At 70.7% G+C, this 56,152-nt stretch carries 53 protein-coding genes and 5 tRNA genes; 22 read left to right on the top strand and 36 right to left on the bottom strand.

Annotated features, from left to right (window positions below; genetic code table 11):
- Positions 1-223 precede the first annotated feature (223 nt).
- On the top strand, positions 224-880 hold the full coding sequence (locus ACFWBB_RS29590) for a bifunctional DNA primase/polymerase (protein ID WP_385278399.1): 657 nt from the start codon (positions 224-226) through the stop codon (positions 878-880).
- Positions 881-1,040: 160 nt separating this feature from the next.
- On the opposite strand, the gene ftsY is transcribed toward ACFWBB_RS29590, so the two are convergent.
- Complete coding sequence (ftsY, locus tag ACFWBB_RS29585) at positions 1,041-2,246, bottom strand: signal recognition particle-docking protein FtsY (protein WP_385278397.1); 1,206 nt, start codon at positions 2,244-2,246, stop codon at positions 1,041-1,043.
- Between the two features lie 57 nt (positions 2,247-2,303).
- Positions 2,304-2,507, bottom strand: a complete 204-nt coding sequence (locus ACFWBB_RS29580) for a hypothetical protein (protein WP_385278395.1) — start codon at positions 2,505-2,507, stop codon at positions 2,304-2,306.
- A gap of 91 nt (positions 2,508-2,598) precedes the next feature.
- On the opposite strand from ACFWBB_RS29580, the gene ACFWBB_RS29575 reads away from it, so the two are divergent.
- Positions 2,599-3,570, top strand: a complete 972-nt coding sequence (locus ACFWBB_RS29575; protein WP_385278393.1) for an LLM class flavin-dependent oxidoreductase — start codon at positions 2,599-2,601, stop codon at positions 3,568-3,570.
- 87 nt (positions 3,571-3,657) lie between these two features.
- On the opposite strand, the gene ACFWBB_RS29570 is transcribed toward ACFWBB_RS29575, so the two are convergent.
- From ACFWBB_RS29570 to ACFWBB_RS29555, 4 genes are all read right to left on the bottom strand, one after another.
- Positions 3,658-5,076, bottom strand: a complete 1,419-nt coding sequence (locus ACFWBB_RS29570; protein WP_385278391.1) for a sugar porter family MFS transporter — start codon at positions 5,074-5,076, stop codon at positions 3,658-3,660.
- A 218-nt stretch (positions 5,077-5,294) separates the two neighbouring features.
- Positions 5,295-8,852 carry a chromosome segregation protein SMC gene (gene smc / locus ACFWBB_RS29565; protein ID WP_385278389.1) on the bottom strand — a complete coding sequence of 1,186 codons (3,558 nt, stop codon included), beginning with the start codon at positions 8,850-8,852 and terminating at the stop codon, positions 5,295-5,297.
- A gap of 263 nt (positions 8,853-9,115) precedes the next feature.
- Positions 9,116-9,319, bottom strand: coding sequence for a hypothetical protein (locus ACFWBB_RS29560; protein WP_020128723.1), 204 nt, complete (start codon positions 9,317-9,319; stop codon positions 9,116-9,118).
- Positions 9,320-9,698: 379 nt separating this feature from the next.
- Positions 9,699-9,980 (bottom strand): acylphosphatase, encoded by a 282-nt coding sequence (locus ACFWBB_RS29555; RefSeq protein WP_385278386.1) that lies wholly within the window; start codon positions 9,978-9,980, stop codon positions 9,699-9,701.
- A gap of 197 nt (positions 9,981-10,177) precedes the next feature.
- Between ACFWBB_RS29555 and ACFWBB_RS29550 the strand changes: the two genes are divergently transcribed.
- The gene (locus ACFWBB_RS29550; RefSeq protein WP_385278384.1) at positions 10,178-11,326 is read left to right on the top strand and encodes a CAP domain-containing protein; all 1,149 of its coding nucleotides are present in this window, start codon (positions 10,178-10,180) and stop codon (positions 11,324-11,326) included.
- 46 nt (positions 11,327-11,372) lie between these two features.
- On the opposite strand, the gene ACFWBB_RS29545 is transcribed toward ACFWBB_RS29550, so the two are convergent.
- On the bottom strand, positions 11,373-12,005 hold the full coding sequence (locus ACFWBB_RS29545) for a flavodoxin family protein (RefSeq protein WP_385278382.1): 633 nt from the start codon (positions 12,003-12,005) through the stop codon (positions 11,373-11,375).
- Positions 12,006-12,110: 105 nt separating this feature from the next.
- Between ACFWBB_RS29545 and ACFWBB_RS29540 the strand changes: the two genes are divergently transcribed.
- A complete protein-coding gene (locus tag ACFWBB_RS29540; protein ID WP_385278380.1) occupies positions 12,111-12,512 on the top strand; it encodes a winged helix-turn-helix transcriptional regulator in 402 nt (133 codons plus the stop codon).
- Here ACFWBB_RS29540 and mutM read toward each other — a convergent pair.
- The 8 genes from mutM to recG all read right to left on the bottom strand — a co-directional run bounded on the left by mutM (position 12,485) and on the right by recG (position 20,271).
- Positions 12,485-13,345 carry a bifunctional DNA-formamidopyrimidine glycosylase/DNA-(apurinic or apyrimidinic site) lyase gene (mutM, locus tag ACFWBB_RS29535; RefSeq protein WP_385278378.1) on the bottom strand — a complete coding sequence of 287 codons (861 nt, stop codon included), beginning with the start codon at positions 13,343-13,345 and terminating at the stop codon, positions 12,485-12,487. The two genes, ACFWBB_RS29540 and mutM, sit on opposite strands and share 28 nt — an antisense overlap.
- A gap of 81 nt (positions 13,346-13,426) precedes the next feature.
- Positions 13,427-14,230, bottom strand: a complete 804-nt coding sequence (gene rnc / locus ACFWBB_RS29530) for a ribonuclease III (protein ID WP_385278376.1) — start codon at positions 14,228-14,230, stop codon at positions 13,427-13,429.
- A 19-nt stretch (positions 14,231-14,249) separates the two neighbouring features.
- Positions 14,250-14,423 carry a 50S ribosomal protein L32 gene (gene rpmF, locus ACFWBB_RS29525; protein ID WP_385278374.1) on the bottom strand — a complete coding sequence of 58 codons (174 nt, stop codon included), beginning with the start codon at positions 14,421-14,423 and terminating at the stop codon, positions 14,250-14,252.
- Between the two features lie 2 nt (positions 14,424-14,425).
- Positions 14,426-15,079, bottom strand: a complete 654-nt coding sequence (locus ACFWBB_RS29520) for a YceD family protein (protein ID WP_385278372.1) — start codon at positions 15,077-15,079, stop codon at positions 14,426-14,428.
- Positions 15,080-15,274: 195 nt separating this feature from the next.
- Complete coding sequence (locus tag ACFWBB_RS29515; protein ID WP_385278370.1) at positions 15,275-16,348, bottom strand: ATP synthase F0 subunit B; 1,074 nt, start codon at positions 16,346-16,348, stop codon at positions 15,275-15,277.
- A gap of 111 nt (positions 16,349-16,459) precedes the next feature.
- Positions 16,460-16,939 carry a pantetheine-phosphate adenylyltransferase gene (gene coaD, locus ACFWBB_RS29510; protein ID WP_385278406.1) on the bottom strand — a complete coding sequence of 160 codons (480 nt, stop codon included), beginning with the start codon at positions 16,937-16,939 and terminating at the stop codon, positions 16,460-16,462.
- Between the two features lie 26 nt (positions 16,940-16,965).
- Positions 16,966-17,550, bottom strand: a complete 585-nt coding sequence (gene rsmD / locus ACFWBB_RS29505) for a 16S rRNA (guanine(966)-N(2))-methyltransferase RsmD (RefSeq protein ID WP_385278368.1) — start codon at positions 17,548-17,550, stop codon at positions 16,966-16,968.
- 501 nt (positions 17,551-18,051) lie between these two features.
- Positions 18,052-20,271: an ATP-dependent DNA helicase RecG gene (recG, locus tag ACFWBB_RS29500; protein WP_385278366.1), complete on the bottom strand. Its 2,220-nt coding sequence runs from the start codon at positions 20,269-20,271 to the stop codon at positions 18,052-18,054.
- Positions 20,272-20,437: 166 nt separating this feature from the next.
- On the opposite strand from recG, the gene ACFWBB_RS29495 reads away from it, so the two are divergent.
- Entirely contained in the window at positions 20,438-22,294 is a 1,857-nt protein-coding gene (locus ACFWBB_RS29495) for an HSP90 family protein (protein WP_385278364.1), read from the top strand.
- A complete protein-coding gene (locus ACFWBB_RS29490) occupies positions 22,294-25,269 on the top strand; it encodes a tetratricopeptide repeat protein (RefSeq protein WP_385278362.1) in 2,976 nt (991 codons plus the stop codon). The genes ACFWBB_RS29495 and ACFWBB_RS29490 overlap by 1 nt, the downstream gene beginning before the upstream one ends.
- Positions 25,270-25,470: 201 nt before the next feature.
- Here ACFWBB_RS29490 and ACFWBB_RS29485 read toward each other — a convergent pair whose 3' ends face one another.
- Entirely contained in the window at positions 25,471-27,225 is a 1,755-nt protein-coding gene (locus ACFWBB_RS29485) for a DAK2 domain-containing protein (protein ID WP_385278360.1), read from the bottom strand.
- A gap of 279 nt (positions 27,226-27,504) precedes the next feature.
- Between ACFWBB_RS29485 and rpmB the strand changes: the two genes are divergently transcribed.
- Complete coding sequence (rpmB, locus tag ACFWBB_RS29480; RefSeq protein WP_107021922.1) at positions 27,505-27,690, top strand: 50S ribosomal protein L28; 186 nt, start codon at positions 27,505-27,507, stop codon at positions 27,688-27,690.
- A 172-nt stretch (positions 27,691-27,862) separates the two neighbouring features.
- On the opposite strand, the gene ACFWBB_RS29475 is transcribed toward rpmB, so the two are convergent.
- Genes ACFWBB_RS29475 through ACFWBB_RS29465 form a run of 3 tightly spaced genes read right to left on the bottom strand, consistent with a single transcriptional unit; the run spans position 27,863 to position 29,786 of the window.
- The gene (locus ACFWBB_RS29475) at positions 27,863-28,009 is read right to left on the bottom strand and encodes a hypothetical protein (RefSeq protein ID WP_385278358.1); all 147 of its coding nucleotides are present in this window, start codon (positions 28,007-28,009) and stop codon (positions 27,863-27,865) included.
- Complete coding sequence (gene thiD / locus ACFWBB_RS29470; protein WP_385278356.1) at positions 28,009-28,824, bottom strand: bifunctional hydroxymethylpyrimidine kinase/phosphomethylpyrimidine kinase; 816 nt, start codon at positions 28,822-28,824, stop codon at positions 28,009-28,011. The genes ACFWBB_RS29475 and thiD overlap by 1 nt, the downstream gene beginning before the upstream one ends.
- Positions 28,821-29,786, bottom strand: coding sequence for a thiamine-phosphate kinase (locus ACFWBB_RS29465; protein WP_385278354.1), 966 nt, complete (start codon positions 29,784-29,786; stop codon positions 28,821-28,823). The genes thiD and ACFWBB_RS29465 overlap by 4 nt, the downstream gene beginning before the upstream one ends.
- A gap of 206 nt (positions 29,787-29,992) precedes the next feature.
- Between ACFWBB_RS29465 and ACFWBB_RS29460 the strand changes: the two genes are divergently transcribed.
- Together ACFWBB_RS29460 and ACFWBB_RS29455 are read left to right on the top strand one after the other, a co-directional pair.
- On the top strand, positions 29,993-30,226 hold the full coding sequence (locus ACFWBB_RS29460) for an Lrp/AsnC family transcriptional regulator (RefSeq protein ID WP_020128743.1): 234 nt from the start codon (positions 29,993-29,995) through the stop codon (positions 30,224-30,226).
- A 20-nt stretch (positions 30,227-30,246) separates the two neighbouring features.
- Positions 30,247-30,747 (top strand): DUF3515 domain-containing protein, encoded by a 501-nt coding sequence (locus ACFWBB_RS29455; RefSeq protein WP_385278352.1) that lies wholly within the window; start codon positions 30,247-30,249, stop codon positions 30,745-30,747.
- A gap of 40 nt (positions 30,748-30,787) precedes the next feature.
- Here the strand turns inward: ACFWBB_RS29455 and ACFWBB_RS29450 are convergent, their stop codons facing one another.
- From ACFWBB_RS29450 to ACFWBB_RS29440, 3 genes are read right to left on the bottom strand one after another with little or no spacing between them, the layout of a single operon-like run.
- The gene (locus tag ACFWBB_RS29450; protein ID WP_385278350.1) at positions 30,788-31,945 is read right to left on the bottom strand and encodes a D-alanine--D-alanine ligase family protein; all 1,158 of its coding nucleotides are present in this window, start codon (positions 31,943-31,945) and stop codon (positions 30,788-30,790) included.
- A gap of 59 nt (positions 31,946-32,004) precedes the next feature.
- Positions 32,005-33,015 carry an NAD(P)H-dependent glycerol-3-phosphate dehydrogenase gene (locus ACFWBB_RS29445; protein ID WP_385278348.1) on the bottom strand — a complete coding sequence of 337 codons (1,011 nt, stop codon included), beginning with the start codon at positions 33,013-33,015 and terminating at the stop codon, positions 32,005-32,007.
- On the bottom strand, positions 33,012-33,953 hold the full coding sequence (locus tag ACFWBB_RS29440; protein ID WP_385278346.1) for a lysophospholipid acyltransferase family protein: 942 nt from the start codon (positions 33,951-33,953) through the stop codon (positions 33,012-33,014). The genes ACFWBB_RS29445 and ACFWBB_RS29440 overlap by 4 nt, the downstream gene beginning before the upstream one ends.
- Positions 33,954-34,116: 163 nt before the next feature.
- Here ACFWBB_RS29440 and cofC point away from each other — a divergent pair, with 163 nt between their 5' ends.
- Together cofC and ACFWBB_RS29430 are read left to right on the top strand one after the other, a co-directional pair.
- Entirely contained in the window at positions 34,117-34,755 is a 639-nt protein-coding gene (gene cofC, locus ACFWBB_RS29435) for a 2-phospho-L-lactate guanylyltransferase (RefSeq protein WP_385278344.1), read from the top strand.
- Between the two features lie 9 nt (positions 34,756-34,764).
- Positions 34,765-34,968 carry a hypothetical protein gene (locus ACFWBB_RS29430; protein ID WP_385278342.1) on the top strand — a complete coding sequence of 68 codons (204 nt, stop codon included), beginning with the start codon at positions 34,765-34,767 and terminating at the stop codon, positions 34,966-34,968.
- 71 nt (positions 34,969-35,039) lie between these two features.
- On the opposite strand, the gene ACFWBB_RS29425 is transcribed toward ACFWBB_RS29430, so the two are convergent.
- The 4 genes from ACFWBB_RS29425 to leuC form a co-directional block, all read right to left on the bottom strand.
- Positions 35,040-35,705, bottom strand: a complete 666-nt coding sequence (locus ACFWBB_RS29425; RefSeq protein ID WP_385278340.1) for an HU family DNA-binding protein — start codon at positions 35,703-35,705, stop codon at positions 35,040-35,042.
- A gap of 138 nt (positions 35,706-35,843) precedes the next feature.
- On the bottom strand, positions 35,844-36,074 hold the full coding sequence (locus ACFWBB_RS29420) for a hypothetical protein (RefSeq protein WP_385278338.1): 231 nt from the start codon (positions 36,072-36,074) through the stop codon (positions 35,844-35,846).
- Between the two features lie 276 nt (positions 36,075-36,350).
- Positions 36,351-36,944: a 3-isopropylmalate dehydratase small subunit gene (leuD, locus tag ACFWBB_RS29415; RefSeq protein WP_385278336.1), complete on the bottom strand. Its 594-nt coding sequence runs from the start codon at positions 36,942-36,944 to the stop codon at positions 36,351-36,353.
- Between the two features lie 6 nt (positions 36,945-36,950).
- Positions 36,951-38,381, bottom strand: coding sequence for a 3-isopropylmalate dehydratase large subunit (gene leuC, locus ACFWBB_RS29410; protein WP_385278334.1), 1,431 nt, complete (start codon positions 38,379-38,381; stop codon positions 36,951-36,953).
- 189 nt (positions 38,382-38,570) lie between these two features.
- On the opposite strand from leuC, the gene ndgR reads away from it, so the two are divergent.
- Complete coding sequence (gene ndgR, locus ACFWBB_RS29405; protein ID WP_362448197.1) at positions 38,571-39,287, top strand: IclR family transcriptional regulator NdgR; 717 nt, start codon at positions 38,571-38,573, stop codon at positions 39,285-39,287.
- A 163-nt stretch (positions 39,288-39,450) separates the two neighbouring features.
- Here the strand turns inward: ndgR and ACFWBB_RS29400 are convergent, their stop codons facing one another.
- Positions 39,451-39,945 carry a DUF4188 domain-containing protein gene (locus ACFWBB_RS29400; RefSeq protein WP_385278332.1) on the bottom strand — a complete coding sequence of 165 codons (495 nt, stop codon included), beginning with the start codon at positions 39,943-39,945 and terminating at the stop codon, positions 39,451-39,453.
- A gap of 38 nt (positions 39,946-39,983) precedes the next feature.
- On the opposite strand from ACFWBB_RS29400, the gene ACFWBB_RS29395 reads away from it, so the two are divergent.
- On the top strand, positions 39,984-40,628 hold the full coding sequence (locus ACFWBB_RS29395; RefSeq protein WP_385278330.1) for a MerR family transcriptional regulator: 645 nt from the start codon (positions 39,984-39,986) through the stop codon (positions 40,626-40,628).
- A gap of 135 nt (positions 40,629-40,763) precedes the next feature.
- Here ACFWBB_RS29395 and ACFWBB_RS29390 read toward each other — a convergent pair.
- The 6 genes from ACFWBB_RS29390 to ACFWBB_RS29365 form a co-directional block, all read right to left on the bottom strand.
- Positions 40,764-40,836 (bottom strand) — tRNA-Glu (locus ACFWBB_RS29390).
- Between the two features lie 28 nt (positions 40,837-40,864).
- A tRNA-Gln gene (locus tag ACFWBB_RS29385) sits at positions 40,865-40,936 on the bottom strand.
- Positions 40,937-40,956: 20 nt separating this feature from the next.
- Positions 40,957-41,029 (bottom strand) — tRNA-Glu (locus ACFWBB_RS29380).
- A gap of 62 nt (positions 41,030-41,091) precedes the next feature.
- Positions 41,092-41,164, bottom strand: a tRNA-Glu gene (locus ACFWBB_RS29375).
- Between the two features lie 42 nt (positions 41,165-41,206).
- Positions 41,207-41,278 (bottom strand) — tRNA-Gln (locus ACFWBB_RS29370).
- A gap of 92 nt (positions 41,279-41,370) precedes the next feature.
- A complete protein-coding gene (locus ACFWBB_RS29365) occupies positions 41,371-42,099 on the bottom strand; it encodes an HAD family hydrolase (RefSeq protein WP_385278328.1) in 729 nt (242 codons plus the stop codon).
- 37 nt (positions 42,100-42,136) lie between these two features.
- On the opposite strand from ACFWBB_RS29365, the gene ACFWBB_RS29360 reads away from it, so the two are divergent.
- Positions 42,137-42,421, top strand: coding sequence for a hypothetical protein (locus tag ACFWBB_RS29360; protein ID WP_385278326.1), 285 nt, complete (start codon positions 42,137-42,139; stop codon positions 42,419-42,421).
- Between the two features lie 63 nt (positions 42,422-42,484).
- Here the strand turns inward: ACFWBB_RS29360 and gltX are convergent, their stop codons facing one another.
- From gltX to ACFWBB_RS29345, 3 genes are all read right to left on the bottom strand, one after another.
- Positions 42,485-43,969: a glutamate--tRNA ligase gene (gene gltX, locus ACFWBB_RS29355; protein ID WP_385278324.1), complete on the bottom strand. Its 1,485-nt coding sequence runs from the start codon at positions 43,967-43,969 to the stop codon at positions 42,485-42,487.
- Entirely contained in the window at positions 43,962-44,747 is a 786-nt protein-coding gene (locus ACFWBB_RS29350) for a fumarylacetoacetate hydrolase family protein (RefSeq protein ID WP_385278322.1), read from the bottom strand. The genes gltX and ACFWBB_RS29350 overlap by 8 nt, the downstream gene beginning before the upstream one ends.
- A 146-nt stretch (positions 44,748-44,893) precedes the next feature.
- Positions 44,894-45,082, bottom strand: a complete 189-nt coding sequence (locus ACFWBB_RS29345; RefSeq protein ID WP_351763568.1) for a hypothetical protein — start codon at positions 45,080-45,082, stop codon at positions 44,894-44,896.
- Positions 45,083-45,684: 602 nt separating this feature from the next.
- On the opposite strand from ACFWBB_RS29345, the gene ACFWBB_RS29340 reads away from it, so the two are divergent.
- From ACFWBB_RS29340 to ACFWBB_RS29305, 8 genes are all read left to right on the top strand, one after another.
- On the top strand, positions 45,685-49,506 hold the full coding sequence (locus ACFWBB_RS29340; RefSeq protein ID WP_385278319.1) for a nitrate- and nitrite sensing domain-containing protein: 3,822 nt from the start codon (positions 45,685-45,687) through the stop codon (positions 49,504-49,506).
- Positions 49,507-49,515: 9 nt separating this feature from the next.
- Positions 49,516-49,929 carry a roadblock/LC7 domain-containing protein gene (locus ACFWBB_RS29335; RefSeq protein WP_020128762.1) on the top strand — a complete coding sequence of 138 codons (414 nt, stop codon included), beginning with the start codon at positions 49,516-49,518 and terminating at the stop codon, positions 49,927-49,929.
- A 112-nt stretch (positions 49,930-50,041) separates the two neighbouring features.
- Positions 50,042-50,440: a DUF742 domain-containing protein gene (locus ACFWBB_RS29330; RefSeq protein WP_385278317.1), complete on the top strand. Its 399-nt coding sequence runs from the start codon at positions 50,042-50,044 to the stop codon at positions 50,438-50,440.
- A complete protein-coding gene (locus ACFWBB_RS29325; RefSeq protein WP_385278315.1) occupies positions 50,421-50,996 on the top strand; it encodes an ATP/GTP-binding protein in 576 nt (191 codons plus the stop codon). Before ACFWBB_RS29330 ends, ACFWBB_RS29325 begins: the two co-directional genes overlap by 20 nt.
- A gap of 376 nt (positions 50,997-51,372) precedes the next feature.
- On the top strand, positions 51,373-54,696 hold the full coding sequence (locus tag ACFWBB_RS29320) for a nitrate- and nitrite sensing domain-containing protein (RefSeq protein WP_385278313.1): 3,324 nt from the start codon (positions 51,373-51,375) through the stop codon (positions 54,694-54,696).
- A gap of 10 nt (positions 54,697-54,706) precedes the next feature.
- On the top strand, positions 54,707-55,120 hold the full coding sequence (locus ACFWBB_RS29315) for a roadblock/LC7 domain-containing protein (protein ID WP_037737006.1): 414 nt from the start codon (positions 54,707-54,709) through the stop codon (positions 55,118-55,120).
- Between the two features lie 96 nt (positions 55,121-55,216).
- A complete protein-coding gene (locus tag ACFWBB_RS29310) occupies positions 55,217-55,804 on the top strand; it encodes a DUF742 domain-containing protein (protein ID WP_385278311.1) in 588 nt (195 codons plus the stop codon).
- Positions 55,785-56,152: ATP/GTP-binding protein (locus tag ACFWBB_RS29305; protein WP_046592961.1), on the top strand; the 368-nt coding region annotated here is incomplete at its 3' end. The genes ACFWBB_RS29310 and ACFWBB_RS29305, both read left to right, overlap by 20 nt.

Here is a 56,152-nt window from a genome sequence, read left to right as displayed (position 1 = left end):
CCCCTTCGAATGAACTCCCGGTGACCTGGGCGCGATTCACTTGACACAGGACGGCCGGGAATGAGCGGAGCGAAGCACTCAGGGGCGCACGCGGCCGAGCACACCACCCGAAGGGCTTCCAGGCGCCGACTGGATCGTGCGGCCGACGGGAAGTGAGAACACGCAGAGTCACAGCACAGGACCACTGCGTAACCATCGGCGCGTCGGACCCGTTGGAGGGGGCATGGGCTTCACGATCGGCGGCATTCGCGAGATCCGCTCCGGCACGCGCAGGCGCGGTCGCTCGTCCGAGTGCACCGCCGTCGCCGAGTTCACGGGACTGTGGGGCTGGGACGCGGTGCCCGGCGCGCGGGCCGCCTCGGGCCTCTGTTCGTGCGGGCACCCCGACTGCCGCGAACCCGGCGCGCACCCCCTGGAGTTCGCCCCCCGGGTCCCCGCCGGATCAACGCTCGACGACGTGAGCAGGACCTGGTCGGAGTTCCCGGGAGCCGCCGTCATGCTGCCCGTCGGGCGCGCGTTCGACGTGATCGACGTCGCCGAGCCGGCCGGCCGTCGCGCCCTGGTCCGGCTGGAGCGCATGGGTCTTCCGCTCGGCCCGGTCACCGCCGCCCCCGAGGGCCGCACCCAGTTCTTCGTCGCCCCCGGCGCCGCCGCCGAACTGACCGGCCTGCTCTACCGCATGGGCTGGGACGACCCGACCGCCCTGGACCTGCGTGGCCTCGGCCCCGGTTCGTACATCACGGCCCCGCCCTCCGACCGCGGCGGGCTCGGCCCGGTGCGCTGGCTGCGTCCGCCCGCCCTGGACTCGACGGCCCGGCCCCCGGAGGCCCGCCTGCTGCTGGGCACGCTGGCGTACCTGGCACACCGGTCGCGCGCCTGAGCCGTACGGCGCGCACACGGCGAAGCGCCCGTCCCACTGCACCTGGGACGGGCGCTTCGCGTTTTTGCGCCTAGACCGGCGCCGCTTCCGCGGACCTGACCGGTCGCCGTGGTGGTACCTCGATCGACGGCTGCGGCCTGCGGGCGGTATGCAATGGCCCTCAGTCGCCGATCAGGGCATCCACGAACGCCTCCGGCTCGAACGGCGCCAGGTCGTCCGCGCCCTCGCCGAGTCCGATCAGCTTGACCGGGACGCCCAGCTCGCGCTGGACCGCGATCACGATGCCGCCCTTCGCCGTACCGTCCAGCTTGGTCAGGACGATGCCGGTGATGTTCACGACCTCGGCGAAGACACGGGCCTGGACGAGTCCGTTCTGCCCGGTGGTGGCGTCGAGGACGAGCAGCACCTCGTCGAGCGGCGCGTGCTTCTCGACGACCCGCTTGACCTTGCCGAGCTCGTCCATGAGCCCGGTCTTGGTGTGCAGCCGCCCCGCGGTGTCGATGAGGACGACGTCCACCCCCATCTCCTTGCCCTCCTTCACCGCGTCGAACGCGACGGAAGCGGGGTCGCCCGCCTCGGGGCCGCGCACGGTGTGGGCGCCGACGCGCTCGCCCCAGGTCTGGAGCTGGTCGGCGGCGGCGGCCCGGAAGGTGTCCGCGGCACCCAGGACGACGGTCCGCCCGTCGGCCACCAGCACGCGCGCGAGCTTGCCGGTGGTGGTGGTCTTGCCGGTGCCGTTGACCCCGACGACCATCACGATGCCGGGCTTGCGCTCCGCGGGCTCGGTCTTCACGGTGCGGTCGACCTCGGTGCCGACCAGCTTGAGCAGCTCGTCGCGCAGGAGGGCGCGCAGTTCCTCGGGGGTGCGGGTGCCGAGCACCTTGACGCGCTCACGCAGCCGTTCGACCAGTTCCTGGGTGGGCTGCACACCGACATCGGCGGTGAGCAGGGTGTCCTCGATCTCCTCCCAGGTGTCCTCGTCGAGGTGCTCGCGCGAGAGCAGTGTGAGCAGGCCCTTGCCCAGGGCGTTCTGGGAGCGGGACAGACGGGCGCGGAGGCGGATCAGCCGCCCCTCGGTGGGTTCCGGGATCTCGATCCCCGGAGCCTCGACAACGGGCGGCTCCTCGACGGCGGTGCCGGCCGAGCCGCCGTCGGGTAGATCCACCTCCTGGATCGTGCGGCGCGGTTCGTCGCGCGGCGTCTCGGCCTCGTCGCCGACCTGCGGCTCGGCCGGAGGGGCGGTGATGTCGGGCGCGGTGGGGGGCGGCGGGGGCAGCGACTTCGTCCGTCGGCTGCCGACGACGAGCCCGCCCAGCACACCGAGCACGACCACGGCGATGACTACAGCAAGGATGACGGTTTCCATAACGCGTCCAGTATCCATCCCTCCCCGCCCGGGGGCCCTGTTCCCCGGTCCGTACGGCTAGTCGGACGCGCCGCTCCTGTGCAGCGCGGCCCGTGCCCGGAAGCGCAGGCGAAGGCAGCGGTCCTCCGCCTCCTCCGACGCGTCCTCGGGGCAGCAGCAGTGCTCGGCGAGCCACCGCAGGTCGTCGGGGTCGAGCCAGAGGGCGACGCGACCCCGGTCGGCCTCGTCCTGCGGGTCGGTCGGCACGACGGGTCGAGTCATGGCCCGAGCCTACGGTCGGCCGGGCCCGACCCATGGCTATCTGACACACCGTCAGCTACGGTCCCCCCACATCCGCCGAAGGGGGTCTCCCATGCCCGTCTCCGTCGTCCGTTTCAATCTCGTCGCTCCCGGCGCGACCCCGGCCGAGCTCGGTGTGCGGTATCGGGCCGCTCTGGAGATGGCCGCGTACGCCGACGAGTGCGGGGTCACGACCGTGCAGACCGAGGAGCACCACGGAGCCGGGAACAACTGGCTTCCGTCGCCGTTCGCCTTCGCGGGCGCGGTGCTCGGCGCGACCCGGCGGCTCGTGGTCACGGTCTCGGCGGTGATCGGCCCGCTGTACGACCCGCTGCGGCTGGCCGAGGACATCGCGGTGCTCGACCTGCTGAGCGGGGGCCGGCTGGTCACGGTCGCCGGGATCGGGTACCGGCCCGAGGAGTACGCCCGGGCGGGGGTGGACTGGAAGCGGCGCGGGCGGCTCCAGGACGAGCTTCTCGACACCCTGCTCAAGGCCTGGACCGGCGAGGAGTTCGAGTACCGGGGCCGTACCGTACGGGTCACCCCGCGTCCGTCCTCCGAGCCGCACCCCCTGCTGCTGGTCGGCGGCTCCTCGAAGGCCGCCGCCCGCCGGGCCGCCCGGCTCGGCCTGCCCTTCTTCCCCAGCGCGCACCTTCCGGAGCTGGAGGCCTACTACAAGGAGCGGCTCGTGGAGTACGGGACGGAGGGCTGGACGATGATGCCCGCCGCCGAGACCCCGCTGCTGCACATCGCCGAGGACCCGGACCGGGCGTGGGCCGAGTACGGCGGTCACTTCCTGCACGAGGCACGGACGTACGCCTCCTGGCAGTCCGGCGACATCCGCTCCGCGGTGCGGTCGGCGGCGGGAAGCGTCCGGGAACTCCGTGACGAGGGGGTCTACCGGATCCTGACGCCGGACGAGTGCGTGGAACAGGGGCTCGACAGCCTCGTCCTGCATCCGCTGGCCGGCGGGATGCCGACGGCGGAGGGGTGGCGCGGTCTGCGGCTGTTCTGCGAGAACGTGCTGCCCCGGCTCAACGGGTGAGCCGGGGCAGCACGCCTACGGATGTCGAGGAGCGGGCAGCGGGGACTTGGCCCGGCTCCTCGAGATCAGGGACCTCCTACGGGAGGCTCAGCCCATCTCCTCCAGCGCCTTGCCCTTCGTCTCCTTGACGTACTTGAGGACGAACGGGATGGAGAGCGCCGCGAAGACCGTGTAGATCACGTAGGTCGCGGAGAGGTTCCAGTCGGCCAGCGACGGGAAGCTCGCGGTGATGGCCCAGTTGGCGATCCACTGCGCGGAGGCGGCCACGCCGAGGGCGGCGGCACGGATCCGGTTGGGGAACATCTCGCCGAGGAAGACCCAGACGACCACACCCCAGGACAGGGCGAAGAAGAGGACGAACACGTGGGCGGCGATCAGGGCGATCCAGCCCTGTGTGGCCGGCAGCTTGCCGTCGACGAGGTCGAAGGAGAACGCCCAGGCCTCCAGCGCGAGACCGACGACCATGCCGACGGAGCCGATCAGGGCGAGCGGCCTGCGGCCGACGCGGTCCACGAAGATCATCGCGATCACGGTGCCGATGATGTTGATGATCGACGTCGTGAAGGAGTAGAAGAACGAGTCCGTCGGGTCGACGCCGACCGACTGCCACAGCGTCGAGGAGTAGTAGAACGCGACGTTGATGCCGACGAACTGCTGGAAGACCGACAGGCCGATACCGACCCAGACGATCGGCTTGAAGAAGAAGGAGCCGCCGAGCAGGTCCTTGAAGGTGGACTTGTGCTCGCTCTTCATCGCGTGCTCGATCTCGGCGACGCGGGCGTCCAGGTCGATCTTGTCGCCCTCGACCTCTTCGAGGATGCCGCGGGCCCGCTCGCGCTTGCCGACGGAGATCAGGAAGCGCGGGGACTCGGGGATGGCGAAGGAGAGCAGACCGTACAGGACGGCCGGGACCACCATGACGCCCAGCATGACCTGCCAGGCCTCGAGGCCCATGAGCTCGCCACGCTGGTCGCCGCCTGCGGAGTTCAGCAGACCCCAGTTGACCAGCTGCGAGATCGCGATGCCGATGACGATCGCGGCCTGCTGGAAGGAGCCGAGGCGACCGCGGTAGGCGGGCGGGGCGACCTCCGCGATGTAGGCGGGGCCGATGACGGAGGCCATGCCGATGGCGAAGCCGCCGACGACCCGCCACAGGGCGAAGTCCCAGAGCGAGAAGGGCAGGGCCGAGCCGACGGCGCTGACGGTGAACAGCACGGCGGCGATCTGCATGACCCGGATGCGGCCGATGCGGTCGGCGATGCGGCCGGCGGTCGCGGCGCCGATGGCGCAGCCGATCAGGGCGATGGCGATGACCTGCGCGAGGGCCGCGGAGCCGACGTCGTAGCGGTCCCGGATGGCCTCGACCGCGCCGTTGATGACGGAACTGTCGTAGCCGAAGAGGAAGCCGCCCATCGCGGCCGCCGCGGCGATGAAGATGACGTGCCCGAGATGATCGGGGTGAGCCGTGCCGGCTCCTGACTTTTGTGCCTGCTCTGTGCTGGTCACGTTCAACTCCTCGGACCGCCGGCAACGCCGCCGACGGGGATTCAACCCCTCCAGATAGGTGGTACCTGAAGGTAAAAGCAACGGTGCCGAGACTATTCCTTCAAGTGTCGAAGTCAAGAGGGTCGGACTGTGACCTTTCAGCGCACAGGTGAGGGAAACGTGTTCAACTCTTGAAGTAATCATCGGAGCTGGAATGCGTCTACCCACTCGCAGACGGTTCAGCGCAGACGCTGGCTGATGACCTTCGACACACCATCGCCCTGCATCGAGACGCCGTACAGCGCGTCGGCGACCTCCATCGTGCGCTTCTGGTGCGTGATCACGATCAGCTGCGAGGACTCCTGGAGCTCCTGCATGATGCGGATCAGCCGCTGGAGGTTGGTGTCGTCGAGGGCGGCCTCGACCTCGTCCATGACGTAGAACGGGCTGGGCCGGGCCTTGAAGATCGACACCAGCATGGCGACGGCGGTCAGCGACCGCTCGCCGCCGGAGAGCAGGCTGAGCCGCTTGACCTTCTTGCCCGGAGGCCGGGCCTCGACATCGACGCCCGTGGTGAGCATGTTGCCGGGGTCGGTCAGGATCAGCCGTCCCTCGCCACCCGGGAAGAGCCTGCCGAACACGCCCTCGAACTGGCGGGCGGTGTCCCGGAACGCCTCGGTGAAGACCTGCTCGACCCGCTCGTCCACCTCCTTCACCACCTGAAGGAGGTCGGCGCGGGTCTTCTTGAGGTCCTCGAGCTGCTCGCTGAGGAACTTGTGGCGTTCCTCCAGCGCGGAGAACTCCTCAAGGGCGAGCGGGTTCACCTTGCCGAGCTGCTGATAGGCGCGTTCGGCCGCCTTCAGGCGCTTCTCCTGCTCGGCCCGCAGAAAACGCCTCGGCTGGTTGCGCGGATCCTCGGAGTCCTCCGGCAGCACCTCGCCCTCGGCCGGCGGCGAGGGCGGTACCGGCTGATGCGGCCCGTACTCCGAGAGGAGCCCCGCGGGCTCCACCCCGAGCTCCTCCAGCGCCTTGGTCTCCAGCTGCTCGATCCGCATCCGCTTCTCGGCTCCGAGCACCTCGCCCCGGTGGACCGAGTCCGTCAGCTTGTCGAGCTCGGCCTTGAGGTCGCGCCCGGCGGTACGGGCGGCGGCCAGTTCCCGCTCGCGCCGCGCCCTGGCGGCGTCGGCGGCGACCCGCTCCGCCTCGCCCCGCCCGAGGGACACCTCGACATGCGCGAGCAGCTGCCGCGCACCGGAGGCGACGGCCTCCGCGACGGCGGCCTCGTGCCGCAGCCGTGCCTTCCGCTGTTCGGCACGCACGCGTGCCTCTCGTTCCGCCCGCGCGGCCCGGTCCAGCGCGTCGGCCCGGCCGGCCAGCGCCTTCACCCGCTCCTCGTGCGTACGGACCTGGAGCCTGGCCTCCATCTCGGTCTGCCGGGCGTTGGCCCCGTCGGCGGCGAGCCGGTCCCGCGCGGAGGTGTCGGGCTCCTCCTCGACCGGCATCTCCTCGGCGACGGCCAGCCGTTCGGCCAGTTCCTCGGCCTCTTCCACGGCCCGGTCCAGCGCGTCCTGTGCCCGCGCCGCGGCCGCCGCGGACCGCTCGGCCTCACCGGCGGCGCCCCGCGCCTGTCCCGCGAGCCGCCCGAGCTGCTGGGCCACGGCCGACTTCTCCCGGTCGGCGGCCCGCCGCCGCTCCCCCAGCTCCTCGACCAGCACGGCACACTCCTGGCGCCGCTCCCCGGCCGCGTGCTGCGTCCGCGTCAACTCCGCGCAGCGCACGGCCAGCTCTTCGAGCTCGGCGGCGGCCTCGTCCACGGAGGCCTGCACCTCCAGCAGACTGGGCGCCCCGGCGGACCCGCCGTGCGCGAAATGCGCCCCCAGCAGATCGCCCTCGGCGGTGACGGCGGTGAGACCGGGACGGGCGTAGACGAGCTCCTCGGCGTCCTCCAACGTGCCGACGACGACGATCCCCCGCAGCAGACGCCGCACGGCGGGCATGAACTCGACGGGACCTCGCACCAGGTCGGCGGCGTACCGCGGCCCGTCGGCCTCCCGCGGCTCCTGGGGTACGTCGTCCGGAGCACCGCTCAGCAACAGCGCGGCCCGTCCCCCGTCCTGCTTGCGCAGCAGGCGGATCGCTTCGGCGGCGGCGGACGGGGTGGTCACGGCGAGGGCGTCCGCCGCCGCCCCGAAGGCCGCCGCGAGCGGAACCTCGTAGCCCTGCGTCACCGTCAGCAGTTCGGCCGCCGGGCCCAGCAGGCCGCCGAGCCGATCCCGTGCGTCGAGCAGCGCGCTCGTACCGTCCTTGCGGCGCAGGCCCATCGCCAGGGCCTCGTGACGGGCCCGGGTCGCGGCGCGTCTGCGTTCGGCCACCGTGGCGGCCTCGCGGGCGGCGGTGAGTTCGGCCTCCGCCTCGACGAGCCGGCGCTTGGCCGTCTCGTGCCGGTCACCGAGCTCCTGATCACCCGCGTCGAGCCCGTCGACCTCCGCCTTGAGCGCCTCGTACTCCTCCTGCGCGGTGCCGGCCCGCTCCTGGGCCTCGTCCCGGGCGGCGGCCAGCCGGTCGATCTCGGCCTGGGCGGAGGCGGCACGCGAACGGGCCGCGTTGACCTGGCCGTTCAACCGGGCCAGGCCCTCGCGGCGGTCGGCGATGGCCCGGGCGACGTCCTTCAGCCGCCGTTCCTCGACGGCGAGCTCCCGCTCGAGGTCGGCACGGTGGGCGACGGTGTCGTCGAGCGCGTGCTGGGCCGCTTCGCGGGCGGCCTCCAGTTCGGCCTCCTGCTCGCGGACGCGGCCGGCCTCGCGCTCCATGTCCTCGGGGTCGCGGCCGCGCCGCTCCTCGGGCGGCGCGGAGGTGGCGCTCTTCACGCGCGCGTCGGCTAGCGAGATCGTGCCGCGGACGCGTTCGGCGAGCTGGGACAGCTCGTACCAGGTCTGCTGGGCGCGCTGGAGGCGCGGCGCGAGCCGCCGGACCTCGTCCTCCAGCAGGGCCTCCCGCTGGAGGGCTCCGCGCAGTTCCTGCTCGGCTGCCTCCTTGCGCTCCTTGAGGGCGGCCTCGTCGGCGACCTCGGTCTGCAGGGCCTCCCGCAGCCGTACGAGATCGTCAGCGAGGAGGCGCAGACGTGCGTCGCGCAGATCGGCCTGGATGACGGCGGCGCGCCGGGCGACGGCGGCCTGGCGGCCGAGGGGCTTGAGCTGACGCCGTAGTTCGTCGGTCAGATCCTGCACGCGCGCGAGGTTGGCCTGCATCGCGTCCAGTTTCCTGAGCGCCTTCTCCTTGCGCTTGCGGTGCTTGAGGACGCCCGCGGCCTCCTCGATGAAGGCGCGCCGGCCCATGGGGTCGGCGTGCAGGACGGAGTCGAGCTGGCCCTGGCCGACGATCACGTGCATCTCACGGCCGATGCCGGAGTCGGACAGCAGGTCCTGGATGTCGAGGAGCCGGCAGGTGTCGCCGTTGATCTGGTACTCGCTGCCGCCGTTGCGGAACATGATCCGCGTGATGGTGACCTCGGCGTACTCGATGGGCAGCGCCCCGTCGGAGTTGTCGATGGTCAGGGACACCTCGGCCCGGCCCAGCGGGGGGCGGCCGGTGGTGCCGGCGAAGATGACGTCCTCCATCTTGCCGCCGCGCAGCGACTTGGCGCCCTGCTCGCCCATGACCCAGCTGAGCGCGTCGACGACGTTGGACTTGCCCGAGCCGTTCGGTCCGACCACGCAGGTGATCCCCGGTTCGAACCTGAGCGTGGTCGCCGAGGCGAACGACTTGAATCCCCGGAGGGTCAGGGCCTTGAGGTGCACGGCGCTGGACTCTACCTTCCGGGGATGTCTCACTCCATGAACCCGCGGTTTCACCCATGAACGCGCAGGGCACATCAAACGTCAAGAGACTGAAAGGGTGCGCGGGGGAACCAAATAAAGCGGGGGCGACGGGCTGGAATTACGGGGGAAAAGAAAGAAGGGACGCCGAAGCGTCCCTTGCAAACTCTGACAACTTAGCGGTCCGACGCGGTTGAGTTGAGCCGCCCGACCTCTGCGTGTGCCGTTGTGCAGCGGTGCAGCGATCAGGTGAGCGCAGGCTCCGCCTGGCGTGCGTCGATGCTCTCCAGAAGCGATTCGTGAGAAGCGGCAGCCGTCAGCGCGTCGTTCTCGGCCTGGATCCGTCCGAGCTCGGATTCCAGATCTTGTACACGCTGCTGGAGCCGTCGCATCTCGGCGAGGAGTCGCGGGTCGGAGCCGCCGACGTAACCGAGAAGCGCCTTTGCCATGATGGATGGTCCTCCACGATGAGTGACCGACCGAAGCGGTGTGGGTCGGAGGGATTCGCACCCGCGGTGCTTGACATGATCTTGTTGGTGCTGACGTTCGTCCATGCCAAACAGCTGAGGTGCGCGGGGTGCTTTCAGCGTCTCACCAAAAAGTTTGACGGTCAACACGATCACGCCCCGTATTGGCGGGCGACCCGGTGGCGCGCGGCCTGAACGGCGGCGCTGCGACTCCTGCGGGGCCCTCAGGGCGTGGCGATCATCCTTGCGTGCGGAGCCTCCCACCGCAAGCGATTCTTGGCAACCACCTGCTCCTTTCTGCTGAGGGCAAGTGGCGACGGCATGTTTCGACACCCTCACGGCGCCGTTTCGCACGGAGTCCTCAGCGGATCGCGAAGCCGTCGTAGCCGCCGCGCGGTGTGTCCCAGATCTCGGTGACGCCGTTCACGCACCCGGGCGTGTCGTCACTCAGGAGCCAGCCGAGCAGTCCCTCACAGCCCTCACGGGCCCCCTCCGCCACGACCTGAACCCGTCCGTCGGCCAAATTGAGAGCAAAACCACTCAGGCCGCCGATCTCCAGCGCCTTGGCCCGCGTGAACCAGCGGAAACCCACGCCCTGGACGTGTCCGCGCACCCAGGCGACCAGCCGTACATCCTCGCTCATGGGTGCAACCTAACCGGGCAAAGTCGCTCGGAGCACTTCTCCCCCAGAGCCATGCGGTACCGTCCCCACCCAATGATTCTTATATGAAACTCACTCGATCGGGTGAGTCAGGTCGACCAGAGGGAGCAGGAGGCGCGCGTCGCCCCAGCGCTTCGGCCGACCGCTGGGAACACCGCTTGGACGAGGAAGGCAAGGACATGGGACGCCACCGACGCTCCGCCGCCGGCCGCGCCGCCACGGGCCGCGCCACGGGGGTCACACAGACGCACGGCTCGCACGCGGACAGTCGCACTCCGCGGGACTCGTATGCGGGCGACCGCCCCACGATGGGCATCGCGCCGTACCTGAACCCGGAGGCGTACGCCGACTCCGTGGCCAGAAGTCAGGACTACCTGTACTCCGTCGACGACGAGTACGCCGACACCGCGGTGTTCGCGGCGGACGGATTCCGGCCCGACGACGGTGCCCTGCGGTCGGGCTCGGCCCGCGCCGCCGCCGGCCGCCGCCGGAAGAAGAAGGTCGCCACGCCGGTCAAGACAGGTCTGCTGGGCGTCTCCGCGGCGGTCGCCCTGGGCACCGTCGCGGTGGCCACGGGCGTGGTGCCCGGTCTCGACAGCTACCAGCTCGGCGGCGGCGGGGGCTCCGCCGACAAGGTGCAGGCCGCCGACTCCCCGACCAACTCGGCCTCCGAGCAGGGCGGCACCTCCGGCTCCGCCGACTCCGAACGCGGCGGTACGTCGACCAGCCGCGACTCCGGCCGGTCGACCTCGCCCGCCACCCCGCCGTCGTCATCGGCCCCCTCCTCGCCCTCCGCCTCCACCTCGTCGGCGGCGCCGACCAAGACCGCCACCGAGAAGCCGAAGCCGCAGACCACGCCTTCGAAGGAGCCGGAGACCACTCCGTCCAAATCGAAGAAGACGGCCACCAAGGCGCCGGAGCAGTCCGATTCCCCGGTGACGGTCTCGGCCGAGGCACAGGCCGCTGCCGAGGTGCTGAAGCTGGTCAACGAGGAGCGGGCCAAGGTCGGCTGCAGTGCCGTCTCCGCGAACAGCTCACTGTCGGATCTCGCCGAGAAGTTCAGCGACGACATGGCCGCGCGAGGTTTCTTCGACCACACCGATCCGGACGGGGCGACCCCGTGGGACCGGGCGGCGAAGGCCGGGATATCCGGCCTCGGCGGCGAGAACATAGCCCGGGGCCAGGCCGACGCGGCCGCGGTCATGGAGGCCTGGATGAACAGCCCCGGCCACAAGGCGAACATACTGAACTGCGACTTCAAGACGCTGGGCGTCGGTGTCCACTTCGGCTCCGGCGGCCCCTGGTGGACGCAGGACTTCGGCTACTAGGGCCGAAAAGGGGACCGAGCGGCAGGCGGCGGACCCGCAGAAACGATCATGCAGCCTGGGCGCGGCCGTTCCGGAAGAGCCGCGCGGTCTCGGCGACCCGCCGGCCCAGGTGTTCCGCCGTGGCCACGTCGGCCTTGTGGACGGCCTCCGGACCCTCGTCGACGTTGGTCTGCGCGGCCGCGCCGAGGAACACGCCGAGGCGGTTGAGGTCGTTCTCGGATCCGGTGCTGCTGTTCCAGCCGGGCAGCAGACCGAGGTTGACCCAGTGCATGCCCAGCTGCGCCGCCAGGATCTGGAAGAACTGCAGCGTGTGCAGCTTGTCGCCGCTCTTGGAACCGGAGTTGGTGAACCCTGCGGCCAGCTTGTCCCGCCACGCCTGGGTGGCCCAGCGCGCGGAGGTCGCCTCGGCGAAGGCGTGGAAGGCACCGGACGCGGTTCCCATGTAGGTCGGTGAACCGAACACGATCGCGTCCGAGCCGTCGAGCAGCGTCCACTGCTCCTCGGTGATCTCGTCGACCTTGATCAGGTGCACCTCGGCACCTGCTTCGGCGGCCCCGGCACGGACGGCCTCGGCGAGGACGGCGGTGTGACCGTAGCCGGAGTGGTAAGCGACGGAGACCACGGGGACGCTGACTACGGAGGCAGGGATCACGGGGACGGGGGCCACGGGGACGGACATACGTACTCCTCGAATGGGCAGCTCAAAAGCGGTGACCACAGGATTGCACTAACTTTTGGTTAGTGCAATCCACCAGCTAGCGCTGCCTTCGCGTACGCTTGGGTCATGAACATCACCCAGGAGCGCACGGCGGACCAGGACCTCCCGTTCGACGTGTTCGCCAGGGCCTGCCCCTCGCGCGGCACGCTGGAGCACGTCACGGGCCGCTGGGGCGGACTCACGCTGGGGGCGCTGTACGAGGGCTCGCTGCGCTTCAACGAGCTGCGCCGCCGGGTCGACGGCGTGAGCGAGAAGATGCTGTCCCAGACGCTGCACGCGCTGGAGCGCGACGGCCTGGTGCATCGCGAGGCTCAGCCGACCAACCCGCCCCGCGTGGACTACGAACTGACCCCACTGGGACGCGAGGTGGCCGAGCGGCTGCTGTCCCTCATCCACTGCGTGGAAGGGCGCATGGGTGACGTGCTGGCCGCCCGCGAGCGCTACGACGGGATGCGCGGCACCTTCTGACACTTCGGGCAGAAGTAGCTGGACCGGTTCATCCACGGGCGCCGGCGCATCGGCGTGGCACACCGCCTGCAGGGCAGACCCTCGCGGCCGTAGGCGTCCAGGGACCGGTCGAAGTAGCCCGACTCGCCGTTGACGTTGACGTACAGGCTGTCGAAACTGGTGCCGCCCACGGCGAGAGCCGCGTTCATCACGTCCCGGACGTGGCCCAGGAGTTCGAGCGTGCGCGGACGCGTGAGGTTCCCGGTGGGGCGGTCGTAGTGCAGGCGGGCGCGCCACAGCGCCTCGTCCGCGTAGATGTTGCCGACGCCGCTGATCAGCGACTGGTCGAGCAGGGCGCGCTTGATGGTGGTGCGCTTGCGCCGCAGGGCCTGATGGAACACCTCCTCGTCGAACAGCTGATCGAGGGGGTCGCGGGCGATGTGCGCGATGACGTCCGGAAGTCCGTCGGGGGTGGTGTCGTGCAGCGAAAGGCCGCCGAAGGTGCGCTGGTCGACGAAGCGCAGCTCGGTGTTCACCTCGTCCGCGAAGCGCACCCGGACGCGCAGGTGCTTCTCGTCGGGAGCCTCGTGCGGCTGGACCAGGAGCTGGCCGCTCATGCCGAGGTGGGCCAGGATCGCCTGGTGGGTATCCGCCAGCGGCAGCCACAGATACTTGCCGCGGCGGCTGGCGGTGCCGATGCGGTGACCCTTGAGGCGGTGCGCGAAGTCGTCGGCGCCGGCCGTATGACGGCGTACGGCACGCGGGTGCAGCACCTCGGCGTCGGCGACCGTGCGATGGGCGACCCATCGCTCCAGACCGCGCCGGACGACCTCGACCTCGGGCAACTCGGGCATGGGATCCCCCGTACGGAGCGCCCGCCTCCCAGTGGGGGCGGGCGCTCGTCTCGTACCGCTGTTCTACTGTTCCGCTGTTCGTCAGGCGGAGGCGGACTCGGGGTCCGGGCTGCCGTCGGCGGCCGGGACGGCCTGCGCCGCCTTGGCACGCTCGTCCGCCGCGGCCCGGATGGACCGCCAGGCGGACTCGGCGGCCTGCTGCTCCGCCTCCTTCTTGCTGCGGCCGGTGCCGGTGCCGTACGAGACGCCTCCGACGCGGGCAGCAGCAGTGAAGGTCTTCTCGTGGTCGGGGCCGGTCTCCGTGACCAGGTACTCGGGGACACCGAGGCCTTCGGTCGCGGTGAGCTCCTGGAGACTGGTCTTCCAGTCCAGGCCGGCACCGAGGTTCGAGGACTTCTCGATCAGCGGGTCGAACAGGCGGTGCACCAGTTCGGAGGCCGCGTCGAGGCCCTGATCGAGATAGACCGCGCCGATCACCGCTTCGAGGGTGTCGGCGAGGATGGACGCCTTGTCCCGGCCGCCCGTGCCCTCTTCGCCCCGGCCGAGCCGGATGAAGGAACCCAGGTCGAGGCCACGACCGACCCCCGCCAGCGCACGCGAGTTGACCACCGCGGCCCGCAACTTGGCCAGCTGGCCTTCGGGCAGGTCGGGGTGGGTGCGATACAGCGTGTCCGTGACGACGAGGCCGAGCACGGAGTCCCCGAGGAACTCCAGCCGCTCGTTCGTCGGCAGGCCGCCGTTCTCGTATGCGAAGGAACGGTGGGTCAGCGCACGCACCAGAAGGGCGGACTCGAGCCGATAGCCGAGCCGCCCTTCCAGAAGCGTGTGGGACGAGGCCGTGTCCGCCTTGTTCTTGGCGGTCGTGTCCGCCTTGGCGTCAGACATGAAGCCTCTCACCAGCCGCTCAGACCTCGAGGACCTGGCGCTTGTTATAGGTGCCGCAAGACGGGCACGCGATGTGCTGCAGCTTGGGCTCGTGGCAGCGCTCGCACGCAACCAGGGTGAAGACCGCAGCCTTCCACTGCGACCGGCGGTGGCGCGTGTTGCTGCGCGACATCTTCCGCTTCGGAACAGCCACGGCTACTTCTCCTGCTTCTCGTTGGCGCGCGCCGATCGAGGCGCTTCGCCACTCATCTCGTCCTTCTCGCCGTCTTCGAGTGAACCGGCGAGTCCCTGCAGTGCCGCCCAACGGATGTCGGTGGCGTCATGGTGGTGGTCCGGGTCGTCCGTGAGCCGCGCTCCGCACTCGGAACACAGGCCCAGACAGTCGTCCTGGCACACCGGCTGCAGCGGCAGTGCGAGCACCACCGCATCACGCAGCACGGGTTCGAGGTCGAACAAGCCGTCCTCGATGTAGAGCCTGTCCTCGTCTTCCTCGGCGTCGTCGACCGGCTCCGCTTTGGGGCGGCCCCGGTCGTCGGCGTCAGGGTACGAGAACATCTCCTGGAAGTCCGCTTCGAGCTCCAGCTCCAGCGGCTCCAGACACCTTACGCACTCCCCCTCGGCCTGTGCACGGGCGGTGCCTGTGACGAGCACCCCTTCCATGACCGACTCGAGTCGGAGTTCGAGCTCCACCGGGGCGCCTTCCGGCACTCCGATAACTCCCTGGATCCCGAGATCCCGGGGAGCGTCGATCTGACGGGTCAGGCGCTGTAGCGCACCAGGCCGCCGCCCCAGCTCGTGCGTGTCGAACACGAGAGGCTTGCGGTGGTCGAGGCGGGCGTTCAGGGCCATTCCTGCTTTCGATCTTCTGAGCTCGGGGGGACGCTGCCCCTCGGTACTGCGGGCAACTTTGATCGCGGGCGTATACGAAGTCAGCGAAGCGCACACGCGACCGAAGAGACAGGATACTGGAGCTTTCGCCCACAGCCCAATCCGGGCCCTGCCCCACCCTGCACGGGGGCGGCAGGTGGGTTGGGCGGGCTGGCTCTACAGGCCGCGTCCCTGTTCGTAGGCACGCAGCTGCTCGGCACTGATCATGCCGGTGTCGAAGAGGCTGGTCTCGTCGAGGGCGTAACCCTGCTGGGCCTGCTGGGCCTGCTGGGCCTGCTGGGGCTGCTGGACGGCCTGGTTCGGGTCGTAGGGGGCCTGCTGTGTGTCGTAGCCCTGGTACGCATAGGGGTCGGCCTGCTGCTGGTAGCCGTACGCGTCCTGCTGGCCGTAGCCCTGCTGTTGCTGCTGATAGCCGCCGTACGGGTCCGGCTGCTGCTGGTAGCCGTACGCCGGCTGCGGTTCCTGCTGGTCGTACGGCTGCTGGACGGGCTGCGCGGCCGCGGCGTCCTGCTCCGCGAGGGCGGTCAGGTCGGCGAGGTAGTCGGCGTCGGAGGAGTGCTGGAACGTCGTGGCGTCGTCGGCGAGGGCTCCGAGGTCGTCCGAGGCGATACGACCGTGCAGCTTCTGGCGGCCGCGGCCGACCGCGTCCAGGGTCTTGGCGAGGACCGCCTCGAAGGCGCCCAGCTTGGTGTCGACGTAGGCGTCGGCGTCACGGCGCAGGGTCTCGGGGTCGTGGCTGCGCTCGGGGGCGTCCTCGTCCTCGTAGCCGTTCTCGTCGGTGCCGGGTCCGGTGCCGAGGAGCTTCTCGCGGCCGCGGCCGACCGAGCCGAGGGTCTTGGTGAGGACGACCTCGAAGTTCGCGAGCTTGGAGTCCACGTAGTCGTCGGCCTCCGCGCGGACCTCCTCGGCCTCCTTGCGGGCCTCGGCGAGGATGCGGTCCGCCTCGTCCTGGGAGCGGCGGGCGATCTCGGTGTCGGAGATCAGGGAGCCGCGCTCGGCGTGTGCGGTGGAGATGATCCGCTCGGCCTCCTGGCGGGCCTGCTCGACCATCTGCTCACGGCCCCCGATCAGCTCCTCGGCCTGGGCGAGGGAGTCGGGAAGGGCCGCGCGCACCTCTTCCAGCAGGGCGAGCAGATCCGCGCGGTTGACCACGCACGAAGCCGACATCGGCATCGACCGGGCACTGGAGACCGCCGTCACGATCTCGTCGAGCTTCTTCTGCACGTCCACCGGTTGCTCGCCACTCTCTACAGCTGTGTTGGAGACGGACGGGACGACTGTACGGCCATGGGGTGTCCGCCGGACACCGGGTGACGGGCCGTCAGGAAGCCGGTCCCGAGGTCAGTCGTTCCGGAGACGCTCGCCGAGTGCCTCCAGGACCAGCGGCGGCACCAGGTGGGAGACGTCGCCGCCCCAGGTCGCGACCTCCTTGACCAGGGAGGAGGACAGAAAGCTGTACGTGGGGTTGGTCGGCACGAACAGCGTCTCGACGCCCGACAGACCGTTGTTCATCTGGGCCATCTGCAGCTCGTAGTCGAAGTCGCTGACCGCCCGGAGGCCCTTGACGATGGCCGGGATGTCGCGCTGCTTGCAGAAGTCGACGAGGAGGCCGTGGAACGCCTCGACGCGGACGTTGCCGTACTCGGCGGTGACCTGGCGGATCAGGTCGATCCGCTCGTCGATCTCGAACAGGCCCTTCTTGGACTTGTTGATCATGACCGCGACATAGACCTCGTCGTACAGACGAGAGGCGCGGGAAATGATGTCGAGGTGTCCGTTGGTGATCGGGTCGAACGACCCGGGACAGACGGCACGGCGCACTTGTGGTCCCTCGCTCTCCAGTCCGGTCATCGTGCGTCTTCGCACGTAGAGGCGGCGCGACCGTACCAAAACGTTCCCTCGCCGTAGCGACGGGCCCGAAGCGCTTCGAAACCGTCCGGCCAGGGGAACTCCCCGCCTCTGGTGCTGCGCTCCACGGTGACGAGGGCATCGGCCGCGAGCCAGCCCCCCGAGCGGAGTGTGAGGAGAATCTCCCGAAGATCGTCGTTCGTCACGGCGTACGGGGGATCGAGGAAGACCAGGTCGTACGGCCCCGTCGGCGGTGTCTGGATGATCTGCCCGGCCTTGCCCGCCCTGACCTCCGCGCCGGGCAGGCCGAGTGCCTTGACGTTCTCCCGGATCGTGCGGGCCGCTCGCGCGTCGGCCTCGACGAGGAGGGTGTGGCCCGCGCCTCGGGACAGGGCCTCCAGGCCCACGGCGCCCGAGCCCGCGTACAGGTCCAGCACCCGCTCGCCGTCGAGGGGGCCGCCCAGCAGGGCCTGCCAGGTGGAGAAGAGACCCTCGCGTGCGCGGTCGGAGGTGGGGCGGGTGCCGGTCCCTGGCGGGACGGCCAGGCGACGTCCACCGGCTACGCCGGCGATCACGCGGGTCATCTCGGGGTCCTTGTTCGGGGGCGGGTACTGCTCCAGTCTGGCAGGCCGCGGGAGCGGGAGCGCTCCGTACCGGCAGCGGCCGCGGGCCGTCCGGCACCGTCGCGCCGGGCGTGGGGAGTGGCTGCGGGCCGCCCGTGGCTCGCGCCACTGATGCCGGAGAGCGGCTGCGGGCCGTCCATGGCTTGTTCCGCCCGGACGGCACAGCCGCACGGTTCGGGTGCGGCGCGCGGCACGTCCCGGGCAGCTGGGCCTCACACGCGCCGGCCGTTCTTCGGCGGAAATGGCTGCGGGCCGCCCATGGCTCCACCGCCCGGGCGCTGGAGCCGCACACGCCCCGGGGCTCGCGGGCCCGGCCTCAGCGCCGCACGGTCCCATTGCGGCGCTGAGCGGCACGGTCCCATTGCGGCGCTTGGCGGCATGGTCCGGGTTCGGGGTGGCGTGGACAGGGTGTCGGACGCACCGGGGCGGTGTCGGGGCCGGCCCGGGTTCGGGGGGTGGTCTTCAGCCCTTGTCCAGGTACTGCTCCCTGTCCTCGTCGAGGAGGGCGTCCAGGGCCGTGCGCAGGCCGGGCAGGGTCTCCAGCTCCGGGTCGGCGGCGACCAGGCGGGCCGCCTCCTCGCGCGCCTCCGCGATGACCTCCTCGTCCTCGATGACCGCGAGTACGCGCAGGCTGGAGCGGGCGCCGGACTGGGCCTGGCCCAGCACGTCGCCCTCTCGGCGCTGTTCGAGGTCGACGCGGGAGAGCTCGAAGCCGTCGAGGGTGGCGGCGACGGCGTTGAGGCGCTGGCGGGCCGGGCTCGCCTCCGGCATCTCGGAGACGAGGAGGCACAGGCCGGGCGCCGAGCCCCGGCCGACCCGGCCGCGCAGCTGGTGCAGCTGGGAGACACCGAAGCGGTCGGCGTCCATGATCACCATCGCGGTGGCGTTCGGGACGTTGACGCCGACCTCGATGACGGTCGTGGCGACCAGGACGTCGGTGTCGCCCGCGGTGAAGCGGCGCATGACGGCGTCCTTGTCGTCGGGTGCCATGCGGCCGTGCAGGACCTCGACCCGGAGACCGTGCAGGGGGCCCTTGGCGAGCTGGTCGGCGATGTCCAGGACGGCGAGCGGCGGCCGCTTCTCGGCTTCGTCCTCGGGGGACTTCTTCTTGGCCCCGGCCTTCTTCTCCTCCTCGTCGTCGCCGATCCGCGGGCAGACGACGTACGCCTGATGGCCGTTCGCGACCTCCTCGCGGACCCGTTCCCAGGCGCGGGCCAGGAAGTGGGGCTTGTCGGCGGCCGGGACGACATGGCTGGCGATGGGTGAGCGGCCGGCCGGGAGCTGGTCGAGGACGGAGGTCTCCAGGTCGCCGAAGACGGTCATGGCGACAGTGCGCGGGATGGGCGTGGCCGTCATGACGAGCAGGTGCGGGGGTTGCTTGCCCTTGCCGCGCAGCGCGTCGCGTTGTTCGACACCGAAGCGGTGCTGTTCGTCGACGACGACCAGAGCGAGGTCATGGAACTTGACCTTGTCCTCGATCAGCGCGTGTGTGCCGATCACGATGCCGGCCTCGCCGGTGACGAGGTCGAGCAGTGCCTGCCGGCGGGCGGCCGTGCCCATGGACCCGGTCAGCACCACGACCTTGGTGGCCCGATCGGACCCGCCCAGCATCCCGCCCTCGGCCAGCTCGCCCATCATCTCGACGACGGAGCGGTGATGCTGCTGGGCGAGGACCTCGGTGGGGGCGAGCATGGCGGCCTGTCCACCGGCGTCGACCACGGCGAGCATGGCGCGCAGGGCGACCATGGTCTTGCCCGAACCCACCTCTCCCTGGAGCAGCCGGTGCATCGGGTGGTCCGTCGCCAGGTCGTCGAAGATCTCCTTCGAGACCTTCTGCTGGCCTTCGGTGAGGGTGAAGGGGAGGCGGGCGTCGAAGGAGGTGAGGAGCCCGTCGGGGGCGGGCACGCGGGGGACGGCCGGGAGTTGCGCGTCGGCGTGGCGGCGGCGGGCGAGGGCGACCTGGAGGACGAACGCCTCGTCCCACTTCAGGCGGGCCCGGGCGTCGGCGATGTCCGCCTTGGTGTGGGGGCGGTGGATCTTCAGGAGGGCCTCGGGGAGGGAGACCAGGCCCCGGCCGTCACGCAGGGAGTCCGGGAGGGGGTCGAGCGCCTCCTGTGCGTGGGGCAGGACGGTCTGGATCGCCTTGCCGATCTTCCAGGACTCCAGTTTCGCGGTGGCCGGGTAGAGCGGGATGAGGGCGCCGGCCCAGGTCTCGACGGATTCGTCCGTGTCCGCCCGCAGCAGTTCGTAGGCCGGATGGGCCAGCTGGAGGCGGCGGTTGAAGACCGAGACCTTGCCGGAGAACATCGCGCGCGTGCCCGGCAGGAGGTCCTTGTGGGGTTTGTGGACGCCGCTGCCGAAGAAGACCAGCTGGAGCCGGCCGCTGCCGTCGGTGATGGTCACCTCCAGGCGCTGGCCCTTGCCCCGGGGAGCCTTGGCCGAGGCGAAGCTGTGCAGCCGGGCGTCGGCGACCTGGGCGACCACGGTGGCGTGTTCGTCCATGGGGAGGTCGGCGAGGTGGGTGAGCTGGCCCCGCTCCTCGTATCTGCGGGGGTAGTGGTGCAGGAGGTCGCCGACGGTGTGCAGGCCGAGGTGCTCGGCCATCACCTTCGCGGTGGCGGGGCCGAGCACTGACTTCAGTGGCTGTTCCAGTGGTTCTTCCAGTGCGGGCACGAGATCCATTGCACACCACGCCACTGACATTGCCGTATACGTGTCCCGAAACCCCTGGTCAGGCGGCTCGTTCGGGCTCTAGGATGACGCGCTCCGGCCATCATCCGCGGTCACCGCCCCACCGGGACCGCCCGACCCCGCGCCGTGTCCTCCCCCAGCCCGCGGCGCTGCAGCGATGGACTCCCAGACCTCACAGTCATCCCAGGCATCCCAGCCGCCCCACACGTTCCAGGTCGACCTGCGTGGTCTGGTGGACCTGCTGTCCCATCACCTCTACTCCAGTCCCAAGGTCTATCTGCGCGAACTGCTGCAGAACGCCGTGGACGCGATCACCGCCCGGCGGGCCGAGGAGCCCGACGCCCCGGCGCGCGTGCGACTGTCCGCCGCGGACGGCCGGCTGCGGGTGGAGGACTCCGGCGTCGGTCTCACCGAGGCCGACGTGCACAGCCTGCTGGCGACGATCGGGCGCAGTTCCAAGCGCGCGGAGGGGCTCCAGGACGTCCGTTCGGACTTCCTCGGGCAGTTCGGCATCGGGCTGCTGGCCTGTTTCGTGGTGGCCGAACGGATCCGCGTGGTCAGTCGCAGTGCCCGTACCCCGGACGCGCCGCCGGTGGAGTGGACGGCGTGCGACGACGGCTCCTACACCGTACGGACACTGCCCGACGCGGAGCGGCCCGAGCCGGGCACCACCGTGCATCTGGTGGCGCGGGCCGGTGCCGGGGAGTGGCTCACAGAGCAGCGGGTGCTGGCGCTGGCCCGGGACTTCGGCTCGCTGCTGCCGTACGACGTCCGGGTCGGCGACGAGGCGGTCACCGATCTTCCGGCGCCCTGGAACCGGTCCTACCCCTCCCCCGCCAACCGGCGGGTGGCGCTGGCCCGGCACTGTCACGAGCTGTTCGGGTTCACGCCGTTGGACTCGGTCGAGCTGGATCTGCCGGTGGCGGGGGTGCGCGGGGTGGCGTACGTGCTGCCGTCGGCGGTCAGCCCGGCGCAGCGTGCCGGTCACCGGGTGCACCTCAAGGGGATGCTGCTGACCGAGCGGGGCGAACAGCTGCTGCCCGAATGGGCGTTCTTCGTGCGCTGTGTCCTGGACACCGACAGTCTGCGGCCGACGGCCTCACGGGAGTCGCTGTACGAGGACGAGACGCTGGCGGCGGTGCGGGAGGCGCTCGGGGAAAGGATCCGGTCATGGCTGACGGGGCTGGCCGCCGGGGATCCGCAACGGCTGGCGGCCTTCCTGGAGGTGCACCACCTGGGAGTGAAGTCCCTGGCGCGGCACGACAAGGAGATGCTGCGCACGATGCTGCCGTGGCTGCCCTTCGAGACGACCGACGGGCGGCTGTCGCTGGAGGAGTTCGCCCAGCGGCACCCGGTGGTGCACTTCACGCGGACCGTGGAGGAGTACCGGCAGGTCGCGCCGATCGCTTCCGCGCAGGGCATCGGGGTGATCAACGGCGGTTACACGTACGACAGCGAGCTGGTCGAGGCGCTGCCGTCGGTGCGGCCGGGGACGGTGGTCGCCGAGCTGGACGCGGAGACCGTGACCGCCCATCTGGACGCCGTCGCCCCGGCCGACGAGCTGGCGCTCGCGGGCTTCCTGGCGGCCGCGCGGGCGAAGCTCGATCCGCTGGGCTGCGACGTCGTCCTGCGGGCCTTTCACCCGTTGTCGGTGCCCGCGCTGCATCTCGACGACCGCGGGGCCCGGCACGAGCAGGCACGCGCGCGGGCGGAGTCGCGGGCCGACGACCTGTGGGCGGGCATTCTGGGCTCGCTGCGCGGGAGCGCCCCGCGCGCGCGTCTGGTGCTCAACCATCTCAACCCGCTGATACGGCGGATCAGTTCGTTGAACGATCCCGAGCTGATCGGCACCGCCACGGAGTCGCTGTACGGACAGGCGCTGCTGATGGCGCAGCGCCCGTTGCGGCCCGCGGACTCGGCGCTGCTGAACCGGGCGTTCATCGGCCTCCTGGAATGGGCCACGCACGGGGAGTCGGCACCCGGGGAGCCGACAGAGGGACAGGGCGGTCACTGATGAGTGGAATCACGGACTTCGACTCCCTCCGCCGGGCGATGGCGGAGAACGGCGAGCAGCCGGAGGGACCGGCCCGCAACGCGCGCGCGGAGCAACTGCTGGTGGAGGCCGAGCGGCTGGACATCCCGCTCGCCGTGATCGAGGCGCTCGGGCACCAGCTGAAGGTCTACAACTACAGCTCCGAGAAGGCGAAGATGTTCGTCCCGTTCGCGCGGCTGCTGCGTATGTGGGACGAGCGGCCCGAGGACTTCGACGCATACGAGACGCACTCGCTGCACTGGGTCTTCAAGTGGATGTCGGCCGGCATGCTGGACCAGCCGCACGTGCCGCTGGCGTCGGTGGAGAAGTGGCTCGGCGAGATGGAGCACCGCTACCGGATCGCCGGGCACTCCGCGCGGGCGGTGCGCAGCGCCGAGTTCAGCGTGGCCGCGCACGTGGGCGACGTGGAGCGGGCCGAGCGGGCGTTCACCGCCTGGCTGGCCGCGGACCGGGACACCATGGCCGACTGTCACGCGTGCGAGTTGCGCGGGCAGGGCTGGTGGCGGGCGGAGCGGGGCCGGGACGCGGAGGCGCTGGAGCTGTGGGCGCCGGTCCTGGAGGGCGAGTACACGTGCGCGCACGAGCCGCACGCCGTGCTCGCGTCGTCCCTGGTGCCGCTGCTGCGGCTCGGCCGTCTGGAGGAGGCCCGCGCCCACCATCTGCGGGGCTTTCGGCTGGTGCGGTCCATGGAGAGCATGCGGGGCGCCTACGCCGACCACGTCGAGTTCTGCGCGCTGACCGGGAACGAGGCCCGGGGCCTGGAACTGCTCGCGGAACGGCCCGCGTACTTCACGGACGAGGGGCATCCGCAGAGCAAGCTGGAGTTCCTGAGCGTGGTGGTGCTGCTCATGGAGCGCCTGTCCGAGCTCGGTCTCGCCGGTCAGCGGGTGCCCGGTCCGGCCGGGCGGGAGTGGACGGCCGCGGAACTCGCGACGCACGCGCGCGCCGAGGCCCTCGCGCTGGCCGCGCGCTTCGACGAGCGCAACGGTACGTCGTACGTCGGCGAGCGGGCACGCGCGCGTATGGCGCAGCGGCCCCTGGTGGAGCGGCTGCCGCTGGGGGTGCGGGCGGCTCGCCCCGCTTCGGCCGTGGCCGCGAAGGCGCCCGGGGCTGCGGCCCCGGTTCCGGAGGCCGGTGAACCGGACCTGCCGGTCCTGCTCGCCGAGGCCCGGCGGCTGTCCGACACCCTCCAGCCGCATGCCGTCGAGGCGTGGGAGCGAGTGGCGCAGCTGGCCGAAGAGGCGGAGGGCGTCGAGCTGGAGGCACGTGACCGCGCGGAGATCGCCGACCACCGGGCGATCGGTCTCGGCCCGGAGGGCGCCGAAACGTTCGCGCGCGCCGCCGAGTTGTACGCGCGGGCGGGCGACCCCGGAGAGGCCCTGGCCGCACGCGCGCGTGCCGCGTACGTCCGTGCGCTGGCCGGCGAGGTCGACGAGGCGCTCGCGACGGTCGCGGGCCTGTACGACCGGGTGCTCGAGCTGTACGCCGAGGGCGGCACGGAGGTCCCGCAGGCGGCGGGCGTGCTGATGGGACGGGCGCGGATCCTGATGCGGCGCGTCCACGAGGCCGAGGGAGCGGTGGAGGAGACGGTCCTGGCGGAGGCGGAGGCGGCCGTACGGGAGCTGCTGGCACTCGTGGACGGGCGGGCGGGGAACGACGTACGGCTCGCCGCCCGGGTCGCCGAGGGGCACGCGATGCTGGCGGAGCTGGCGACGCACTCCGGGCACCCGGAAGCGGGCGCGGAGCTGTTCGCGCGGGCCGCGGCGGAGTTCGTCGAGGCGGGTCTGCCGTGGTTCGCCGTGGAGTACGAGGCCCGGCTGGCCGGTATCGCCCATCAGCTGGAGGACATGGGGGAGGCGGAGCGGGCCCTGCGGGCGGCCCTGGAGCACGGCGGACCGTACCTGGAGGCGATCGGGCGGGCCCAGCTGCACCTCCAGCTCGCCGAGGTCGTCGGGGGCCGTGGGCAGGCCGACGAGGCCGCGGAACACGCCCTGGAGGCGGCGCACTGGGCGGACGAGGCAGGCGCGGGCCCCACGTTCGGCGCCTGGGCGCGGCACCAGCTCGGCGGGTTCCTGGTGCGCCAGGGCCGCTGGGCCGAGGCCGCGGAGGTGCTGGAGTCCGCGCTGGCGGACCTGACCGCCGAGACGCACGGCGACGGCGCGGTCGTCCAGACGCAGTGGTGGCTGGGTGACTGTCTGAGCGAGCTCGGGGAACACCGGGACGCCGCCGAACGCCGGCTCCAGGCCGCCGAGATCGCCCGGCACTGGCCCGAGCAGCACGACCACGCGACCCTCGCCCACCTGGCCGCCGAGTCGCTCGGCCAGGCCGGCCTGGGCACCGAGGCGGACCGGGCCTACGTGCGCGCGGGCGAGCTGTGGCGCGGCCTCGGCAACGTCCACGGGCTCGTCCGGTCACTACGTGCCCGCGCGTGGCTGGCGTTGCGCACCGAGGACGGGACGGACGCGGCACGCGCCCTGATGACCAGTGCCGTGGAGGAGTGCGCGGACGCGTTCGGCGTGGCGGACGACGACGAGGCGCGCCTGCGGCTCGTCGCCGAACTCGGCCACACCCACCGCCAGTTCGGGGACCTGCTCGCCCGCTCCGCCGCCGAGGACGCCGACGACGACTCGATCCGGGCCGCCCTTGACGAGGCGCTCTCCCAGATGGCCGAGGCCGTCGCGGTGTTCGTCGCCCTGGGCGAGGACGCCGTGCACGCCCGGACCGGCGCGGAGCTGGCCGCGGGCTGGCTGGAGACCGACCTGGGACGTCCGGCGGAGGCGGCGGCACGCGCGCGTGCGGTGCTGCGGGCTTACGCCGACGCCGATCCCGACCCCGACACCGGGAGCGAGGAGCAGGCGGAGGACGAGACGGTGCGGGCTCGGCGGGCCGAGGCGGAGCAGTTGCTACAGGCGGCGGAGGAACAGAAGGGGCGTTGAACGATCCCTCGGGAGAGGGGTGGTGGGGAGGACTGTTTGTTGAACAATCCCTTGGCCCGTCGCCCCTCGCCTTCGCCGCCCCCGCTCGCCGTCGCCCATCGCCCTCGCCCGCGCCGTCGCTCATTGCCCGCGCCGTCGCTCATCGTGCCCTCGCCCGCGCCGTCGCTCCTGGCTTCTGAGCCCAGGCCCCTGACCCGGCCCCTACTCCACCCCGATCAACAGCAACGCGCCCTGCCGTCCCCCTCGGTACACCACCGTGTCGACGGCGAGGTACGCCTCCCGTACCCGGGTCTCCAGGTGCTCGGCGACGCCGTCGGGGGCCTCGTCGCCGAGCACGAGGGTGACGAGTTCGCCGCCCGCCGCCAGCATGCGGTTCAGGACGGTCTCGGCGGCGGTGGTGACATCGGAGCCGATGACGGCCACGTCGCCGTCGATCAGCCCGAGGACGTCGCCGGCCTGACAGATGCCGGCCATGGTCCACGACTGACGCTCTGCGACGGCGACCTCGGCGTACCGGGTGGCACCGGCCGCCGAGGTCATGGACACCACGTCCTCGTCGAAGCGCCGCTCAGGCTCGTGCACGGCCAGCGCCGCGATCCCCTGGACCGCGGAGCGGGTGGGGATCAGGGCCACCCGGATGCCCTCCGCGCGAGCCTGCTCGGCGGCCGCGGCGGCGGTGTGCCGCAGGTCGGCGTCGTTGGGCAGCAGCACGACCTCGCGCGCGTGGGCCCGTCGTACGGCCTGAACGAGCTCTCCGCTGGCGGGCGGCTCACCGGGGCGCGCGAGCACGGTGGTCGCACCCGCCTCGGCGTACAGCCCGGCCAGGCCCTCGCCCGGCACTACGGCGACGACCGCCCGCTGGACCCGCTCGCGCGGCGGCCGCTCTCCACCGCGCGTGTGCGCGTCGTCGAGGCCGAAATGGGTGATCCGGATCCGGTACGGCCGGCCCGCCTCGACCCCCGCCTCCACGGCGGCGCCCGCGTCGTCCACGTGCACGTGCACGTTCCACAGACCGTCGCCGCCGACCACGACCAGCGAGTCGCCCAGGGCGTCCAGCCGCTGCCGCAGCCGCGCCACGGCCGTGTCCTCGGCTTCCAGAAGGTAGATCACCTCGAAGGCGGGGCCGCCCTCGCCGTCCGGCCCGTCGGCACAGTCCTCCGGGGGAACGGCACAGTCCTCCGGGAGAACAGGTTCCGGCGCACGAGCGGATTCCGGCGCCCGATCGGGCTGCACGCGCGCGTGGCTGGCGGACAGAGCGCCGGAGAGCGCCGGCACCTCCCCCGTGAACGTCCCCACCAGCGCCGCGAGGACCGCGACCAGTCCCCGGCCGCCCGCGTCCACCACGCCGGCGTGCTCCAGGACCGCCAGCTGCCCCGGGGTCTTGGCCAGGGCCGCGCACGCTCCTCGGTAGGCCGCCCGGGCGACCGTCCCGCAGTCCCCTCCCGCCCCCTCGGCCCCCTCGGCTGCGTCGGCGGCGGCCGAGGCGACCGACAGGACTGTGCCCTCGACGGGGTGCGCGACGGCCTGGCGGGCGGAGTCGGCCGCGTGCCGGAGGGCCAGGCCCAGCCCGTCTCCGTCGGTGTGAGGGGTCTCACCGTCGGCGGCGAGCACCTGGGCCATGCCGCGCAGCAACTGCGCGAGGATCGTCCCCGAGTTCCCGCGCGCCCCTATGAGCGCGCCGTGCGCCATCGCGCGTGCGGCGTCGGCGAGGGAGGGTTTCCCGGCGGGCACGGAACCAGCGCCGGAACCGGCCTCGTACCCGGCGAACACCGCCTCGACGGCGGTCGCCGCCGACTCGACGGTCAGGTACATGTTGGTGCCGGTGTCCCCGTCCGCGACCGGGTAGACGTTGATCGCGTCGATCTCCTCACGCGCCCGTCCCAGCGCCGTGAGGGCGAGGCCGCACCAGGTGCGCACCGCGAGAGCATCGAAGAATGTCTGCGGCACCTGCGCCACCTGCGCCTCCTTGAGCTGCTGGACTGGACGCAGCGTAGACCCCGGGCCGGTGTCCGCCGGAAAGCGGGCCGGACCGGAGCGGACGGGAGCCGACCGGGGCGGGGGCCGGGCCCCTGAGCAGCCATGGTAGTTTCGTTGCACTGGCGCAGTCGTTGTATGCTGCTCCGGTTGCCCGATCCGCATCGGGCCATCCCCCTGGCACCGCCACTCAGATCCTAGATCCTGATTCCGGCATGCCGGGATCATCCGTAAGTGCATCTGAAGTCTTTGGAGTGACCCGTGGCTGCCAACTGCGACGTCTGTGGCAAGGGGCCGAGCTTCGGCAACAGCATCTCGCACTCGCACCGCCGTACGTCCCGTCGCTGGAACCCGAACATCCAGCGCGTCCGTACCGTGGTCAGCGGGACGCCGAAGCGCGTGAACGCTTGCACCTCGTGCATCAAAGCCGGCAAGGTCTCGCGCTGACGCTCATCCCCCCACTCTCGACTCTGCTCGAGCCGGGGGGAACCCCAACGCGCGCGGCCACTGCTGGTTCGCTGCATAGAGCCGGTCCATTTCGATGGGCCGGCTTTCTGCTGTGCCCAGGATCCCCACGCCTGCCGAACTCCGGGGGATACGCTTCGGCATCCCGGGGGTGTCAGAAGATCTCCGGAAACGCGGGCCCGTTCTTCGCCCCGCCGACGGAGCGGCGCATCCGGAGGCGGGACCGGATGTACCGGCTGTTCGGCTCGCGGCCGATGGCCGGCTCCTTCAAGCGGCTCACCGAGAGGGCGGCGACGGACATCAGGCTCCGGCCGTACCCCGGGTGAGGTCCCACCCGTGGTCCACGGGGCCGATGCCGGCGCCGAGCGCGAACCCGGCGGCGATCGCCCCGGTGACGTAGCTCTTCGCCGCCGCCACCGCCTCCGGCACGGACCGCCCCTTCGCCAGCTGGGCCGCGATCGCGGAGGCGAGGGTGCAGCCCGTGCCGTGCGTGTGCCGGTTGTCGTGCCTCGGCGCCCGCAGCCAGTGCTCCTCGCGGCCGTCCGTCAGCAGGTCCACGGCTTCGCCGGGGAGATGGCCGCCCTTGATGAGCGCCCAGCGCGGTCCGTACGCCAGTACCGCGGCCGCGGCGTCCCTCAGCTGTTCCTCCGACTCGACCCGCACGCCCGTCAGTTGGGCCACCTCGTCGAGGTTGGGGGTGGCGACGGTGGCGACCGGCAGCAGTTTCCTCCGTACGGAGTCCAGCGCGGAGGCGGCCAGCAGCGGGTCCCCGTGCTTGGAGACCCCGACGGGGTCGACGACGACGGGAGCCCCGGCGCCGGCGAGCAACTCGGCGACCGTCTCGACGAGTTCGGCGGAGGCGAGCATGCCCGTCTTCACCGCCTGGACTCCGATGTCGTCGACGACGCTGCGGTACTGGGCCCGCACCGCCTCCACCGGCAGCTCCCAAGCCGCCTGCACGCCACGGGAGTTCTGCGCGGTGACCGCCGTGATCACGCTCATGCCGTGCACGCCGAGCGCGAGCATCGTCTTCAGGTCGGCCTGGATCCCGGCCCCGCCGCCGGAGTCGGAACCGGCGACGGTGAGCACCCGGGGCGGGGGCCCGAGCGCGCTCACGACTCCAGGTCCCCGAAGTGGTCCCAGCCGCCCTTGCTGGTCCAGGGCGCCCCGTCGACCGTCACCTGGGGCAGCGCGGACGGGTTGAGGACCTCGCCGATCACCTTCCAGCGGGCGGGCAGCTTCACGTCCGGCGGGAAGGTCGCCACGATCGCGTGGTCCTCTCCCCCGGTGAGCACCCACTGGATGGGATCGACCCCGACGGCCTGCCCGATGTCGTGCATCTGGGTCGGGATGTCGATGGCCCCGGAGCGGATGTCGATACGCACCTTGCTGGCTTCGGCGATGTGCCCGAGGTCGGCGATCAGCCCGTCGCTGACGTCGCACATCGCCGTCGCGCCGAGCCCGGCGGCCGCCGGACCCGCGTGGTACGGCGGCTCGGGGCGGCGGTGGGCCTCGACGAAGGCGCGGGGCGAGCGGAATCCGCGGGAGAGCACCGCGTACCCGGCTGCGGACCAGCCCAGCCAGCCGGTCACCGCCACGAGGTCGCCGGGCTGGGCGCCACCCCGGGTGACGGGCTCCTGGTTGCGCAGATCGCCGAGCGCGGTGATCGACACCATGATCGTGTCACCCCGTACGACGTCACCGCCGACCACGGAGGCACCGGCCACCTGGCACTCGTCGCGCAGACCGTCCATCATCTCCGACGGCCAGGTCACCGGCAGTTCGGCGGGCACGACGAGGCCGAGCAGCAGGGCCGTCGGCACCGCTCCCATGGCGGCGATGTCGGCGAGGTTCTGCGCGGCGGCCTTGCGGCCGACGTCGTAGGCCGTGGACCAGTCACGGCGGAAGTGCCGGCCCTCCAGCAGGATGTCGGTGCTGGCCACGACCCGGCGGTCGGGTGCGGCGACCACCGCGGCGTCGTCGCCGGGGCCGACCCGGACCGCGGAGGTGGTGGTGAGACGGGAGGTGAGCTCCCTGATGAGCCCGAACTCCCCGAGCTCACCAACAGTGCCCTTCATTGCCCTTTCGCCCCTTCTTTACCTGTCTGTGCCCGGTCGCGCGTAACCAGTGTCCTCGATACGGTCGAGTCAGCCGTCAACTTCCGTCGGGCTCGCACCCCGGCGCGCGAGCCGTGGTTTCCGCAGGTCTCCCCGCGGCGAGCGGTGACGCGATACCGTGGCGTTCCTTTTCCCCACATGATCCTCGTGGCCGCCCTGGAGGTTCCGTGGTACAGGCGTACATCCTGATCCAGACGGAGGTCGGCAAAGCGTCGACCGTCGCCGAAGAGATCGGCAAGATCCCTGGCGTCGTCCAGGCCGAGGACGTGACGGGACCCTATGACGTGATCGTGCGGGCCCAGGCCGACACGGTGGACGACCTCGGCCGCATGGTGGTCGCCAAGGTCCAGCAGGTGGACGGGATCACCCGCACCCTGACCTGCCCGGTCGTGCATCTGTAGCCCCCGTCTAACCTTGGCCGGTGAACCTTTTCCGTCACCGGCCCGTCGGCCTGCCCGCGCTCGTCCTGCTGATCACGGCTGCGGGCTGCTCCTCAGCAGACGACAACGCGTCGGCGGTGGTTCCCAGTCCCGGCACGAAAGCCACGAAGCTGTGCCGGGAGCTGGACAAGGTACTGCCGTCGAAGGTGGACGGTGAGAGCCGCCACGATCCCGAGCCCGCCTCCGCGCTGACCGCGGGCTGGGGAGGTCCGGAGATCATACTGCGCTGCGGGGTCACCCAGCCGCCGAAGATGATCGACCCGAAGGTCTCGCAGGGGGACGACCCGGACGCGGTGGCCGGCGGGGTGAACGGTGTCGACTGGCTGATGGAGAAGCGGGACGGCGGGGGCAACCGCTTCACCACGGCCAATCGGAGCGCGTACGTCGAGGTGACGGTGCCGGAGGGCGCGGACAACTCCAGCGCGTTGATCGATCTGGCCCCGGCCATCAAGAAGGCGATCCCCGCAGGGATCGCCGACTAGATCATCCGACTGGACCGGTCCCCGATCGGTCGGCCTCGGATCAACGCAGGCCCGTGGACCTGCGCAGAGCCGCCTGGACCAGGCGGTCCACCAGCTCGGGATAGCCGATTCCGGTCGCCTGCCACATCTGGGGGTACATCGAGATCGGGGTGAAGCCGGGCATCGTGTTGATCTCGTTGATGACGAACTCGCCGTCGTCCGTGAGGAAGAAGTCCGCGCGGACCAGGCCCTCGCAGGACGCCGCCTCGAAGGCGTCCACCGCCAGGCGCCGCACGTCCGCCGTCTCCTCGGGCGTCAGCGGGGCCGGGACGATCCCGGGGGTCGAGTCGATGTACTTCGCGTCGAAGTCGTAGTACGCGTGCGCGTCCGGCGGCGGGATCTCGGCCGGGACGGAGGCACGGGGGCCGTCCTCGAACTCCAGGACGCCGCACTCGATCTCGCGGCCCCGCAGCGCCGCCTCGACCAGGATCTTCGGGTCGTGGCGCTGGGCCTCGGCGATCGCCTCGTCGAGCCCCGACAGGTCGTCGACCTTGGTGATGCCGATGGAGGAACCCGCGCGCGCGGGCTTCACGAAGAGCGGCCAGCCGTGCTCACCGGCGAAGTCGACGATCTTCCTGCGGGCGGCCGACTCGTCCTGCGCCCACTCGCGCGGCCTGATCACCACGTACGGGCCGACCTTGAGCCCGAAGGAGGTGAACACCCGCTTCATGTACTCCTTGTCCTGGCCGACGGCCGAGGCGAGCACGCCCGCGCCCACGTACGGGACGCCGGAGAGCTCCAGCAGGCCCTGCAGGGTGCCGTCCTCGCCGTACGGGCCGTGCAGGACCGGGAAGACGACGTCGACCTCGCCGAGCGCCTTCGGCACCGACCCCGGCTCGTAGTAGACGACTTCGCGGTTGGCGGGGTCGACGGGGAGCACCACTCCGCCGTCCCGCGACTCGGCGAGTTCCTCGACGTCGGGCGTACGGCGGTCGGTGATCGCCATGCGCTCGGGTTCGTCGGCGGTGAGGAACCAGCGGCCCTCGCGCGTGATGCCGATCGGCAGGACCTCGTACTTGGTCCGGTCGATGGCCCGCAGGACCGCGCCGGCCGTGACCACGGAGATCCCGTGCTCGGAGCTGCGACCGCCGAAGACAACCGCCACCCGCGGCTTGCGGATGGGCTGCTGAGGGCTCTGGGGGAGGTTCTCGGTGCTCATATCGGCTTGAGAGTACCCGGTGGTAGAGCCGGGAGTCAGCGTCCACCCGCCGGGTTCGCTCAGCGTCGTTCGGGCTTCGCGCTGCGCGACATCAGCTCCTTGAGGGCGACCACCGGAGACTTGCCCTCGTGGACGATGCCGACGACCGTCTCGGTGATGGGCATGTCGACTCCGTGCCGTCGGGCCAGATCCAGCACCGACTCGCAGGACTTGACGCCCTCGGCGGTCTGCCGGGTGACCGCGATGGTCTCCTGGAGGGTCATGCCCCTGCCGAGGTTGGTGCCGAAGGTGTGGTTGCGCGAGAGCGGCGAGGAGCAGGTCGCGACCAGGTCGCCGAGCCCGGCGAGTCCGGCGAAGGTGAGCGGGTCCGCGCCCATCGCGAGGCCCAGCCGGGTGGTCTCGGCGAGGCCGCGCGTGATCAGCGAGCCCTTGGCGTTGTCGCCGAGGCCCATGCCGTCCGCGATGCCCACGGCGAGGCCGATCACGTTCTTGACCGCGCCGCCCAGCTCGCAGCCGACCACGTCGGTGTTGGTGTAGGGGCGGAAGTACGGCGTGTGGGAGGCGGCCTGGAGCTTCTGGGCGACGGCCTCGTCGGTGCACGCGACCACGGCCGCGGCAGGCCTGCGCGAGGCGATCTCCTTCGCGAGGTTGGGCCCGGTGACGACGGCGATCCGGCCCGGGCCCACCTTTGCGACGTCGTCGATGACCTCGCTCATCCGCATGGTCGTACCGAGTTCGACGCCCTTCATCAGCGACACCAGGACGGTGTCCGGGGCGAGCAGCGACGTCCAGTCGGCGAGGTTGGCGCGCAGGGTCTGCGAGGGGATCGCGAGGACGGTGAAGTCGGCTCCCCGGGCCGCCTCGGCCGCGTCGGAGGTGGCGCGCAGGTTGCGCGGGAGTTCGACGCCGGGGAGGTAGTCGGGGTTGGTACGCGTGGAGTTGACCGCCTCGGCGAGCTCGGCTCGGCGCGCCCAGAGCGTCACCTCGCAGCCCGCGTCGGCGAGGACCGTACCGAAGGCGGTCCCCCATGATCCGGTACCGAAGACGGCCGCCTTCACGGACTTGCTCACTTACCGCTCTCCCCCTCGTGACTGGTCTTCGCGCGGCCGGTCCGCGCGTGGCCGGACTCCGTGCCGTTGATCTCCGCACCGGTTTCGGCGACGGCTTGCGCTCCGGGCCGGGCAGCGGCCCTGAAGCCGGTCTGCGCGGCGGTCGGCGCGGCGGTCTGTGCAGCGGTCTGCGCGGCGGTCTGCGCAGCCGCCTCCGCGGCCGTCTCCGCCTGGGTGCGGCGGCGCTGCTCGATCCGCTCGCGGCGCGGGTCGTAGGGCGCCTCGGGCGCCTTCTCGCCGCGGATCTCCTCCAGCAGGCCGGTGACGGCCGCCATGATGACCTCCGTCGCCTCCTTAAGGATCTCGGGGGTCATCTCATGGCCGTAGAACCGGGTGAGGTCCACGGGCGGGCCCGCGAGCACGTGGTGGGTCTTGCGCGGAAGGAGGCTGGGCTTCCTGGCGTAGGGCGGCAGCAGTTCGTTGGCGCCCCACTGCGCGACGGGGATCACCGGGCACTTGGTCTGGAGGGCGACGCGCGCGGCACCGGTCTTGGCGGTCATGGGCCAGCCGTCGGGGTCGCGGGTGAGGGTGCCCTCGGGATAGAACGCGACGCACTCGCCGCGCTCCACGGCGTCGATCGCGGCCCGGAAGGCGCTCAACGCGTCCGTGCTCTCGCGGTAGACGGGGATCTGTCCGGTGCCACGCATCGCGGCGCCGACGAACCCCTCCTTGAAAAGCCCGCTCTTCGCGAGGAATCGCGGCACCCGGCCGCTGTTGTACTGGAAGTGCCCGTACGCGAAGGGATCGACATGCGAATTGTGGTTCACCGCGGTGATAAACCCACCCTCGGCCGGAATGTGCTCCATTCCGCGCCAGTCCCGCTTGATCAGAACCACCAGCCAGGGTTTGCAGAGGACCGCAGCGAAGCGGTACCAGAAGCCGATTCTGCGGCGGGGCACGCGAACACCTTCCTCTAGGACTTCCCAAGGCCTGCTGCGGGGCCTGGGGCCGCACAAGTGTCACCCCGGGCCGCCGGTCTGTCGAGAACACCGTACGCCCGGCCGCCCGACCGGCGGATGAGCCGGGTGACAATGGCCGCGACAAGAGAGGGACGGTACGCCGGTGCAGTGGACCTTGGTCATACCCCTGAAGCCCTTGGCGCTGGCCAAGAGCAGGCTCGCGGACACCGCCACCGACGGGCTGCGCCCCGGCCTCGCCCTCGCCTTCGCCGAGGACACCGTGGCGGCCGCGCTGGCCTCACCCGCGGTGCGGGATGTGGCAGTAGTCACGGACGACGCCCTGGCCGGGCGGGTTCTGGCGGCCCTGGGCGCCCGGATCGTGCCCGACGAGCCGCGCGGGGGCCTCAACGCCGCCCTCGCCCACGGCGCCGCCGCCGTACGCGCGGTCCGTCCCGACGCCCCGCTCGCGGCCCTCAACGCGGATCTACCGGCGCTGCGCCCGCCGGAATTGGCCCGGGTCCTCGACGCGGCCGGAGAATTCCCCCGCTCTTTCCTCCCGGACGCGGCCGAAATCGGCACCACACTTCTCGCGGTCGCCGCCGGCCGTGAATTGCTTCCCGCATTCGGCGCGGATTCCCGCGCCCGGCACCGCTCCTCCGGAGCCGTGGAACTCCTTCTGGAGGCGGTGGATTCCGTTCGCCAGGACGTGGACACCGGCGAGGATCTGCGAGCGGCACTGTCCCTGGGTGTGGGCCCCCGGACGGCCGTCGCGGCGGCGCAACTGTTGATTCCGGGGCAGTAGGCTGCCGCCATGCAGGCGACCGCGTACACGTACGACCCCGAAACGCGCAGCGGCCAGGTGCTGCTGGACGACGGCACGCCGATGCCCTTCGACGGACCGGCGTTCGAAGCGGGCGGGCTGCGACTGCTGCGGCCCGGACAGCGGGTGCGGATCGAGCTGGAGGGGCCGCCGGAGAGCGCCCGGATCACCCTGGTGACGCTGCAGACGTTCTGAACCAGGCCGGACAGACCGCGGGCCGGACTCCGAGAGGGAGTCCGGCCCGGCGCGTGAGCACCCCTGTGCCGTTACTTCTTGCGGGCGGTGGCCTTCTTGGCGGTGGTCTTGCGCGCTGTCGACTTCGCGGCGGGGGCCGACTTGGCCGTCGCCTTCTTGGCCGGGGCTTTCTTGGCCGTCGTCTTCTTGGCGGTGGCCTTCGTCGCCGTCGTCGTCTTCTTGGCGGCGCCCGGCTGGGCGGTGGTCTTCTTCGCCGTCGCCGTGGTCTTCTTCGCGGTGGTCTTCTTCGCCGCCGCGGTGGTCTTCCTGGCGGTCGTCTTCTTCGCCGCCGCCTTCGTCGCGGTCGCGGCCTTCTTGGTGGCGGCCTTCTTGCCCGCGGCCTTCGCGATGGTGGCCGACGGGCCGGAGAGGCTGCCCTTGGGGGCCTTCTTGACGGCGACCTCCCCGCCGCGCGGGAGCTTCTTCGAGCCGCTCACCAGGTCCTTGAAGCCCTGACCCGCGCGGAAACGCGGCACGGACGTCTTCTTGACCCGAACCCGCTCGCCCGTCTGGGGGTTGCGAGCGTAGCGGGCCGGCCGGTCGACCTTCTCGAACGAACCGAAGCCGGTGACCGAGACCCGGTCTCCGGCGACGGTCGCGCGGACGATGGCGTCCAGGACCGCGTCGACCGCGTCGGCGGCCTGCTGGCGACCGCCCACCTTGTCGGCAATCGCTTCTACGAGCTGCGCCTTGTTCACGTCTTCCCCTTCGGAGACATTAGCCGGAACGAAACTGTTCAAGCTTTTTCGCACGTTAGGCAGATATATACCGCAAATCAAACACGAAACGGGCTAATCACCCTTGTGCCGCAACGAAATCGGCTGCTCCGGAGACGATCAACGCCCCTCTTCGGGCATTCGTCCCTCGTCGAGGTCCGCCATGAACCGCTCCAGACGCCTTGTCGCATCGGCGAGATCGTGCTTGGCCGCGGCCGTAATGACCAGCAGCTTCCGGGTCAGCGCCATCCGTACGCCCTCCGGGACTTGCAGTGCGCGCACTCTTGTGTGCGCTTCCTTGAGTTGGTTCGCGACCGCCGTATAGAGCTCGAGTTGGCCGTCGTGTTCCATGCACAGATTGTGCCATCTGGGGCGAGTTGTCGCCCGCCCAGGGGGCAACTGCCGCCTCGAACGGCCGCCCCGGCACTTCCGGCGGTCGTGTCCACACAGGGCGCATACCCCGGCAACAACCCTCCTAACGTGGGAAGTTGGGAGGAAGAGCGAAGATCCACGGGGCCGAACGGGTGCAGACACAGCCGTACCCCCGATCGGTCCGATCGGGGGTACGGCGGGGGTGTCGCGGTGGCCGAAACTCGACCTGCTCAGGCCCTTCTCGGCCCCCGGGGGTCAGATCTGGAGCGTCCTCGGCTTGTACGACGGGCGCTTGGCCTCGTAGGTGGCGATGTCGCCCTCGTTCCGGAGGGTGATGGAGATGTCGTCGAGCCCGTTCAGCAGCCGCCAGCGGGAGTTCTCGTCCAGTTCGAAGGCAGCGGTGATGCCCTCGGCCCGCACCTCGCGCGCCTCGAGGTCCACCGTGACCTCGGCCTGCGGGTCCCTCTCGGTGAGCTCCCACAGCGCGTCCACGATCTTCTGCTCCAGAACCACCGTGAGCAGGCCGTTCTTCAGCGAGTTGCCCCGGAAGATGTCGGCGAAGCGGGACGAGATCACGGTCTTGAAGCCGTAGTTCTGGAGCGCCCAGACAGCGTGCTCACGCGAGGAGCCGGTGCCGAAGTCGGGGCCGGCGACCAGAACGCTCGCGCCCTGCCGCTCGGGGCGGTTGAGGATGAAGGTCTCGTCCTTGCGCCAGGCCTCGAACAGCCCGTCCTCGAACCCGTCCCGCGTCACCTTCTTGAGCCAGTGAGCAGGGATGATCTGGTCGGTGTCGACGTTGGAGCGGCGCAGCGGGACGGCCCGGCCGGTGTGCGAGGTGAATGCTTCCATGACTGATCAGACTCCAGCGGGCGTACGGGTCTCGGCGTCGGACAGGTCGGCCGGGGAGGCCAGGTGGCCCAGGACGGCCGTGGCGGCCGCGACCTGCGGCGACACCAGGTGCGTACGACCGCCCTTGCCCTGCCGGCCCTCGAAGTTGCGGTTGGAGGTGGACGCCGAGCGCTCACCCGGCGCCAGCTGGTCGGGGTTCATGCCGAGGCACATCGAGCAGCCCGCGTGCCGCCATTCGGCGCCGGCCTCCTTGAAGACGACGTCCAGGCCCTCGGAGACGGCCTGGAGACCGACCCGCACCGAACCGGGGACGACCAGCATCCGTACGCCGTCGGCGACTTTGCGGCCCTCGACGATGGCGGCGGCGGCCCTCAGGTCCTCGATGCGGCCGTTGGTGCACGAACCTACGAAGACGGTGTCCACGTTGATCGAGCGCAGCTCCTGCCCGGCCTCCAACCCCATGTACTCCAGGGCCTTTTCGGCGGCGAGGCGCTCCGAAGCGTCTTCGTACGATGCGGGGTCGGGGACGACGGCCGAAAGCGGCGCGCCCTGACCGGGGTTGGTGCCCCAGGTGACGAACGGCGACAGCGCGGCGCCGTCGATGACGACCTCGGCGTCGAACTCGGCGTCCTCGTCCGTCTTCAGCGTCTTCCAGTACTCGACCGCCGCGTCCCAGTCCTCGCCCTCGGGGGCGTGGTCACGGCCCTTGATGTACTCGAAGGTGGTCTCGTCGGGGGCGATCATGCCCGCGCGGGCGCCGGCCTCGATCGACATGTTGCAGATGGTCATCCGGGCCTCCATCGAGAGCTTCTCGATGGCGGAGCCGCGGTACTCCAGGATGTAGCCCTGGCCGCCGCCGGTACCGATCTTGGCGATGATCGCCAGGATCAGGTCCTTGGCGGTGACGCCGTCGGGCAGTTCGCCCTCGACCGTGATCGCCATGGTCTTGGGGCGGGCCAGGGGCAGCGTCTGGGTGGCCAGCACGTGCTCGACCTGCGAAGTGCCGATGCCGAACGCCAGCGCACCGAACGCGCCGTGCGTGGAGGTGTGGGAGTCACCGCAGACGACGGTGGTGCCGGGCTGGGTCAGCCCCAGCTGCGGGCCGACGACGTGCACGACGCCCTGCTCGACGTCGCCGAGCGGGTGCAGCCGTACGCCGAACTCGGCACAGTTCTTGCGCAGCGTCTCCAGTTGGGCGCGCGAGACCGGGTCCGCGATCGGCTTGTCGATGTCGATGGTCGGGGTGTTGTGGTCCTCGGTCGCGATGGTGAGGTCGAGACGGCGCACCGGGCGGCCGTTCTGCCGCAGTCCGTCGAAGGCCTGCGGGCTGGTCACCTCGTGCAGGAGGTGCAGATCGATGAAGAGGAGGTCGGGCTCGCCCTCGGCGCGCCGGACGACATGGTCGTCCCAGACCTTCTCCGCGAGTGTCCTACCCATCGCTTTCCCTCCGGCCGGCAATGACGCACCGGCCCAACTAGAGATCTTGTGGAGGCGACGCCCACGGCCCCTGGTCCCGGGCACCCGCCGCCAGGCCCGTTGGTCTCCGGGCCACCATGCGTCCAAGGGTTGCGCGTCTCACGGAAAAATGAACTTGCGTTTCACAGAGTGAGACGGGAGTATCGTTGCATGGACAACAGTAGCGGCGTCGGCGTCCTGGACAAGGCAGCCCTTGTCCTGAGCGCCCTGGAGTCCGGTCCGGCCACCCTCGCAGGCTTGGTCGCTGCCACCGGACTCGCACGACCCACGGCCCACCGGCTGGCCGTGGCTTTGGAACACCACCGTATGGTGGCGCGCGACATGCAGGGCCGTTTCATCCTCGGCCCCCGGCTGGCCGAGCTGGCCGCGGCGGCCGGCGAGGACCGCCTGCTGGCCACCGCCGGTCCGGTGCTGACGCATGTGCGTGACATCACGGGCGAGAGCGCGCAGCTCTACCGCCGCCAGGGCGACATGCGTATCTGCGTGGCCGCGGCGGAACGCCTGTCCGGCCTTCGGGACACGGTCCCGGTCGGTTCCACACTCACGATGAAGGCCGGCTCCTCGGCCCAGATCCTGATGGCCTGGGAGGAGCCCGAGCGCCTGCACCGCGGCCTCCAGGGCGCCCGCTTCACGGCGACGGCGCTTTCGGGCGTACGGCGCCGCGGCTGGGCCCAGTCCATCGGTGAGCGCGAGCCGGGCGTCGCGTCCGTGTCGGCTCCCGTTCGCGGTCCCTCCAACCGCGTGGTGGCCGCCGTCTCCGTCTCGGGCCCCATCGAGCGCCTGACCCGCCACCCGGGCCGCATGCACGCCCAGGCGGTCATCGACGCGGCGGCCCGCCTCTCGGAAGCACTGCGCCGTACCGGCTGACCCTGTCTTGAGGAAGGGGCGGCCTCAACGCCGCGGCAGCCTCTTCCCCCCGGACAGGGTCTTCAAGGTCACCCACCCGAGGGGCGCGGGCTGTGCCGATGTGCGACTCCGCCGCGCGGGCGCGACCAGTCGCACCGGACCCGCGCCCGGCGGACGAGACCCCCTACGGCGTGGACCGGTGGGCGAACCGATCCTTCGCGTACCGTCCCCGCTCCTCCAACGGGACCTGGCCATGCGCGGCCGCGAGGCCGAACGCCGGCATGTCCCCGTAGATCGCCTCGTACGACCCCTCCGGCACGACGTACGCCTCGTGCCAGATCCCCACGTGCCCGCGCACCTTCCCGCCCTTCTCCAGGCGGTTGATCTTCGCCCACGCCGCACGGTGGAACGCGTCCGGCGCACTCGCGTAGGCGTACAGCTTGTCCTTGGACTCCCAGTACTGGACGACGTAGTACGTTCGCGGCGAGGCCGTCAGCAGCACCCGGGAGAGCAGGCCGCGGCCCGGGTCCTTCTTCAGCTCCGCCAGCATGCGGAGCATGGCCAGCATGACCGGCACCCACTGGTGCACGGCCCAGAAGTGGTTGACGCGCATCCCGATCAGCAGGACGACCACGTCCCCCCGGGCATCCGCGGTGGTTCGGTTCACGGCGACAGACATGCTTGGATAGTGCCGCTAACCAAGGGAAGGCGCAAGGCATGCGGCTGTCTGGACTGAGCGAACGCAGCGGTGTGTCGACCGCGACGATCAAGTACTACCTGCGCGAGGGGCTTCTGCCGCCCGGCCGCCAGGTCAACGCCACGACCGCCGAGTACGACGAGGAGCATCTGCGCCGGCTGCGTCTGGTGCGCGCGATGATCCAGGTGGGCCGGCTGCCGGTGGCCACGGTGCGCGAGATCCTCGGCCATGTCGACGACGACTCCCTGGGCCGCACGATCCGGCTCGGCGCGGCCCTGTGGGCGCTGCCGCAGGTCCCCGAGCCGGACGCGGAGGACCGGTACGTGCGCGCCGCCCGTCAGGAGGCCGACGAACTGCTGCGGACCCTGGGCTGGTCGAACGCCGCGCTGCTGACGAGCATCTCCCCCGCCTACCGTTCGCTGGTGGTGGCGGTGGCCGCGCTGCGGCGGCTCGGCCACGAATGGGACGCCGAACTCCTCGTGTCCTATGCCCGGTTGATGCACCGGGCGGCCGTGCTGGACCTGGACTTCGTGGACAGCCGGGAGTCGGAGGCGGAGCGCATCGAGACGGCGGTACTGGGCGCCATCCTGGTCGACCCGATGCTGCAGGCGCTGCACAGGCTGGCCCAGGAGGAGGAGTCGGCGCGGCGGTACGGCTTCGAATGAGGCGGATACGCGGGCGGGACACGCAGACCGGACTGGAGAAGGCCGGGCAGGGAAGGCCGGGCAGAGGCAGGCTCGACAGCCGCGGGCCGGATACGCGGAAAGCCCCCCGCCGAAGCGGGGGGCTTTCCGATCACGTACCCCCGACCGGATTCGAACCGGCGCTACCGCCTTGAGAGGGCGGCGTGCTAGGCCGCTACACAACGGGGGCCTGGATATTGCGTTTCCGCAGGTTGGAGCTGGTCTACCTGGACTCGAACCAAGAATGACGGTACCAGAAACCGTAGTGTTGCCAATTACACCATAGACCAAGGTAATTCAATAAAAAGCGTACCCCCGACCGGATTCGAACCGGCGCTACCGCCTTGAGAGGGCGGCGTGCTAGGCCGCTACACAACGGGGGCCCTAGCGATCCTGCATCGAAGTGAGGGGGAGCTACCCGAACTCTCCTCGCGGGAAGGATCAGTACCCCCGACCGGATTCGAACCGGCGCTACTGCCTTGAGAGGGCAGCGTGCTAGGCCGCTACACAACGGGGGCTTCGTGGAGTTGATCTCCACTTGCGCAGATAAGCTCTGCGAGCTGGCCTACCTGGACTCGAACCAAGACTAACTGAACCAGAATCAGTCGTGCTGCCAATTACACCATAGGCCACTGGAACACAAGCCCCGTGGGGGTTCTTGTTCTAGCGTTGCTCCTCCGGCTTCCGGCCTTTCGGCCCGCACTCCGGCGGCGCAGGAAGAACATTACCTGAAGGTGGACCGGGCTCCAAAACGGGTATCGGGGCCGAGGATCTCGGGCAGTTCGGCGAGCGAGACGATCCGGTGGCGTCCGGACGGGAGCTCGACGGTGGCCGTGCCGTAGCGGTCGATCCACACGGAGAGCAGCCCGGCGTCGGCGGCGCCCCGTCCGTCGATCTCCGGATGGTCGCCGACATAGGCCACCTGGTGCGGGGCCAGCGACAGGGCCTCGCAGGCCGCGAGGAAGGCGCCGGCCTCCGGCTTGGAGACGCCGAGTTCCGCCGCGCACAGGATGACTTCGAAGCGGTCGTGGACGCCGAGGACGCGCAGCTTGTGGTCCTGGACGTGGATGCTGGAGTTGGAGAGCACCGCGTGACGGTGGCTGACGGCGAGGGCGTCCAGCACGGGCAGGACGTCCGGGAAGAGCGACCAGGCGGCCTCGTAGTGCGAGCGGTAGCGCGTGAGCCAGCCGTCGGCCTCCGCGTCGGTCATCTCGCGGCCCAGGAACGCCCTTACCCGGTCCCGGCGCTGGTCCTCGAAGGTGATCCCGCCCGCCGAGAACCGGGCCCACTGCTGCTCGGTGACCTCCCGCCACCGCGCGAGCCCCTCCTCCGCGGTACCGAACCGGTCGAGCAGCCCCTCGGCCGTCAGATACGACCGCATGCCCTCGCGGTCGGCGGTCGTGTAGTCGAAGAGGGTGTCGTCCACGTCCCAGACCACGGCGAGGATGCTCATGGCTTTCACGGTATCGCGGGCTGGCACACTGGTGGCCATGAGCGAGTACCGAGTCCAGTTCACGGTCGAGGCCCGTGCGGCGTACGACGGACTGCCCGGCGAGCGTCGAACCCAGTTGGACATGGCCGTGCGGATACTGGCACGGGACCCCTTCCGCAAGGGTGCGACCGCGCAACTCGGTCCCGACGAGCACCTGCGCAAGGCCTACGTGGCCCCGGGCGTGATGCTGGAGTACATGGTCGCAGGAGCCGTCATGGTCGTCGTGGTGCTGGAGATCTTCGACGAGTTCGCGTACCTGATCGACGAGGCCGACGCGGTCTGAGCCGAACGCCTGAGGGGCGGCACCCGAAGCTACCGGGTGCCGCCCCTCACGCATGCTTGAGCGTTACGCCGCGAGCTTCGCCAGTGCCGCGTCGATGCGGGCCAGCGTCTTCTCCCTGCCCAGGATCTCCAGGGACTCGAAGAGCGGCAGGCCGACCGTGCGGCCGGTGACCGCGACGCGGACCGGGGCCTGGGCCTTGCCGAGCTTGAGGCCGTGTGCCTCGCCGGCGGCCAGGACGGCCTCCTTCAGCGACTCGGCCGAGGTCCAGTCGGCCGACCCCAGCTTCTCGCGGGCCGTCGTGAGAAGCGCGTCGCTGCCCTCCTTCATCGCCTTCGTCCAGCTCGCCTCGTCGGAGACCGGCTCCGGGAGGAAGAGGAAGTCGACGTTGTCGGTGATCTCCGACAGCACCTTCAGACGGGTCTGGGCGTGCGGGGCGATCGCCTCCCACTTGTCCTCGTCGAAGTCCTGCGGGGACCAGGGGGCGTACGGGGCCTTCAGCCAGGGCGCGCAGCGCTCCGTGAAGTCCTTCACGTCGAGCAGGCGGATGTGGTCGGCGTTGATCGCCTCGCACTTCTTCAGGTCGAAGCGCGCCGGGTTGGGGTTGACGTCCGCGATGTCGAAGGCCGCGGTCATCTCGTCCATCGTGAAGATGTCCTGGTCGGCCGAGAGCGACCAGCCGAGCAGCGAGAGGTAGTTGAGCAGGCCCTCGGGGAGGAATCCGCGCTCGCGGTAGAGGTTGAGCGAGGACTCCGGGTCCCGCTTCGACAGCTTCTTGTTGCCCTCGCCCATCACGTACGGCAGATGGCCGAAGTGCGGGGTCCCCTGGGCGATGCCCAGTTCGGTCAGCGCCTTGTAGAGGGCGATCTGGCGGGGGGTCGAGGAGAGCAGGTCCTCGCCCCGCAGGACGTGCGTGATCTCCATCAGCGCGTCGTCCACCGGGTTGACCAGCGTGTAGAGCGGGGCGCCGTTCGCGCGGACGATGCCGAAGTCCGGCACGTTCTCCGGGGTGAACGTCAGCTCGCCGCGGACCAGGTCCGTGAAGGTGATCGTCTCGTCGGGCATCCGGAAGCGGACGATGGGGGTGCGGCCCTGGGCCTTGTACTCCGCCACCTGCGCCTCGGTGAGGTCGCGGCAGTGGCCGTCGTAGCCGGAGGGCCGGCCGGCGGCGCGGGCGGCGTCGCGGCGGGTGTCCAGCTCCTCCTGGGAGCAGTAGCAGTGGTAGGCGTGGCCGGCGTCGAGGAGCTTGCGGGCGACATCGGCGTAGAGGTCCATGCGCTGCGACTGGCGGTACGGCGCGTGCGGGCCGCCGATCTCGGGGCCCTCGTCCCAGTCGAAGCCCAGCCAGCGCAGCGAGTCCAGGAGCTGGTCGTAGGACTCCTCGGAGTCGCGGGCCGCGTCGGTGTCCTCGATGCGGAAGACCAGGGTGCCCTGGTGGTGCTTGGCGAACGCCCAGTTGAACAGGGCGGTGCGGACCAGGCCCACGTGGGGGTTACCGGTGGGCGAGGGACAGAAACGGACGCGTACGGGGGAGCCGGGTGCGCTAGCCACGCTTGACAACCTTGTTGGTGAGAGTGCCGATGCCTTCGATGGTGACGGCGACCTCGTCGCCGACAGCCAGGGGGCCTACCCCTGCCGGGGTGCCCGTGAGGATCACGTCGCCGGGGAGCAGCGTCATGGCCTCGGTGATGTTGACGATCAGATCCTCGATCGAGTGGATCATCTCGCTGGTGCGGCCGAGCTGCCGCTGCTGTCCGTTGACCGTCAGCTGGACGGTGAGGTCGCTCGCCGTCTTGAGGTCCAGGCCGGTCTCCACCCAGGGGCCCAGCGGGCAGGAGGTGTCGAAGCCCTTGGCCCGGGCCCACTGCTTCTCGCGCTTCTGGACGTCGCGGGCGGTGACGTCGTTGGCGCAGGTGTAGCCGAAGATCACGTCCTTGACGCGCTCGCGCGGGACCTCGCGGCACAGTCGGCCGATGACCACGGCGAGCTCCGCCTCGTGGTGCACCTCCTCGGAGAAGGCCGGGTACTGGATGGCGTCGCCGGGCCCGATCACCGAGGTGGACGGCTTGAAGAAGGCGAACGGGGCGTCCGGCACCTCGTTGCCCAGCTCGCGCGCGTGCTCGGCGTAGTTGCGGCCGAAGGCCACGACCTTGTTGGGCAGGACGGGCGGGAGCAGCCGGACCTTGCTGACCGGCACCTTGGTGCCGGAGAGTTCGAAGTCCGTGAACGGGATGCCCTTGATGATGTCGAGGACGAGCTCGTCCGGCTTGTCGCCCTCGACCGCGCCGAAGGCGACGTTCCCGTCGATGGAGAACCTGGCGATGCGCACGGGTTGGTTGGCCCCTTGACTGAACTGGCTGGAGTGTGGGGCCCCAGGCTAACGCGGAAGGGCGCCCCCGGCCGGGGACGCCCTTGACATCCGTGGCGGCCGCTTTGAGCGTTTGGCGGCCGGTGCGCGTATCTCCGCTTGAAGATCTACTCCGCGACGGAGGCGGCGACCGGGACCTCCATGAGGATGGTGCGCTTGGGGTTGGCGGTCTGGGCGGGGAGTTCGACGGAGTGCTCCTGCTGCTCCGGGAGCTGGAGTTCGTCGGCGTCCTTGAGGTGCGCCAGGGTCGTGCGCCGCGGGTTGGCGATCTTGTGGAACATCGTCGTCGTCTTCACTGTTGTACGTGACCCTGTCGTGTCCGGGCGTCCGGGAAGCCCTCAAGGGCCTCCGCGTGGACGCGGGTTGTCGGATATGCCATCCCTGTAAAGCGTCAGGCTAAACACGCGATTCCCGGGGAACGCGTGAAGGTCGCATGATCAGCGTGTGAGTTTGCTCACGGATGCATGGGCATAACGGTCATTTCCGACACTCAAAACACCCACATAAAACAGACATCAGGTACCTGAAGCCCTCATTCCGCTCCTGATCATGGCGACTGGGACACCCTCCGGCCACCACCACTTCACACCCTTATGTCCGCCTTATATGAGATGACTTTCTACATCCCGTAACTTGGCCCTCACGTGGTGTCACGGATGTCACAGCCTGGCCAACGGGCCTTGTTCGAGATTCTGCACTGTGCTGGAATTCCTCGGACCGCCGCGGGATCGAGCCGGCGCACAGAGGGCGTTCAGAGCGCCTGGTGGCGGCGAGATCAGGGGGAGCCAGCGCCGGTACTCACGACCAACAGGGGGGCGTATTCAGGGCGCCCCTCAACACGCCGACACCGTCCTTCCGTTCACGCGGGGGGACGCCTGGTCCAGAGGTTGCGACGCTAGTGCAGGGACGTTTCAAGAGGGATGGCAGCGCTTCGGCCGAGCCGGAGCCGCACGGCGGGACTGGCCCGATGGCAGTCGGCTCCTCGCCCCAGCACGCCCAGAACCCGGGTCAGGCTCCGGCCGGCGACGGCGGTGAGCGCTCCGGGCGCTCCGGCGCGTCCGCGTCGACGAGCTCTCCTCCCCCGACTCCGAAGAAGCCGCCGGCCGGCTCCCCCGGGCCAGGCCCGCGCGTGGCGCTGCGCAACTGGCGCATCTCCACGCGTCTGGTGGCGCTGCTGACGCTGCCCGTGGTCGCGGCCACCACGCTGGGCGCGCTGCGCATCAACGACTCCATGGACGACATCCAGCAGCTCGACAACATGAAGCTGCTGACGGACATGACCAAGCAGGCCACGGACCTGGCCGTCGCGCTGCAGGACGAACGTGACAACTCGGCCGGCCCACTGGCGCACAACGGCAAGGCGAGCGACCCCGGGATCAAGGGCTTCCGCGAGAAGACGGACCGCGCGCTGAGCGCGTTCCAGGACGCGTCCGAGGAGATCGACGGCGCCACCGCGGACGGCAACCTCCAGGGCGTCCGGGACAGCCTCGTCGGCCTGCTGAGCGACCTGACCAACATCGCCAAGGTCCGTTCGACGGCCTACGCGGAGAAGAACAACTCCACCCAGACGGTGGAGGCCTACCACCGCCTCATCACCAGCCTGCTCGACCTCTCGCAGGACATGGCGCAGGCCACCAGCAACCCGGAGATGATCCAGCGCACGCGTGCGCTGGCCGCCTTCTCCTCCGCCAAGGAGTACGCGTCCGTCCAGCGCGCCGTGCTCGCGGCGGCGCTGCCGGTGGGCAACACCGTCTACGGCGACCTCTCCGAGAACGACCGGCAGTACGCCGAGGCCGCGCTCGAGAACCAGGACTCCGAGCTCGCGAGTTTCCGCAGCATCTACGGGGACAGCGGCGCCGAGGAACTGCTGTCGCCCATCGAGCAGGGCAACCCGGTCATCGAGGACGCCGACACCTTCGCCACCCGGGCGCTCAGCTCCGCCAACGGTCTGAAGTCGCTGGACAAGCAGTCGTACCAGGACTGGCTCGACGCGAGTAAGACCAAGATCAAGCAGATGAACAACATCGAGCTCACGCTGCTCGAGGACATGGAGCAGAAGGCGCGTGAGCTGCGCGCCGCGTCGGAGCGCGAGGCGATCATCTCCGGTGCGCTCATCCTGCTCGTGCTCGGTGTCTCGCTGGTCGGCGCGTTCGTCGTCGCCCGGTCCATGATCCGCTCGCTGCGCCGGCTGGAGGAGACCGCCACCAGGGTCGCCACCGACCGTCTGCCCGAGCTGGTCAAGCAGCTGTCCGAGTCCGACCCGCAGGACGTCGACACGTCCGTGGAGTCGGTCGGTGTGCACTCCCGGGACGAGATCGGCAAGGTGGCCGCGGCCTTCGACGACGTGCACCGCGAGGCGGTCCGCCTCGCCGCCGAGCAGGCCCTGCTGCGGGGCAACGTCAACGCGATGTTCACCAACCTCTCGCGCCGCTCCCAGGGCCTCATCCAGCGTCAGCTCTCGCTCATCTCCGAACTGGAGTCCCGCGAGGCCGACCCGGACCAGCTGTCCTCGCTCTTCAAGCTCGACCACCTCGCGACCCGCATGCGCCGTAACGGTGAGAACCTCCTCGTTCTCGCCGGTGAGGAGCCCGGCCGCCGCTGGACCCGCCCGGTCCCGCTGGTCGACGTGCTGCGCGCCGCCGCCTCCGAGGTGGAGCAGTACGAGCGCATCGAACTGGCCTCCGTGCCGACCACCGAAGTGGCCGGCCGGGTCGTCAACGACCTCGTGCACCTCCTCGCCGAGCTGCTCGAGAACGCCACGTCGTTCTCCTCCCCGCAGACCAAGGTCAAGGTCACCGGTCACGCGCTGCCCGACGGCCGCGTGCTGATCGAGATCCACGACACCGGTATCGGCCTCTCCCCCGAGGACCTCGCCGCGATCAACGAGCGGCTCGCCTCGCCGCCCACCGTGGACGTGTCGGTCTCCCGCCGCATGGGTCTGTTCGTGGTCGGCCGTCTGTCGCAGCGGCACGGCATCCGCATCCAGCTGCGCCCCTCCGACTCCGGTGGCACGACCGCGCTGGTCATGCTGCCCGTGGATGTCGCCCAGGGCGGCAAGAAGCCCCAGCCCAAGCCCGGTCAGGCCGGCGTCGCGGGCGGTCCCGCCGCCGCGCAGGCCGCCGCGGGCGTCGCCGCCGCGCGTCGCCAGAACGGCTCGCAGAACGGCTCGCAGGGCGGTGCCCTGGGCACCGGTCCCGGTGCCGGCGGCCGGCTCGCCGCGGGTCAGGGTCCCCGGGCCGCGCTGCCCGGCCGCGACGGCGGTGGCCGTCCCGGCGGTCAGCCGCCGCGCGGACCGCAGCAGCCTCCGGCCTCGCCCCAGCAGGGCCGACCGGCTCCAGCCGGCGCGGGCGCCGGCTTCGGCGGCAGCCAGGCTCCCGGCGCGCCCCAGGGTCTCCAGGCGGCCGGTACGGGCTCGCAGGGCACGGACATGTTCGGCGGACGTCCGCCGCAGCGGGGCAACAAGGCCGAGCAGAACGGCCGTGGCCGTCAGCCGCAGCTGCCGCCGCGCGGTGGTCCGCGCGCCGAGCTGCCCGGCGGCAACCCGCAGCCGCGCGTCACCAGCTGGGGCGACGAGAACGCCCAGCCGCCGGTGGGGCGCAGCCCGTTGGACGCCCCGCGCGGTCACGAGGAGCCGGACGTCGCCCAGACGTCGCGCATGCCGCGCATCGACGACCGGCAGGGTCCCGGCGCCACCTCCGAGATACCGGTGGTCCCGCGGATCGACGACCGCCAGGGCCCGGCGGGCCCCGCCGACTTCGGCCGTCCCCTCGCGAACGGCGTCCAGAACACCAGCCAGTTCCCGGCCGTGGGCAACCCCCAGGCGGACCTCGGCGGACGTCAGGACACCGGCCAGTTCCAGCGTCCGGGCACGAACGGCCGACAGGACACCGGCCAGTTCCAGCGTCCCGGTACCAGTGGTCAGCAGGACGACAACGGCTTCACCCGGTCCGACGTCTTCGGCGCCCCGGGCGGGCAGAACACCCCGGCGGCCCCGAACCAGTTCGCTCCGCAGGCGTACGACAACGGCTCCACCGGCCAGTTCCCCGCACCCGGCTACGACACCTCCTCGACCGGCCAGCACTCGCTGCCCGGCCGCCAGGACCCCTCGTCCACCGGCCAGTTCCCCGCTCCGCAGACGGGTGGCTACGGCACCTCCGCGCAGCCTCCGGTCCCGCCGCGTCCCGTCGGGCGTCCGGAGCCGGAGAGCAGGGGCACCGGGCAGCGGCCCGACGAGGGACGGGGACCGGGTGACGGATGGGCTCTGCCGCCGGCCTCGGGTCCCGGTGACGGGCGCACCCCGCTGTACGACACGCTGGAGACCAACTGGTTCCACGGTCAGCAGGCGGGCGAGTCGGCCCCGGCTCCGCAGCAGCACCAGCAGCAGCCGCAGGCAGCGGCTGCACCCCAGCGTCCCGCCGCCGCCAACTCCTCCTGGCGCACCTCGCCGAACGACGAACTCGTCCGGCAGGCCGAGCGGGTCAGGCAGCCGGCCGCGGGCGGCGTCACCACGTCCGGCCTGCCGCGCCGGGTGCCCAGGGCGAACCTCGTCCCGGGCACGGCTCAGCAGCAACAGCACCAACCCGGTCCGCAGGTCTCGCGTGCGCCTGACGACGTACGCGGCCGACTGACCAATCTCCGTCGGGGCATCGCGCAGGGTCGTCAGGCCGGCAACGGTCAGACCGGCAGTTTCCCGAGCCCCACTCACCAGCAGGAGCGTTAGTTGAGTCAGATGAGCCAGGCGGCACAGAACCTGAACTGGTTGATCACCAACTTCGTGGACAACACCCCCGGGGTGTCCCACACCGTTGTCGTGTCCGCCGACGGGCTCCTGCTCGCGATGTCCGAGGGATTCCCACGCGACCGCGCCGACCAGTTGGCGGCCGTCGCGTCGGGGCTGACCTCGCTGACGGCCGGCGCCTCCCGGATCTTCGAGGGCGGCAGCGTGGCACAGACCGTCGTCGAGATGGAACGAGGATTCCTCTTCCTCATGTCCGTCTCGGACGGCTCGTCGCTCGCCGTTCTCGCGCACCCCGAGTGCGACATCGGTCTCGTCGGCTACGAGATGACGCTGCTCGTCGACCGCGCGGGCGCGGTCCTCACGCCCGACCTGCGCGCCGAGCTCCAGGGCAGTCTGCTCCACTGATCCGCCCCAGCACTACCCACCTCACGAAATCACCGTCCGGCCGACACAATCCCCCCACCGGCCTCGACGGACGGCACGACTGACCGCGAATGCTGTCCCGCCCGGAGGATCCATGACCCCGCCCACCGCCCATCATGATCCGTACGCGGAGCCGTACGGGGATGAGGGCGACCAGCCGCTGGTGCGTCCGTACGCGATGACCGGTGGCCGGACCCGGCCGCGCTATCAGCTCGCCATCGAGGCACTGATCAGCACCACGGCCGACCCGGCAGCGCTCATGGGGCTGCTCCCGGAGCACCAGCGCATCTGCAACCTGTGCCGTGAGGTCAAGTCGGTCGCGGAGGTCTCGGCGCTCCTGGCCATGCCGCTGGGGGTCGCGCGGATCCTGGTCGCGGACCTCGCCGAGGCCGGACTGGTGGCCATCCACCAGCCGGGCGGCGACGAGAACAACGGCGGCGCTCCAGACGTGACGCTGCTCGAAAGGGTGCTCAGTGGACTTCGCAAGCTCTGACGGAGGGCGGGCCACCACCTCCGCGAAGATCGTGGTGGCGGGGGGCTTCGGCGTGGGCAAGACCACGTTCGTGGGCGCCGTCTCCGAGATCAACCCGCTGCGCACGGAGGCCGTGATGACGTCCGCGAGCGCGGGCATCGACGACCTCACCCACACCGGGGACAAGACCACCACCACGGTGGCCATGGACTTCGGCCGTATCACGCTCGACCAGGACCTGATCCTCTACCTGTTCGGTACGCCGGGTCAGGACCGCTTCTGGTTCATGTGGGACGACCTGGTGCGGGGCGCCATCGGCGCCATCGTGCTCGTCGACACCCGCCGTCTCGCGGACTGCTTCCCGGCGGTCGACTACTTCGAGAACAGCGGTCTGCCGTTCGTGATCGCCCTCAACGGCTTCGACGGCTCGCAGCCGTACCACCCCGACGAGGTGCGCGAGGCCCTGCAGATCGGACCCGACACCCCGATCATCACGACGGACGCCCGGCATCGCTCGGATGCCAAGAGCGCGCTGATCACGCTGGTCGAGCACGCGCTCATGGCGCGTCTGCGGTAAATTTCAAGCATCTGGTGCCGTACGACAGTCGTCGTAGACGCCCTGGAGCCGACTGTGGCCTTTGACACGGTCGGCTCCGGCGTTCATAACGTTTCGGCAGAGGAATCCGGCGGTACCGCAACACGTCGCGGTCGCTTGGTCTCGCTGTGCGCACGGGGGCCCCGCCTTTTGGCGGGGCTCGTTCTTTTTGCCCGTTTTACGTGGGGCTTACATCACGTCGAACCAGCTCTTTCCCATGTTTGGAAGAGCGCTGGTCGTCATGCTGGAATGCCTGAACTGCCCAATAGTCAATGACGTACTGATGGTCGATGGCTGACCGGGCTCTGAGACACTGCGGCACGACGAAGGTGCCGACCGCCGAGAGGTTGTTGGTCGAGTGAGGCGAAGCAAGCAAAGTCCCGAGCCGGCGGCCCGGGGCAACTTCACCCCGCCGCCGCGCGGAGCGGCGCCCGCCACTGTGGCCGGATCGGAGCCGACGGCCGCGCCCGCGAAGAGCGGTGGCCGTCTCTCCCCGCGCAACTGGCGGGTGCCGACCCGGCTGAACGCGATCCTGCTCATACCCGTGATAGTCGGCCTGGTCATGGGCGGCTTCCAGGTGAAGAACTCGATCGACACCTGGCAGGAGGCGCGCGACGCCGAGAAGGTCGCCAAGATCGTGGCCGCCTCCGGCGAGTACGCCGAGGCCCTCCTCAACGAGCGGGACGTCACCGCCCAGCCGCTGCTCCAGAACAAGAAGGACGACGAGGTCGTCAAGAAGGCCCGCGCCGTCACCGACGCCAAGGCCACCGCCTTCCACGACGAAGTCGTCGGGATGCCGGACAAGGAAGGCCTCAAGCGCCGTCTGAAGCTGGTGGAGGAGGCCGAGCCGGCCCTGGCGAAGATCCGTGCGGCCGCGTACACCAAGGCCCTGGACCCGGTGAAGACCGAAGAGGGCTATGTCGCGGTCGAGCACCTGCTGATGGAGTTCTCCAACGAGCTCGGTCTCGGCACCGGCAACATCACGGCCTACGGCCGCACCGTCTACGCGGTCGCCCTGGCCAAGGGCGCCGAGTCCCTCCAGCGCGCGATCGGCGTGCACCTGCTGGTCCGGCCCAGCCCCGACGAGACGGTCTACCGGCAGCAGCTCACCGCCTTCACCTCGTACGCCTACCTCGAGGGCGTCGCCCAGCAGGAGTACGTCTCCGGCGGCACCGTCGACGACGCCGCGCGCCTCGTCCAGGTCATGAAGCAGAAGACCGAGGAGGGCACGAAGCAGGTCGCCGACGCCAAGGCCAAGGCGGAAGCCGCGGGACAGGAATTCACCGCGCCGCCCACGATGGACAAGATGCTCCAGGCCATCGGCAGCGGGCAGACCCCGTCCCAGCTCGCGAAGGAGGGCATCACCGCGGACGCGTGGATGTCGGCCGCGACGCTGAAGTTCGAGGGCTACAGCCAGGTCGAGAGCGAACTCATCGACCGCGCGGTCACCGACGCCGGGCAGATCGCCTCCGACGCCCAGCGTGACGCCATCATCAACGGCGCCATCGTCATCATCGCCCTGCTCGCCGCGTTCATCGTCGCCAGTCTCATGGCCCGCCAGATGAGCCAGGCCATGCGCCAGCTGCGCAACGCCGCCTTCGGCATCGCCGAGCAGCGGCTGCCGATGCTGGTCGACCAGCTCTCGCGCACCGACCCCGGCCGGGTCGACACCCGCGTCCAGCCGATCCCCATCAACACCAGGGACGAGATCGGCGAGGTCGCCCGGGCCTTCGACCAGGTCCACCGCGAGGCCGTCCGGCTGGCCGCCGAGCAGGCTCTGCTGCGGGGCAACATCAACGCGATCTTCACCAACCTCTCGCGCCGCAACCAGTCCCTGATCGAGGGCCAGCTGACCCTGATCACCGAGCTGGAGAACAACGAGGCCGACCCGGACCAGCTGGAGAACCTCTTCCGTCTGGACCACCTGGCCACCCGTATGCGCCGCAACGGCGAGAACCTCCTGGTCCTCGCCGGCGAGGAGCCCGGCCGCCGCTGGGACCAGCCGGTCCCGCTGGTCGACGTCCTGCGCGCCGCCTCCTCCGAGGTGGAGCAGTACGAGCGCATCGAGCTGTCGGGCGTCCCGGAGGCCGAGATCCACGGCCGTGCCGTGACCGACCTCGTGCACCTGCTCGCCGAGCTGCTGGAGAACGCCACGACGTTCTCCTCCCCGCAGACCAAGGTGCGGGTCACGGCCACCCGTCTCCCCGACGGCCGGGTCATGATCGAGATCCACGACAAGGGCATCGGCCTCACCGCCGAGGACTTCGCGGACATCAACCACAAGCTGGCCAACCCGCCGACGGTGGACGCCGCGATCTCGCAGCGCATGGGCCTGTTCGTGGTCGGCCGGCTGTCCGACCGGCACGGTATCCGCGTCCAGCTGCGTCCTTCGGGCGAGCAGGCCGGCACCACCTCGCTGGTCATGCTGCCGGACGCCATCACCCACGGCGGTGGCGGCGACTACCAGCAGCCGCGCGACGAGTTCACGGTCTCGCAGATCATCCCGGAGCAGAACTACGGCGGTGGCGGCGAGGACTTCAACAACGGCCTGCCGATGCGCACCGCCGCGGAACTCGGCTTCGACGACAGCCAGTACGAGGTTCCCGACGACATCCGTGAGCTGGACCCGGTGGGCCGCTCGCTGATGCGCGAGGAACGCCGTGCGGCCCTGGAGTCCCAGTCGGGTCAGCCCGATCAGCCGGGCGGGCAGCAGTCCGCCGAGGCGCCCGCGTTCGGTGAGGGTTTCGACAACCGTCGCCAGCAGGCGTACGACGCCGGGCAGAACGGCTACGACCCCGCCCAGCAGGGCACCGGGGGCGGCTACGACAACGGTGCGACCGGGTACGCCGAGCAGCCGGGGGCGTTCGACCAGCAGTCGTCGTACGGGGAGCAGCAGCGCCCGGCGTACGACGATCAGTACTTCGGGTCGGGCAACGGCCACCCGCAGGGCGAGTCGTTCACCGCGAACGGCGGTCTGCCGCAGAACGACGGCTTCGCGCCGAACGGTGGCTACCCGGACCCCGCGTATGCGGAACCCGTCCAGGAGGACCCGGCGGCGGCCCCCGCCACCGCGTCCGAGGGCTACCAGCCGTACCAGGAACAGCAGTCCTACCAGGACGACTGGCCTCAGCAGAACGGTCACACGAACGGTTTCCAGAACGGCTACCCGGACCAGTACGCTCCGGAAGCGGAATCCGCGCAGGCCGCTGACGCGGCTGAGCGGAACGGCGTAGGCTTCGACCGTCCGGGACCGACTTCCTCCGCCTCCCACGCGCTGACCGACGCCGGTCTTCCCCGCCGCGGCTCCGCCGCAAGCGGTGCGAACGGCGCGCGGCCCGCGAAGCAGGAACCGGCGGCCTCCCCCGCGGAGGGCAACGGCGGCAGCGACGCCTGGCGCTCGGCGAACGACGAGCGCTGGCAGCAGGCCTCCGGTCTGAAGAAGCCCAAGGCGGGCGGGGTCACCTCCTCCGGCCTGCCGCGGCGGGTGCCCAAGGCCAACCTGATCGAGGGTGCCGCCGAGAGCACCCCCCAGGGAGGCCCCCAGGTCTCCCGCGCCCCGGAGGACGTCCGAGGCAGGCTGAGCAACCTGCGCCGGGGCGTCGAGCGCGGACGCAGCGCAGGCAGCAGTGAAACGAACGGCCAGGGCTTCGGTCCTGACAGCACCTACAACCAGGAGCGTTAGTGTGAGCCCGATGAGCCAGGCGGCACAGAACCTGAACTGGGTGATCACCAACTTCGTGGACAACACCCCGGGGGTGTCCCACACCGTGGTGGTCTCCGCCGACGGACTCCTTCTGGCGATGTCCGAAGGCTTCCCCCGCGACCGCGCCGACCAGCTCGCGGCCGTCGCCTCCGGCCTGACGTCCCTGACGGCAGGCGCCTCCCGGATCTTCGAGGGCGGCAGCGTGAACCAGACGGTTGTGGAGATGGAGCGGGGATTCCTCTTCCTCATGTCCATCTCCGACGGTTCCTCGCTCGCGGTTCTTGCCCATCCCGAGGCGGACATCGGCCTCATTGGGTACGAGATGGCCCTTCTGGTGGACCGGGCCGGCTCGGTCCTGACCCCCGATCTTCGTGCGGAGCTTCAAGGAAGCCTTCTCAACTAACAGATGGACGGTGCGTTTTGGCGTCCCGAGGCCGTAGGGTTCCGGGACGCGGTTTCCACGTGACGGGTGCCAGGCGCAGTCGGAGGAGGAGAGAGAGTGGCAACACCCCCAGGCGGTTCTAATTCGGGCAACTGGTCGTACGGCCCTACCCAGGGCCAGGGCGACGGTTCACAGAACCCGAACCGTTACAACTTCCCCTCCGCGCCCAGCCAGCAGCGGCCGTACACGCCCCAGGGTCCGCAGGGCCCCGGGCCGTCCCCGTACGACCAGCCCTCGGCCCCGCGTATCCAGCCCGTGCAGCCGCATCGCCGCACACCGGAGCCGTCGCCCGCGGGGGCGGCGAACAACCCGCTGGTGCGTCCGTACGCCATGACCGGTGGCCGGACCCGCCCGCGTTACCAGCTCGCCATCGAGGCGCTGGTGCACACCACCGCGCAGCCGCATCAGATGCAGGGCCAGCTGCCCGAGCATCAGCGGATCTGCAACCTCTGCCGAGAGATCAAGTCGGTCGCCGAGATCTCGGCACTGCTGACCATCCCTCTCGGCGTGGCCAGGATCCTCGTCGCCGACTTGGCGGAGGCGGGACTGGTCGCCATTCATCAGCCCGGCGGCGACGAGAACGCCGGCGGCCAGCCAGCCGTGACACTGCTCGAAAGGGTGCTCAGTGGACTTCGCAAGCTCTAGCGGGGGTCCCTCCCGCTCCACCACTTCCGCGAAGATCGTGGTGGCGGGCGGATTCGGCGTGGGCAAGACCACGTTCGTCGGGGCTGTTTCGGAGATCAACCCGCTGCGCACCGAGGCCGTCATGACGTCCGCGTCGGCGGGCATCGACGACCTCACCCACACCGGGGACAAGACGACCACCACGGTCGCCATGGACTTCGGCCGCATCACCCTGGATCAGGACCTGATCCTGTACCTGTTCGGTACGCCCGGCCAGGACCGCTTCTGGTTCATGTGGGACGACCTGGTGCGGGGCGCCATCGGCGCCATCGTGCTCGTCGACACCCGCCGTCTCGCGGACTGCTTCCC

This window comes from Streptomyces sp. NPDC060000 (assembly GCF_042737375.1).
Lineage (GTDB): Bacteria > Actinomycetota > Actinomycetes > Streptomycetales > Streptomycetaceae > Streptomyces.
The sequence above is the reverse complement of the archived record's forward strand: the minus strand, read 5'-3'. Positions and strand labels throughout refer to the sequence as shown.

Excerpts from the sequence above, each read along its gene's own strand:
- ACFWBB_RS29590 (WP_385278399.1), top strand. The coding sequence starts at position 224 with ATGGGCTTCACGATCGGCGGCATTCGCGAGATCCGCTCCGGCACGCGC.
- ftsY (WP_385278397.1), bottom strand. The coding sequence starts at position 2,246 with ATGGAAACCGTCATCCTTGCTGTAGTCATCGCCGTGGTCGTGCTCGGT.
- ACFWBB_RS29580 (WP_385278395.1), bottom strand. The coding sequence starts at position 2,507 with ATGACTCGACCCGTCGTGCCGACCGACCCGCAGGACGAGGCCGACCGG.
- ACFWBB_RS29575 (WP_385278393.1), top strand. The coding sequence starts at position 2,599 with ATGCCCGTCTCCGTCGTCCGTTTCAATCTCGTCGCTCCCGGCGCGACC.
- ACFWBB_RS29560 (WP_020128723.1), bottom strand. The coding sequence starts at position 9,319 with ATGGCAAAGGCGCTTCTCGGTTACGTCGGCGGCTCCGACCCGCGACTC.
- ACFWBB_RS29555 (WP_385278386.1), bottom strand. The coding sequence starts at position 9,980 with ATGAGCGAGGATGTACGGCTGGTCGCCTGGGTGCGCGGACACGTCCAG.
- ACFWBB_RS29550 (WP_385278384.1), top strand. The coding sequence starts at position 10,178 with ATGGGACGCCACCGACGCTCCGCCGCCGGCCGCGCCGCCACGGGCCGC.
- ACFWBB_RS29545 (WP_385278382.1), bottom strand. The coding sequence starts at position 12,005 with ATGTCCGTCCCCGTGGCCCCCGTCCCCGTGATCCCTGCCTCCGTAGTC.
- ACFWBB_RS29540 (WP_385278380.1), top strand. The coding sequence starts at position 12,111 with ATGAACATCACCCAGGAGCGCACGGCGGACCAGGACCTCCCGTTCGAC.
- mutM (WP_385278378.1), bottom strand. The coding sequence starts at position 13,345 with ATGCCCGAGTTGCCCGAGGTCGAGGTCGTCCGGCGCGGTCTGGAGCGA.
- rnc (WP_385278376.1), bottom strand. The coding sequence starts at position 14,230 with ATGTCTGACGCCAAGGCGGACACGACCGCCAAGAACAAGGCGGACACG.
- ACFWBB_RS29520 (WP_385278372.1), bottom strand. The coding sequence starts at position 15,079 with ATGGCCCTGAACGCCCGCCTCGACCACCGCAAGCCTCTCGTGTTCGAC.
- rsmD (WP_385278368.1), bottom strand. The coding sequence starts at position 17,550 with ATGACCCGCGTGATCGCCGGCGTAGCCGGTGGACGTCGCCTGGCCGTC.
- recG (WP_385278366.1), bottom strand. The coding sequence starts at position 20,271 with ATGGATCTCGTGCCCGCACTGGAAGAACCACTGGAACAGCCACTGAAG.
- ACFWBB_RS29495 (WP_385278364.1), top strand. The coding sequence starts at position 20,438 with ATGGACTCCCAGACCTCACAGTCATCCCAGGCATCCCAGCCGCCCCAC.
- ACFWBB_RS29490 (WP_385278362.1), top strand. The coding sequence starts at position 22,294 with ATGAGTGGAATCACGGACTTCGACTCCCTCCGCCGGGCGATGGCGGAG.
- ACFWBB_RS29475 (WP_385278358.1), bottom strand. The coding sequence starts at position 28,009 with ATGTCCGTCGCCGCCCTCTCGGTGAGCCGCTTGAAGGAGCCGGCCATC.
- ACFWBB_RS29465 (WP_385278354.1), bottom strand. The coding sequence starts at position 29,786 with ATGAAGGGCACTGTTGGTGAGCTCGGGGAGTTCGGGCTCATCAGGGAG.
- ACFWBB_RS29450 (WP_385278350.1), bottom strand. The coding sequence starts at position 31,945 with ATGAGCACCGAGAACCTCCCCCAGAGCCCTCAGCAGCCCATCCGCAAG.
- ACFWBB_RS29430 (WP_385278342.1), top strand. The coding sequence starts at position 34,765 with ATGCAGGCGACCGCGTACACGTACGACCCCGAAACGCGCAGCGGCCAG.
- ACFWBB_RS29420 (WP_385278338.1), bottom strand. The coding sequence starts at position 36,074 with ATGGAACACGACGGCCAACTCGAGCTCTATACGGCGGTCGCGAACCAA.
- leuD (WP_385278336.1), bottom strand. The coding sequence starts at position 36,944 with ATGGAAGCATTCACCTCGCACACCGGCCGGGCCGTCCCGCTGCGCCGC.
- leuC (WP_385278334.1), bottom strand. The coding sequence starts at position 38,381 with ATGGGTAGGACACTCGCGGAGAAGGTCTGGGACGACCATGTCGTCCGG.
- ndgR (WP_362448197.1), top strand. The coding sequence starts at position 38,571 with ATGGACAACAGTAGCGGCGTCGGCGTCCTGGACAAGGCAGCCCTTGTC.
- ACFWBB_RS29400 (WP_385278332.1), bottom strand. The coding sequence starts at position 39,945 with ATGTCTGTCGCCGTGAACCGAACCACCGCGGATGCCCGGGGGGACGTG.
- ACFWBB_RS29395 (WP_385278330.1), top strand. The coding sequence starts at position 39,984 with ATGCGGCTGTCTGGACTGAGCGAACGCAGCGGTGTGTCGACCGCGACG.
- ACFWBB_RS29365 (WP_385278328.1), bottom strand. The coding sequence starts at position 42,099 with ATGAGCATCCTCGCCGTGGTCTGGGACGTGGACGACACCCTCTTCGAC.
- ACFWBB_RS29360 (WP_385278326.1), top strand. The coding sequence starts at position 42,137 with ATGAGCGAGTACCGAGTCCAGTTCACGGTCGAGGCCCGTGCGGCGTAC.
- ACFWBB_RS29335 (WP_020128762.1), top strand. The coding sequence starts at position 49,516 with ATGAGCCAGGCGGCACAGAACCTGAACTGGTTGATCACCAACTTCGTG.
- ACFWBB_RS29330 (WP_385278317.1), top strand. The coding sequence starts at position 50,042 with ATGACCCCGCCCACCGCCCATCATGATCCGTACGCGGAGCCGTACGGG.
- ACFWBB_RS29315 (WP_037737006.1), top strand. The coding sequence starts at position 54,707 with ATGAGCCAGGCGGCACAGAACCTGAACTGGGTGATCACCAACTTCGTG.